We start from the raw sequence: 40,798 nt of genomic DNA, 5'->3' as shown, positions 1-40,798 counted from the left end.
GTGGGTACGGATCAAACGATCCGACCGGATATGAGGTGATGCAGTGAGCTGCAGAAAACTTCGGAAGCCAATCCTCGCCCGGAACACGGTCGTCGCGCTACGCTACGCATGGCTCCGCGCGCCGCCCTCCTATCGTAAGTCCCTTACCCGGACAGATCGAACAGGCTTGACTTACAAATCCCCATATGAGGGTGGGCAAAGGCGCGCTCTTCGCGCGCCGTGCCCACCGTGATGGTCTTTGCCGAAGATGGTGGGCACGCTTCGCTTTGCCCACCCTACGATCTGCGGATCAGTCGCAGCAAGATTGTGGATTGCGCCTTCGCCCAGGTCGCCTTACGTCACTGGCGCGATCTTGTCCTGGGTCTTCGTCTCGAAATCGCTCGCGTCGTGGCGCTCGTGGAGCTGGCTGGCGGGATCGCCGGAGACGCGGTTGACCATGCGGCCGCGCTTCACGGCCGGACGCTTGGCGATCTGGTCGGTCCAGCGCTGCACGTTCTTGTAGTCCTGCACGGAGAGGAATTCGCCGGCGCCGTAGACCAGCCCCTTGGCGAGCGCGCCGTACCAGGGCCACACCGCCATATCGGCGATGGTGTATTCGCTGCCGGCGAGATATTCGTTGTCGGCGAGCCGGCGGTCGAGCACGTCGAGCTGGCGCTTGGTTTCCATCGCGAAGCGATCGATGGCGTATTCGATCTTGGTCGGCGCATAGGCGTAGAAGTGGCCGAAGCCGCCGCCGAGATAAGGCGCGCTGCCCATCTGCCAGAACAGCCACGACATCGCCTCGGTGCGGGTCTTGATGTCCTTTGGCAGGAAGGCGCCGAACTTTTCCGCAAGGTAAAGGAGGATCGAGCCGGATTCGAACACCCGGATCGGCTGGGGACCGGATCGGTCCATCAGCGCGGGGATTTTGGAATTCGGATTGATGTCGACAAAGCCGCTGCCGAACTGGTCGCCGTTGCCGATCTTGATCAGCCAGGCATCGTATTCGGCGCCCTTGTAGCCGAGCGCCAGCAGCTCCTCCAGCATCACGGTGACCTTGACGCCATTCGGCGTCGCCAGCGAGTAGAGCTGGACGGGATGGCGGCCGACCGGCAGCTCCTTGTCGTGGGTCGGGCCCGCGATCGGCCGGTTGATGCTGGCGAACTGCCCGCCATTCTGCTTATTCCAGGTCCAGACTTTGGGCGGCACGTAGGCGGGGGCATCGGTCATGCAATTTGCTCCGGCGCGAAGATGCGTCTGCATTAATTAGCCCGCAAACGGCCGCTGACAAGGCCCGCCTGATCTGCACGGGACGCGGACCTCAGGCCAGTGCCATGCAGCTTGACCTTGCCGAGGAGGTCCTGGACCAGAGGCCATCTGCCGAACGTCACGTAACAACGCCTCGCTTTTTCTCCTGCTGCCGGTCAGCAATCTTCCGCTCGCGAAAACCCGAGGGGACTATCGGCCACTCCTACTCCGCTCATTTGCGCGACGGAACGGCTCACGCGCAACACGGCGTCTGCACGCAAGATGCGCAGCCAAATCCGGCTTGGCATTGCGGGAGACGATGGGCTAGCGTCGAACGGCCTTCGCTCAAGAGAGCAACAACAGCAACGCGAGGCCGCCGGGAGGGAACGATGAAATCGCCGATCTGCGACATGCTGGGCATCGAGTTCCCGCTGCTCGCCTTCAGTCATTGCCGCGACGTCGTTGCCGCCGTCAGCCGCGCCGGCGGCTTTGGCGTACTCGGCGCCACTGTGCACACGGCTGATACGCTCGAGCGCGAGCTGAAATGGATCGACGAGCATGTCGACGGCAAGCCCTACGGCATCGACGTGCTGATCCCTGAGAATATGTCGACGGCGGGCGAGAAGGACGTCACCTGGAAGAGCCTGGAGGCGCGCGTGCCGCGGGAGCACCGCGACTACACGCGCGACCTCCTGAAGAAGTACGACATCGAGCTGACCGCCGCTGACGTTGCCGACAACCAGCCGCAGCCGTTCGATGCGAAGACGGCGCTGGAGTTGCTTGAAGTGTCCTTCAATCATCCGATCCGCCTGATCGCCAATGCGCTCGGCGTGCCGCCAAAGGCCATGATCGAGATGGGCAAGAAGCATGGCGTGCCGGTTGCCGCCCTCGTCGGCGCCAAGGAGCATGCGCTGCGCCAGGTCGCAGCCGGTGTCGACATCCTGGTCGTGCAGGGCACTGAGGCCGGCGGCCATTGCGGCGAGGTCTCGACCATCGTGCTGGTGCCGGAGGTGATCAAGGCGATCAGGCCGATCCGCGACGTTCCAGTGCTCGCCGCAGGCGGCATCATGACGGGGCGGCAGATGGCCGCCTGCATGGCGATGGGCGCGGCCGGCGCCTGGACTGGCTCTGTGTGGCTTGCGACCGTCGAGGCCGAGACCACGGAGATCTTTCGCGAGAAGATGATCGCGGCGTCCTCGCGCGATGCGATCCGCTCGAAGGGGCGCACCGGCAAACCGGCGCGGCAACTCCGCTCGGTGTGGACGGATGCGTGGGACCGCGCGGCGGAAAGCCCGGGCGCGCTGCCGATGCCGCTGCAAAGCATCATCAGCCGCGACGCCTTCAACTCGATCGATCGCGCGGCGGCGAGCGGCAACGCGAGGGCGCGCGATCTCGTCAGCTATTTCGTCGGCCAGGGCGTCGGGCTGATCGACAGCGTGAAGTCGGCGGGCGCTGTCGTCCAAGAGTTCAAGGAAGAGTTCGCCGAGGCCGTCGAGCACATGAATGCGCTGGTGACGGAGTAGTTGCCATGACGAAACAATTGATATCTTGAATTGAAGCATGACAGATAAGAACAATATCCCCCCAAACCGCATCCCCGTCATCGTCGGCATCGGCGAGATCGTCGACCGACCCAAGGAGATCACCGATGGCCTCGAGCCACTTGATCTGCTCGAACAGGCGCTGCGGCGCGCTGAAGCGGATGCCGGCGCAGAGCTGCTCGGCGAGGTGCAGTCGCTCGACGTCGTCAACTTCCTGAGCTGGCGCTATCGCGATCCCGAGAAGCTGCTGGCACAGCGTCTCGGCGTTGCGCCGTCGCATTGCTATTACGGCCCGGTCGGCGGCGAGAGCCCGATCCGCTACCTCCACGAGGCCGCAAAGCGCATCGCGCGCGGGGAATGCAGCGTGGCCGCGGTCTGCGGGGCGGAGGCGCAATCGACCGCGACCAAGGCGGAGCGCGCTGGGGCAAAGCTGCCGTGGACGCCGTTCGCGCATGATGTCGAGGAGCCCAAGCGCGGCGCGGCGTTCCAGAAGCCGCTGGCGGTGAAGCTCGGCGTGTTCCGTCCCGTCACGGTCTATCCGTTCTATGAAGCAGCATCATCCGCGCATTGGGGCCAGACGCCGCGCGAAGCCATGACAGAGTCCGGCACGCTGTGGTCACGCTATTCCAAGGCCGCCGCGCAAAATCCCAACGCCTGGCTGAAGCGGCGCTATGCGCCGGACGAGATCACGACGCCGACAGCGGACAACCGCCTGATCGCGTGGCCCTACAGCAAGCTGATGGTTGCCAACCCCAGCGTCAACATGGGCGGCGCGCTGTTGCTCACCAGTCTCGCCAAGGCGCGTGCGGCCGGCATCGCGGAGAACAAGCTGGTCTACCCGCTCGGTGGCGCCTCGGCGGAAGAGCCACGCGACTATCTCTTGCGCGACCAGTTCTACGAAAGCCATCCGCAAAATGCGGTGCTCAAAGCCGTGATGGACCTCGCCGGCGGCGACGGAAAAAAATTCGACGCGATCGAGCTCTATAGCTGCTTTCCGTGCGTCCCCAAGATGGCGCGGCGGACGCTGGGCTTGGGCACCGACGTGCAGCCGACGGTGACCGGCGGCCTCACCTTCTTCGGCGCGCCGCTCAACACCTACATGACACACGCGGCCTGCGCGATGGTGCGGCGCCTGCGCGACGGCGCCGAGCTCGGCCTGCTCTATGGCCAGGGCGGCTTCGTCACGAAGCATCATGCATTGGTGGTATCGAAGACGCCGGTGGATCAACCGCTGGCTCAGGAGACGAGCGTGCAAGGAGAAGCCGATCGCAACAAGCGCGCGGTGCCGGAGTTCGTCACCGAGCCGAGCGGCAAGGGCAAGATCGAGAGCTTTACGGTGCTCTACGGCCGCGGCGGCGAGGTCGAGCACGGCGTGGTGATGCTGCGCACGCAAGACGATCGGCGCACGCTGGCGCGAATTCCGGCGAGCGACACGGCGACGCTGGCGCATCTCCTCAACATGAACCGTACCCCGGTCGGCTCGCTCGGTGAGATCGAGATGGCCGCCGATGGCGTGCCGGAGTGGCGGGTGGCGCAGCTTTCGTAGGCTGGGCAAAGGCGCACTTGCCCGTGCCCACCATCCTCTCTGCGATCGCTCAGCTATGGTGGGCACGCTTCGCTTTGCCCACCCTACAGGACCGGAGCTAGCTCTTCGGCGCCTGCTTTTCCGAGGCGGTCGCCGGCTTGGCCTTGGCGCCGACGACGCGGACCGCATCTCCATCGGACAGACCGTCCGGCGGGGCGGTGATGACGCGGTCGTCGGGCGCGATCCCCGAGGCGAGCTCGATCTCGCGGCCGAGGTCACGGGCGATGGTCACCGGCTTGAACAGCACCTTGTCGTCGGGCCCGACGGTTGCGACGCGCAGGCCGCTGCCGTTGAAGATCAGGGCGCTGGCGGGAATGCTGAGCGGCGCGGAATCGCGCTGAAGACTGAGCTTAACGCCGGCGTAACCGCCGGGCATCAGCTCGCCTGACGAATTGTCGAGACCAAGTTGCATGCGCGTCGTGCCGGAGGCGACGTCAACGGCCTGCGAGGAGGCCTCCACTGTCGCCTGGAAGATCCGGTTCGGATATTCCGGCAGCACGATGGTGGCCTTGGCGCCGATCTTGATCGCCGGCACGTAATTCTGGGGCACGTTGACGTAGACGCGCAGCTTGGTGATGTCGGAGACCACGAACATCGCCGGCCCAGAGCCACCGCCCGCGTTGATCAGCGCACCGACATCGGTATCGCGCGCGGTGACAACGCCATCGAATGGAACGGTGATCTTCTTGTAGCCGGCGAGCGCCTCAAGCCGCTCGACATTGGCCTGCCCCGAATGAACGGCGGCGTTCTTGTTGGAGAGATCGGCGGTGCGCTCGTCGATTTCCTGCGCCGAGACGAAGTTGGAGGCCACCAGCGTCTTGCGCCGGTTGAGCGTTGCCTCCGACAGCCTGGCGCTCGCCTGCTGGCTGGCCAGGTCGGCGCGGGCTTGCAGCAGTTGTTGATCGAGGTCCGGCGCCTCGATTTCGGCAATCACCTGACCGGCCTTGACGCGGGCGCCGATGTCGGCGTTCCAGCTCTTCAGGTAGCCCGACACACGCGCGAAAATCGGCGCGCGGTAATAGGCCTCCAACCGGCCCGGCAGGTCGAGGCTGGCGTTGAGAGCCTTGGCGTTGGGGAGCGTCACCGCAACGCTGGGAACGGCCTGGTCATCGGTCCATTCCTTCAGCTTGGAGCCCTGCTCCTCGCGCGCGCGGATGCCGGTGCCCACGACAAGGCCCGCCGCGATCAGCGCCACCACGCCGAAGATGCCCAGTTTCCGGTGCGACACCGGGGAGCGGGGTTCAGTGGGCGACATGCGGAGTCTCCAGGGAGGCGGCGGCTTTGGCGCCTTGCTTCTTGTGTACCATACTGAACACCACGGGAACAAACATCAGCGTGGCGAAAGTTGCAAAGATCAGGCCGCCGATCACGGCGCGGCCCAGCGGCGCATTCTGCTCGCCGCCCTCGCCCAGCCCCAAGGCCATCGGCGCCATGCCGATGATCATGGCGAGCGCGGTCATCAGCACCGGGCGGAACCGGACGAAGCCGGCTTCCAGCGCCGCGGCGATCGGATCGCCGAGCTCCTCGTAGCGCTCGCGGGCGAACGAGATCACGAGCACGCTGTTGGCGGTGGCAACGCCCATGCACATGATGGCGCCGGTCAGCGCCGGCACCGACAGCGTGGTCTCAGTCATGAACAGCATCCAGACGATGCCGGCGAGCGCGGCCGGGAGTGCCGTGATGATCACGAACGGATCGGACCAGGACTGGAAATTCACGACGATCAGGAAATAGATCAGCACGACGGCACCGAGCAAGCCGAACAGAAGGCCGGTGAAGGCGCTGTTCATGGTCTGCACCTGGCCGAGCAGCACCACGGAAGAGCCCTTCGGCACGTCCTTGGCCGTGTCGGCGATCACCTGGCGGATGTCGGCGGCGACCGCGCCGAGATCGCGGCCTGAGGTCGTGGCAAAGATCTGCACCATCGACTGGATGTCATATTGCGACACCACCGCGCTCGAGGTCGAGCGCTTGATATCGGCGATACCGCCGAGGATCGGCGATTGCGGATTGCCGACCGCCGTGATCGGCAGCGTCTGGAGCGCGCTGAGCGAGTCGATCTGGTACTGCGGCGTCTGCATCACGATCGAGTAGGACACGCCGTTGTCCGGGTTGAGATAGTAGGTCGGCGCCACCTGCGAGGAGCCGGCGAGATTGACCACGAGACTGTTGGTGACGTCGCGCTCGGTCAAGCCGACATATTGCGCGCGCGTGCGGTCGACATCGATGTTGAAGGTGGGGTTGTTCGGAGATTGCTGGATGCGCGCATCGGCCACGCCCGGAATCTTGCGAACCTTTGCCAGCAGATTGTTGGCGTAGGCAAAGTTGGCGCTGACATTGGCACCGCGGATCTGCAGGTCGATAGGCGCCGGCGCGCCGAAATTCAGGATCTGGCTGACGATGTCGGCCGGCAGGAACGCGAAGCTGACGCCGGGGAACAGCCGCGGCAGTTGCTCGCGCAGCACACGCACATGCTCCTCCGTCGGCTTGTGGCCCTCTTTCAGCTTGATCTGGATGTCGCCGTCCTGCGGGCCGATCACCCCGGTGTTGTTGTAGGTCATGTTGATGCCGGAGATCGGCATGCCGATGTTGTCGGTCAGCGTCTCGATCTCGCCCGGGATCAGCTTGCGGATCGCCTTTTGCACGTCGGCGAGCTGGTTCGCGGTCTCCTCGACGCGGGTGCCGACCTGGGTGCGGACGTGCATCAGGATATTGCCGGCATCGACCGCGGGGAAGAAGTTGCGCCCGAGGAACGGCACCAGCGCGAACGACGCGCCGACCACGCAGAGGAAGCCGATCACGAACATCGGACGGTACGCGAGCGCGAGCCCGAGGAAGTTATGGTAGCCGCCGCGAATGCGCTCGAAGCGAGCCTCGAAGCCGCGCTGGAACCACACCAGGGGATTGCGCGACTGCGGCGGGCCGTCCTCGTGATGGACATGTGCCTGCAACAGGTAGTTCGCCATGGTCGGCACCAGTGTGCGCGACAACAGGAACGACCAGATCATCGCGAACATCACCGCTTCCGCCATCGGCACGAACAGGAAGCGCGCCACGCCGGTGAGGAAGAACATCGGCACGAAAACGATGCAGATGCAGAGCAGCGAGACGAAGGCCGGCGTCACGATCTGGTTGGCGCCGTCGAGAATCGACTGCTCGACCGGTTTGCCCTGCTCCAGATGGTAGTTGATGTTCTCGATGGTCACGGTGGCATCGTCGACGAGGATGCCGACCGCAAGCGCGAGCCCGCCGAGCGTCATGATGTTCAGCGTCTCGCCGATCGCCGACAGCATGATGATGGCGCCTAGGACGGAGAGCGGAATCGAGACCGCGATGATGACGGTCGAGCGCCAGCTGCCGAGGAACAGCAGGATCATGACGCTGGTCAGCAGCGCCGCGATGACGCCTTCGAAGGCGACGCCTTGAATCGCGCCGCGGACGAACACCGATTGATCGCCGATGAAGCCTATCTTCAGCGCGTCGGGGAGCTGGTCCTTGACGTCGATCACCTTCTGCTTGATGCCGGCGATGATGTCGAGCGTCGAGGTCGCGCCCGCCTTCAGCACCATCATCAGCACCGAGCGATTGCCGTCGACGTGGACGATGTTGGTTTGCGGCGGATTGCCGTCGCGCACGGTTGCGACGTCGCGCACATAGACCATCGCGCCGTTGACGGCCTTGATCGGCAGACTGCCGAGTTCGTCTATCTTCAGCGGCGAGTTGTTGAGCTGGATGTTGTATTCGAACTGGCCGATCTTCTGAGTCCCGACCGGCGTGATCAGGTTCTGCGCAGCAAGCGCGTTGGCGACGTCCTGCCCGGACAGGCCGCGGGCCTGGAGTGCGGTGGGATCGAGGTCGATCTGGACCTGACGCTGCTTGCCGCCGAACGGGTACGGGATCGCTGCGCCGGGCACGGTGACCAGCGGCGTGCGGAGCTGGTTGATGCCGATGTCGGCGAGGTTCTGCTCCGTGAGGCCATCGCCCGACAACGCCACCTGGATGATCGGCACGGTGGAGGCGGAGTAGTTCAAGATCAGAGGCGGCGTCGCGCCCGGCGGCATCTGCTTCAGCAGGGTCTGCGAGATCGCGGTGACCTGCGCGTTGGCGGTCCGGATGTCGACATTGGGCTGGAAGAAGATCTTGATGATGCCGAAACCGTTATAGGAGTTGGCGGCGATATGCTCGATGTCGTTGACGGTCGTCGTCAGCGCGCGCTGGAATGGCGTGGTGATGCGGCCGGACATCTGGTCCGGCGGCAGGCCGGTGTACTGCCAGACCACACCGATCACGGGAATGCGGATGTCGGGAAAAATGTCGGTCGGCGTCCGCAGCGCCGCCAGCGGTCCGATGATCAGGAGCAGGAGCGCGAGCACGACAAACGTGTAGGGTCGGCTCAGGGCAATACGAACCAGAGCAATCATGCGCCAGGCAATTCCAGGTCAAGCGAGGATACGGAATCCGCCCCACGGCGATCCCCCATCCCCTTTACCGGAGCACCGCCGGAAACGCTAATCTGCAGCGACTTTTCAATATTCAATTCCCTGCTACCGCACTGCAAAATCTACATCGCAGCCATGCGCCGCGTGCCGCACGGGGTCGGAGAAGCCGTCGCCAGCACCCAGTAATAGTCGCCGTTCTTGCGGCGGTTCTTCACCGCGCATGCGGGCTGTCCTCGGGCCATTCTTCTAAGCCGAAATCAACTACCGATGAAACCGCGTCCCGTATGATTACGGGCACTCCCTCACGATGCTACCAACAGGCGACATCAGGCTACCGGCGCCGCAAAAAAGAACGGCGCTTGCGGCGCCGCTCGTTCGTCGATGGATCTTTGGCGCGAAAGCTTACGCCGCGCGGACGTGGTTACGCCGCGCGCACGTTGGTCAGGAACTTGCTGACCTCGGTCTTGAGCCGGTTCGAATCGTTCGACAGCATCTGGGCCGCCGACAGCACCTGCGAGGAGGCCGTGCCGGTCTCGGTCGCACCGCGCTGCACGTCGGTGATGTTGGACGAAACCTGCTGGGTGCCCTGCGCCGCCTGCTGCACGTTGCGGGCGATCTCCTGGGTCGCCGCGCCCTGCTCTTCCACCGCAGCGGCAATCGCCGAGGAGATTTCGGAGAGACGCTCGATGGTCGAAGAGATCTCCTTGATGGCGCCGACCGAGTCGTTGGTCGCGGCCTGGATGCCGGAGATTTGCTGGCCAATTTCGCCGGTCGCCTTGGCGGTCTGCTCGGCCAGCGCCTTGACCTCGGAGGCAACCACCGCGAAGCCGCGGCCGGCTTCACCGGCGCGCGCCGCCTCGATGGTCGCGTTCAGCGCCAGCAGGTTGGTCTGGCCGGCGATGGTGTTGATCAGTTCGACGACGTCGCCGATGCGGGACGCCGCCTTGGACAGCTCGCTGACACGCTCGGTCGTGGCACGCGCCTGGCCGACGGCATCGCCCGCCATCCGCGCCGATTCCTGCACCTGGCGGCTGATCTCGCCGACCGAGGACGCCATCTCCTCAGTGGCCGAGGCCACCGACTGCACGTTGGTCGAGGCTTCCTCCGAAGCACCGGCAACCGTGGTCGCCAACCGCTGGGAGCGGTCTGCGGTCGATGTCAGCGTCGAGGCGGAGGCTTCGAGCTGGGTCGAGGCCGACGACACGGTCTGGACGATGTCTCCGATCATCGTTTCGAAATCGCGGGTGATGTTGTCGACGCGGCGGCCGCGCTCGATCTTGGCTTCGGCATCGGCCGCGGCGGCCTCGTCGGCGGCCTTCTTGGCGATCAGCGCCTCCTTGAAGATCTGGAGCACGTCGGCCATGGCGCCGATCTCGGTCTTCTCACCGCGGTGCGGGACTTCGGCGGTCAGGTCGCCCTTACCCAGCGCCTGCATTGGCTGGGTGATCGAATTGATGCCGTTGGAGACGTCCTGCACGAGATAGAAGCTGACACCGATGCCGGCCAGGACGGCAGCGCCGAGAATGATCGCGACGAGCACAAAAGCGTAGTAGTAGGTATCGGAGGCGTCCGCGGAGGCCTGATCGCCGCCCTTGGTGTTGAGCTCGATGTCCTTGGCCAGGATGCCGTCGGCCTCAAGTCCGATCTTGTTGACCGTCTTGGTGTTCAGCTCGTGTGCCTCGTGCGGGATCTTGCCGGCCTCCTGGCGCGATAGCGCCATGACCTCCTGCGTGCCCTTCTTGTAGTCATCCCAGGTCTTGGACCACTGATTGTATAGCGCCCGCTCCTCGGGCGAGGTGATCATGGCCTCGTAGGACTTGCGGAATTTGGTATTGGCCTCGACTACCGTCGCCAGCGTCTTCTCCGCGGCGAGCTTCTCCTCCAGCGTTTCGGCCAGCATGTGCTCGCGGATGACGTTGCGGTAGGTGATGACGCCGGCGCGCAGATCGCCGATCACGCGCACGCTGGGCATCCAGTTCGTGGTGATGTCGACCGTGTTGGCGTTGATCGTCCGCATCTTCATGACGGCGAGCAAGCCCATGCCGGTCATCGCGACCAGCAGGAACGCCACGACACTGATGATCTTGGCGCGGATGGAGATGGTGGCGAACATAATGGGTCTCTTTGCGTTGGCGCGGTGGCGCGTCCGGAAATCGTGATCAACCGAAAGCAGCGGTGCCGATATCCAACAACAAAGCGACTGAGCAGTTGTTAACTACGACTCCGTGCGGGTACGGAACGCTAAAGAAATGAACGAGCGGCTAAAAACGTCCTGCATTCAACGCATGAGCCCAAGCGCATCCGAGAAAAACTCCGGCCCGCCGAAGTTGCCCGACTTCAGCGCGAGCAGCATCTCGCCTGCCTCGGCGCCGACGGCGCGCAGCACCGGGACGCCCGCGGCGATCTCCGCGCCGACCAGAAAGCCGGGAATTTTCAGGCGATCGACGACGGCGCCGGAGGTCTCGCCGCCGGCCACGATCAAGCGCCGAACCCCTGATTTTACGAGGCTTTCCGCAATCTCGGCCATCGCCTGCTCGATCGCATGACCAGCCGCATTACGACCGTGACGCGCCTGCAGCGCTGCGACCTGATCCGGCGTCGCACTCGACGCGATCAGGACCGGACCGTCGGCCAGTCGTGGCTTGGCCCAGGCCAGCGCGCGCTCCGCTTCGCCCTTTCCCGTAATAATACTGTCCGTGTTGAGACGAAGCACCGGCATGACGGATTCCGCCTTCGCAATCTGCTGAAGCGTCGCCTGCGAGCAGCTTCCCGCGAGGCAGACCGCCGCTCCGCCGATTGCGGCGCCCGATTCACTGTCTGCCGCTGTCGATTTGACCTTGCCTGTCGACACCAGCGCTCGCGCCAGGCCAAGGCCCATGCCGGAGGCGCCGACCGACAGCCGATGCTGGGCAGCGACGAGGCCGATGGTCTCGAGGTCACGGTCAAAGACGGCGTCGATGATCGCGGCGCCGATGCCCGTGCCCGCGAGTTCGGCAAGCCGCGCCCGCACGGCGTCCGCACCACGCGCGACGGTGGCGAGATCGACGAGACCGACGTTCGTCTTGCTCTGGCGTGCCAGCACGCGCATCAGGTTGGAATCGCGCATCGGGTTGAGCGGATGGTCCTTGAGCGGGCTCTCGTTCAGCGGCAGGGTGCCGACGAACAGATTGCCCTGGTAAACCGTGCGGCCGGTCTCCGGGAAGGCCGGCGTCACCAGCACGATCGTATCGCCGGAATCGGCACGCAGCGCGTCCATCACCGGGCCGATGTTGCCTGCGTCGGTGGAGTCGAAAGTGGAGCAGATCTTGAACAGCACGTGGCTCGCCCCACGCCCGCGCAGCCATGTCTCCGCCGCGCGCGAGCGCGACACGGCAAGACCGGCCTCGATCGAGCGGCTCTTCAGCGACACCACGACGGCATCGACCTCGGGCAGCGCGAGATCGTCCGCGGGCACGCCGATGGTCTGCACGGTGCGCAGGCCCGCGCGCGTCAACGTGTTGGCGAGATCGGAGGCGCCGGTGTAGTCGTCGGCGATGCAACCCAGCGCGAGCGTCACGGCTTCACTCCCGCATAGGGCTTGAACCAGGCGAGGCCATCGGTGGTCTTGCCGCGCGGATTGTATTCGCAGCCGACGAAGCCGGCATAGCCAAGCCGGTCGAGTTCGGCGAACAGGAACGGATAGTTCAGCTCCTCGCCATCGGGCTCGTTGCGCGAGGGAATGCTGGCGATCTGGACGTGGCCGATGATCGGCATCATCTCACGCAGCCGCATGGTGACGTCGCCGTGGATGATCTGGCAGTGATAGATGTCGAACTGGAGCTTCAGGTTCGCAAGCCTCAGCTCCTGGATCAGGTCGCGGGCGAAGCCGAAATCGTTGAGGAAGTAGCCGGGCACGTTGCGCGCATTGATCGGCTCGATCACGACATCGATGCCGTGCGGCGCAAAGAACTCCGCAGCCCACGCCACCGATTTGTAGAACGCCTCGATCGCGACGCGTTCGCCGCGATTGGCAATGCCGGCCATCAGATGAAGGCGCTTCACGCCAGTCGCTTTGGCGTAAGGCAACGCGGTCTCCAGGCTCGCCTTGAGCTCGGAGAACCGCGCCGGCAGCGCCGCAAAGCCTTTCTCGCCGGCATTCCAGTCACCCGGCGGCAGGTTGAACAGCGCCTGCCTCAGGCCGTTGCGCCTCAGCCGTTCGCCGACAGCCTCGGCCGGATGCTCATAGGGAAAGAGAAACTCGACCGCGGTGAAGCCCGCTTGCGCAGCGGCGTCAAAGCGGTCCAGGAACGGCACTTCGGTGAACATCATCGAGAGGTTGGCGGCAAAACGGGGCATCGGAGTCCTCTTAGCTCTACTTGTCGCCGGGCAGCTTGACGCCGGTGACCTGCGCATACATCCGCGCCACCGACGCGTCATCATCGCGGCCCATGCCGGCGGCGGCCGTCATCAGGAACATCTGGAGCGCCGCAGCCGAGACCGGCACCGGGAATCTGGCGCTGCGCGCCATGTCCTGGATGATGCCGAGGTCCTTGACGAAGATCTCGACCGCGCTACGCGGCGTATAGTCGCCGTCGAGCACGTGCGGCATGCGGTTTTCAAACATCCAGGAATTGCCGGCGGAGGCCGTGATCACCTCATAGACCTTGCGGATGTCGAGTCCCTGCTTGGCCGCGAACGCGATCGCTTCGCTGGCAGCGGCGATGTGCACGCCGGCGAGCAACTGATTGATCATCTTGAAGGCGGCGCCCTGCCCTGCAGCATCGCCCAACTCGTAGAGCTTGGCGGCCATGGCATCGAGCGCCGGCCGCGCCTTTGCAAAGGCGGCGGGGCTGCCGGAGGCGAGGATCGTCAGTTCGCCCTGCGCGGCGCGCTGCGCGCCGCCGGAGATCGGTGCATCCAGGTAATGCCGGCCGGTCGCCTCCAACTGCTTGGCGAGGCGCCGCGCCACGTCGGGATCCATGGTGGCGGAGGACAGGAAGACGCTGTCCTTCGGCATGGTCTCGGCGGCGCCATCCTTGCCGAACAGGATGGTCTCGGTCTGCGCTGCATTGACGACGACGCTGACGACGATGTCGGCATCCTTGGCCGCCTCAGACGGCGCCCTGGCGCCGGCGCCGCCGTCCTTCACGAAGCGAGCCACCGCATCGGTCGAGACGTCGCAGCCGGTGACGGCAAAGCCGGCCCGTTTCAGCGAGGTCGCCATGCCAAACCCCATCGAGCCGAGCCCGATGACGGCGATGCGCTGATTCTGTGACGTGGAGGCGGACATGCAACTGATCCTTGCGACGTTTCCCGGACGGCCACCCTTTGCGGCAGCTTGGCAATCGAATAACACGGCTTGGCCGCGCTGCCAAAGCGTGAGACAAACGGACATGACGGCCATGACCAACGAGACACGGCTACGCGAAGACATTTGCCGTTTCGGACGGTCCCTGTTCGAGCGTGGGCTGACACCCGGCTCCTCCGGCAATATCAGCGTCAGGCTGGACGGCGGCGGCTGGCTGGTGACCCCGACCAATGCCTCGCTCGGCTTCCTCGATCCCGCGAAGATGTCGCGGCTGGACGATCAGCGCCGGCTGGTTTCGGGCGATGCGCCGACCAAGGAAGTTCCACTGCACACCGCGCTCTACGACACACGCGGCAGCGCGCGCGCGATCGTGCATCTGCATTCCACCCATTCGGTCGCGCTTTCGATGCTTCCGGAGATCGACCCGCGCGCTGCGCTGCCGCCGATGACGGCCTATTATCTGATGAAATGCGGCGCCACCGCGCTCGTGCCCTATTACCGGCCCGGCGATCCGGCGGTCGCGGATGCGATCAAGGGGCTGGCGGGGAAATATTCATCGGTGCTGCTCGCCAATCACGGCCCGGTTGTCGCCGGCGACACGCTGGAAGCGGCGGTGTTTGCAACCGAGGAACTGGAGGAGACAGCGAAGCTGTACCTGCTGCTGCGCGGGATGAACCCGCGCTATCTGTCGCCGGAGCAGGTGACGGATCTGGTGAAGGTGTTCGGGGTGATGCTGCCGGAGCACGGGCACGAGCATGACTGAACCAACACGGCCTACACCGACTGAGATAGAAGCCGCTGCCCGTGTTCTCCACGAAGCGGGTTTGCGTCACCACTGGTGGTCTCCGTACGAAAAGACGTACGATGAGCTGAGCGCAACTGATCCAGTCGGCAAGGAAGAGTTCGACACTATTGTTGAAGCGATGCTATTGGCGGCGGCCAGTGCAAGGCTCGGACAACAATCGTAGCCCGCATGAGCGCAGCGACATGCGGGACCGGCGCCCCGGATATCGCTTCGCTCATCCGGGCTACAAAATTGCGATCGCAGCTACAGCCCCAGATACGCCTTGCGCACGTCCGGGTTGCCCTTGATCTCCGCCGACGCGCCCTGCATCAGCACACGGCCGGTTTGCAGGATGTAGGCGCGGTCGGCGATCTCGAGGCACTCGGCCATGCGCTGCTCGACGATCAGCACGGTCATGCCGGCGTCGCGGATGCGCTTCACGGCTTGGAAGATTTCGTCGACCAGTTTTGGCATGATGCCCTGCGAGGGCTCGTCCAGCATCAATAGCCGCGGGCGCGTCATCAGCGCGCGGCCGATGGCGAGCATCTGCTGCTCACCACCGCTTAGCGTCTCGGCGCGCTGCTCCAGGCGTTCCGACAGGCGCGGAAACAGCTGGAAGACGAGATCGAGCGGGCTCTCGCGGTCGGCCTCGCCGCGGTAGAGATAGCTGCCGAGGCGAAGATTGTCGCGCACAGACAGGCGTGGAAACAGGCGGCGGTTCTCCGGCACATAGGCGATCCCGGTGGCGGTGATGTGGTGCTGCGCCATGCCGTCGAGGCGCTTGCCGTCGAAGGTCACTGTGCCCGAGCGCGGACGCTCGGCGCCGGCAATGGATTTGAGCAGCGTCGACTTGCCGGCCCCATTGGCGCCGGCGACGCAGACGATCTCGCCCTTGGCGACGTCAATGCTGACCGCGGAGATCGCGACCAGGCCCTGATAGGCGGTCGTGACTTCATGCACCGACAGCATGACGATCTCCCAGATATGCGCTGATCACCTTGGGATCGCGGACGACCTCAGAAGGCTTGCCCTCGACCAGCACCTTGCCGAGGTCGAGCACGATGGCGCGGTCGACCAGCGGCATCACGATCTCCATGACATGCTCGACCATCAGCACGGTAATGCCGGTATCGCGCACCTTGCGCACCAGCGCGACGCCGGTCTGCGCCTCGGTCGGCGTGAGGCCAGTCAGGACTTCGTCGAGCAGCAGCAGTTTTGGTTCGGTCGCGAGCGCACGGGCGACCTCGAGCCGGCGCTTCTCGGCCGGCACGAGATCGCTCGCGAGCACGTCGGCGCGCGCAGCAAGGCCGGTGAATTCGAGCACATCATGCGCCTTGCGGCGCGCCTCGCGCATGACCGTGTTGCGCACGAGGGCGCCGACGATGACGTTGTCGATGACCGTCATGGTCTCAAAACTCTTGACGACCTGGAAGGTGCGCCCGACGCCGCGCTGGCAGCGCTCGGCGGCCAGCAGTTTGGTGACATCCTCGCCGTCGAACCAGATCGATCCTTGGGTCGGCGGCAGGACGCCGGCGATGAGATTGAACAGCGTCGACTTGCCGGCACCGTTCGGGCCGATCAGGCCAACGATCTCGCCGCGCCCGACCGAGATCGAGACGTCGCTGTTAGCGACGAGGCCGCCGAACCGCTGCCAGACGCCGCGGGTTTCGAGGAGCGCGGTCATCGCGTGGCTCCCTTCGATTTTGTGCGTGAGAACAGGCTCACCAGGCCCTGCGGCAGCGCCAGTGAGATCAGCACGATCAGGGTGCCGTAGACGATCAGGTCGACGCCGCGACCGGAGCCGCCGATATAGGAGCGCGTCAGTTCCGTCATCGGGATCAGGATGGCCGCGCCGAGCACCGGCCCCCAGAGGGTGCCGATGCCGCCGAGCACGGCCGGCAGCGCCATCAGCAGCGAGAACTGGAATCCCATGACGCTCTCAGGATCGATATAGGCGAGAAACTGTGCATAGAAGGCGCCGCCGATGGCGACGAGGAAAGCGGAAACCGCAGCTGCGCCCATCTTGGAGTTGAATACCACGACGCCGAGGCTCTCGGCCGCTTCAGGATTGTCCTTCACTGCGCGCCACCAGAAACCCCATTTCGAGTCTTCGAGCCACCAAGTGACGAACCAGGCCAGGCTGCACAGCCCCAGCGCGAAATAGAAGTACGGCAGTTTGCTGCGCATGAACTGGAACTTCAGCCAGCTGTCGCCGCGCACCGGAATGGTGATTCCCATCGCGGCCCCTGCCCACTCCCAGTTCTGGAACAAGAGCAGACCGATCTCGGCGATCACGATGGTAGCGATCACGAAGTAGTGGCCGCGCAGGCGGAAGAAGGGATAGCCCAGCCCCATTGCGATGAGAGCTGCAATCACGCCGCCGCCGACCATGCCGAACCATGGCAGCACGCCGAACTTGGTGAACAGCAGTTCGGTGGTGTAGGCGCCGATGCCGAAATAGAGCGCGTGTCCCAGCGAGATTTGCCCGCAATAGCCGGAGAGGATGTTCCAGCTCTGGGAAAGAGCCGCATACATCAAGGTCAGGATCAGGATGTTCTGGACGTAGACGTCCCTCACGAACAGCGGCGCGAGCGCAGCGAGCGCGGCCAGCACCGCGGCGATGATCAGGTCGCGGCGGCGCCGCGCTGTAAAATTCTTGTCCATCACATCGACCCGAACAGGCCACGCGGCCGGATAAAGACGACGAGCAGATAGACGGCATAGATGCCGACCGATTTCAGCGAGGGCGGTAGCACCAAGGCGGTGGTCGCTTCGACGAGCCCGACGATGATGCCGCCGGCGAAGGCGCCGAACACGCTGCCGAAGCCGCCGAGTGCAACCGTCACGTAGGCGATCAGCGCAAAGGACGCGCCGACGTCGGGATAGATGTAGAAGAAGCTCGCCATGATCGCGCCGGCAAGACCGACCAGCGCGGCGCCCAGGCCCCAGCCCAGCGCGAATACGCGATTCTTGTCGATGCCGACCAGCGCCACCGCGCCAGGGTCTTCACGCGTTGCCTCCAGCGCACGCCCGAAATCGGTGCGATGGATGAAGAAGTAGAGACCGGCAAAGGCGAGAATCGAAACCAGCGCGCCGATCAGTTGCGGCTCCGGCAGGAAGATGCCGGCGACCGAGATGGTTTTGCCGCCGAACCAGGACTGCGGGATGCTGCGATAGTCCGGCGTGAAGAAGAACTGGGCCAGCCCGCGCATCACGATGGCGAGTCCGAAGGTGGAGAATATCTGCACCATGCCGGCATTGGCCTTGGCCCGCATCGCGAACCGTACAATCAATAGATAGACCACCGCCCCCAGCACGAACAGCGCGGCGGCCACCAGCGGCGCCGACAGCAAGGGGGCGATGGCAAAGAACGTAAACAGGAAGAAGCTCACATACATCGCGATCATCAGGAACTCGCCATGAGCGAAGTTCACGACGTCCATCAGGCCGAAGATCAGCGCGAGGCCGACGGCGATCAGTCCGTAGAGCAGGCCCATGAGAAGGCCGCTCGCGAGACTCTGGATAATGGCTTGGGCTGTCAAAAGTTCGTCCCCCGAATTACACCCTCATCCTGAGGAGCGCGCCCCTGCGCGCGTCTCGAAGGATGGCCACGCCCTCGTCCTTCGAGACGCGGGCTACGCCCGCTCCTCAGGATGAGGGCGGGAGCTACCGTCTGAGCTCCCGCTCCCCGCTTACTTCATCGGCCAGATCGCTTCGGCGATCGCGGCTTGCGGCGGGAAGATGGTGACGAACTTGCCACCGACATATTGCAACAGCACCGGGTCGGCGTCGTTGTTCTGGCCCATCTCATCAAACTTGACGCGCTTCCAGGGCATGATGGTCTGCTCGCCCGGGATGTCGGTCGCGGCCAGTGCATCGCGGATCTTCTCGCCATCGGCCGACTTGGCGCGGTTGATGGCGTCGGCCAGGATAATCAGGCCCATGAACTGGCGCGAGGTCAGGTCGTTGAAGTCCTTGCCCGAGCGCGCCTTGAACATCTCGTTGATCTTGCCGACCATGGGGCGCTTCTGCGCGAGGTCGAGCGAGAAGGTGCCGCGCGAGATCACGCCTTCGAGCTTGTCGCCGACGGCATCATAGAGCGCCTTCTCCGAGAAACCGGCGTCCTGCGCCACGATCGCGTTCGGCTTGTAGCCGAGCTCGCCCATGGTCTTGACCAGCAGGATGCCGTCGGTGGTGTAGCTCGACGGCATCAGCACGTCGGCATTGGCGGACTTGAGCTGCTGCACCTCGGCCGACAGCGACGGCGAGTTGGCGCGGTACTTGATGTCGGTGACGATCTTGTAGCCGCGCTCGCCGGCGATCTTAGCCTGGGCGTTGCCGGAATCGGTGCCGAAGATGGTGTCTTCGTGAAACAGCGACAGCGTCTCGATCTTGGTGCCCTTCTTCTTCAAGGCATCGAAGAAGTCGAACATCGCGGCCGAGTACATTTCGTCATGCGGCGCGGCGCGGAAGTAATATTTGAGGCCGCGGCGATGCAGGCTGGGCGATGAGTTGTCGGCGGAGACGAACGGGATCTGGTAGCGTTCGCAGATCTGGCTGACGGTGACGGCGACTGCGCTCTGATAGGTGCCGATGATGGCGGAGACCTTTTCCTGCGTGATCAGGCGCTCGGCCTCGGCGCGGCCCTTCTGCGGATCGGCCTGGTGGTCGGCGAACACGAGACGCACCTTTGCACCGCCGAGACCCGGCAGGCCCTCGCCCTTCGCCAGCGGCAGGTCGAAATCGGTGTCCTTGTTGATGACCTCGAGCGCGGTCTCATAAGCCTTCTGCGCGTCGACGCCCTGCTGGGCGCTGCCGCCGGAGAACGGATAGATGACCCCGATCACGACTTCCGAGGTCTGGGCGCGGGCCGCCAGCGGCACCAGCGCAGCAGTGGCGGTGGCTCCTAACAGCACGTCGCGGCGAGAGATCGTCATGGCAAATTCCCCTGTTACTGAATTTCGGCTGATCGAATGAAGCGATTGATGGATGCGGTAAAGCCCGAAGAAGCAGCAAACGCTGCCTACTAAATCACGGCCATGGTCCTGTTCTTGAGATCCGTCACGAGCATCAGGCCAGGCGAATGCGTGATCGCGAACGGCAGCTTGGCGGCGTTGATCACCGATTGCGGCGTGACGCCGCAGGCCCAGAACACCGGGATCTCGTCATCGGCGACCGGCACGGGATCGCCGTAGTCCGGCTTGGCAATGTCCTTGATGCCAATCAGATGCGGATGACCGAGATGCACGGGCGCACCATGCACGGCCGGATAACGCGAGGTGATCTGCACCGCGCGGATCGCATCCGCCGCCTTGAACGGGCGCATCGACACCACCATGGGACCTGCGAACGGACCGGACTCACCGCAGGCTATGTTGGTGCGGTACATCGGCACACGAACGTTCTGCTCGATGTGGCGGATCGGCATGCCCTCATCGAGCAGAGCCTCTTCGAACGAGAACGAGCAGCCGAGCACGAAGGTCACGAGATCGTCGCGCCAATGCTTGGTCACATCGGTCGGCTCGTCGACCACCGCGCCGTCGCGCCAGACGCGGTAGCGCGGCACGTCGGTGCGAATGTCGAGATCGGCGCCGAGTGCGGGGATGTAGGGGCTGCCGACATCGGACATGCCGATGATCGGGCACGGCTTCGGATTGAGCTGGCAGAAGCGGTGAAAGGCGCTGGCGTATTCGGCCGGCAGGATCGCCAGATTGCCCTGGACGAAGCCGGGGGCGACCCCGGCCGTAGAGCCAATCTGGCCGCCGCGATAGGCGAGCCGGGCCTGGCGGCTCGGGAGGGTGTCGGGCGTTTCAGTTTGCTGCGCTGCCACCAAAACAGTCATGTGATCGACCTGCCTATAAACTCGACAAAGACAGCCAACACCAGCCGTGCTATAAAGTCTAATCTTCCTTTCTAATCAATATCGATAAATATGCCTTATCGTTCGGGAAAATCCTTCCAATGCTGGACTTCAGATCGATCGAGACGTTCCTCTGGGTTGTGAAGCTCGGCAGCTTCCGTGGCGCTGCACAAAGGCTCAATACGACGCAGCCCGCAATCTCCCAGCGCATTGCGCAGCTGGAGCGCGAGATGGGCGTAAAGCTCCTCAATCGCGACCATCGGGTGGCCTCGCCGACGCCGAGCGGCCGGCAGATGATGGTCTATGCGGAGAAGCTGATCGGCCTGCGCGCCGCAATGGTGGCCGAGGTCGGCGATCGCTCGGCGATGCGCGGCGTGATGCGGCTCGGCGTTGCCGAAACCATCGTGCACACCTGGCTGCCGCGGCTCGTCAAGAGCATGAACGAGGTCTATCCGAACCTGTCGCTGGAGATCGAGGTCGACATCACGCCGAACCTCACCGCACGCCTGCTCGCGCAGGAGATCGAGCTTGCCTTTGTCGTGGGACCGCTGTCGGCCTCCGGCGTACATAACCGCGTGCTAGCGGATTATCCAATCGGCCTTCTCGCAAGCCCCTCGCTCGGACTTGGCGATGGACCGGTCACGCGCGCGGAGCTGGCGCGGTTTCCGATCATCACCTTCCCGCGCAAGACCAGGCCCTACGAGGTCGTGCGCGAGGTGTTCGACCGGCCCGAGCTGCCGCCGATCCGCCTGCACGCCTCCGCTTCGCTTGCGACCGTCATCCATATGGCCGTCGAGGGTCTTGGTATCGCCGTGATCCCCAACGCCATCGTCGAGAACGAGCTCGCGGACGGGCGGCTGCAACTGCTTGATACGGATCTGGACATCGCGCCGCTGACATTCACGGCGAGCTGGCTCGCCTCGCCCGACGTCGTGGCGGTGGAGCGCGTCGCCGAGCTCGCACGGCAGATTGCGCAGAGCAGCCTCGCGGTTGACGAGCCCGCGCTGGCGCGTCATTGAAACAGGCGCCGGACAACTGAGAGACTGACCGCATGAGCCGAGCCGCCACCAATTTGCAAATCGATTCCGCCCGCCTCTGGGGCTCCATCCACGAGACCGCGCAGTTCGGCGCGACGGCCAAGGGAGGCGTGCGACGGTTGACGCTGAGTAGCGAAGACAAGCAGGTGCGCGACTGGTTCCGCAAGGCCTGCGTGGACGCCGGACTGGAGGTGCATGTCGATGCGCTCGGCTCCCAGTTCGGCTTGCGCAAGGGACGGGACATGTCGAAGCTGCCGGTCGGCATCGGCTCGCATCTCGACACCCAGCCGACCGGCGGCAAATATGACGGCATTCTGGGAACGCTCGGCGCGCTCGAAGTGATCCGCACGCTGAACGACGCCGGGATCGAGACCGAGGCGCCGATCTGCGTCGTCAACTGGACCAACGAGGAAGGCTCGCGCTTTGCGCCTGCGATGATGGCCTCTGCCGCCTATGTCGGCGACTTCACCACCGACGACATCTTGTCGCGCAAGGACGCCGAGGGCACGACCGTCGGCCAGGCGCTCGACGGCATCGGCTATCGCGGCGACAAGCCGGTCGGTTTCCAGAAACTCGGCTGCTTTGTCGAGCTGCACATCGAGCAGGGCCCGATCCTGGAGGCCGAGGGCAAGGCCATCGGCGTCGTCGATTCCGGCCAGGGTGTGCTCTGGTACGACGGCAAGATTTCAGGATTCGAGAGCCATGCGGGATCAACGCCAATGCCGTTGCGGCGCGATGCGCTGGCGACTCTATCAGAGATCGTGCTGGCGATGGAGACCATCGCCAAGAAGCACGGGCCGAAGGCGGTCGGCACCATCGGCGAAGCCGTGATCGCAAACCCCTCGCGCAACGTCATTCCCGGCGAGATCGCCTTCACTATGGATTGCCGCAGCGCGGATGGCGCCATCATGGAAGCGCTCGATCGCGATCTGCGCGCCGCCATCGCCGAGATCGCCGCGCGCCGCAAGGTCGAGGTCAAGCTCGAGCTCGTCTGGCGCAAGCCGCCGACGCATTTCGATCCCAAGCTCATTGCAGCGGTCGAGAACGCGGCGAAGATGCTCGGCTATTCCTCTCGCCGCATCACCTCCGGCGCCGGCCACGACGCCTGCAACCTGAACACCGTCATGCCGGCAGCGATGGTGTTCGTGCCCTGCAAGGACGGCATCAGCCACAACGAGCTGGAAGACGCCACGCAGCCCGACTGCGCCGCGGGCACCAACGTACTCATGCACACAGTGCTGGCGATCGCCGGCGTCGCATCCTGACCGGAGAGAGCCATGCGCGGAGTTTTCGTCGACGCCAATGAAGCCCTCGCCGTGATCATGGAGCGGCTGGAGCAGCCCGGCGATCCCAAAGTGCGGATCCACAGGGATCCCGACATCAAGCCCGAGCAATATCCAGAAATCCTCGCCGGCGCCGAGATCGCGATCGTCGATCACACCGCCCTGCCGACCGAGGTTGCGAAGAAATGCACGGGCCTGAAGCACGTCGTGTTCCTCGGCACCGGCGCGCGCAGCTACATGAACCCGGAGGAGCTTAACGAGCTCGGCATCTCCGTGCATCTGATCAAGGGTTATGGCGACACCGCCGTCGCCGAATGCGCGATCGCGCTGATGTGGGCCTCCGCCCGCGTCATCGCGATGATGGACCGCGAGATGCGCGGCGGCAACTGGCTGCGCGAGGACGGCATGCAGCTCACCGGCAAGACGCTCGGCCTGATCGGCTTCGGCGGTATTGCCGCAGAGGTCGCGCGCATTGCCTCGGGCAGCGGCATGAAGGTGATCGCCTGGAACCGCTCGCCGAAGAGCCATCCCGGCGTCCAGTTCGCCGATCTCGATACGGTGCTGGCCAAGAGCGACGTGGTGTCGCTGCATCTGCTGCTCAACGACGAGACGCGCGGCATGATCACCCGCGAGATGATCGCGAAGATGAAGCCGGGCGTCATCCTCATCAATACCGCCCGCGCCGCCGTCGTCGACGAGGCCGCGATGATCGACGCGCTGAAGTCGGGCCATATCCGCCATGCCGGCCTCGACGTCTTCAACATCGAGCCGCTGCCCGGCGATCATCCGCTGACAAAACTGCCGAACGTGACGCTGTCGGCGCATTCGGCGTTCCGCACGCCGGAGGCCAGCGAGAACCTGATTGAAGCGGCGTGGGTACATTGCCGCCGGATCGTGAAAGGATAAGAGCAACAACAATGGCCGACTATCGCACCATCAAGGCAGAGTCGCTCACCAACGTCGTCCGCGCCATTGTCAAGGCCGGGGGCTCCACAGACCGCGAGGCCGAACTCGTATCCACGAACCTGGTCGAGGCCAATCTTAGGGGACATGACTCGCACGGCGTCGGCATGATCCCGCGCTATGTCCAGAGCGTCACCACGGGCGGCCTCGCGCTGAACCAGCACGTCAAGATCGTGCTCGACACGGGTCCGCTTCTCACCCTCGACGGCCTCACCGGCTATGGCCAAGTGATCGGCTATGAAGCGATGGAGCTGGCCGCCGAGCGCGCCAAGAGCAACGGCGTGTGTCTCGTCGGCCTCTCCAACGCACATCACATCGGTCGCATCGGCCACTGGGCCGAGCAGTGCATCGATCACGGGCTGGTGTCGATCCACTTCGTCAACGTGATCTCGCGCCCGATCGTGGCACCCTGGGGCGGCAGCGACGCGCGCCACGGCACCAACCCGTTCTGCGTCGGCATTCCGCGCGCCGGGAAGGAGCCGATTGTGCTCGACTTCGCCACCAGCAGGATCGCGCAGGGAAAGACCCGCGTCGCCCACAACAAGGGCGTCGAGCTCGAGCCCGGCACCATCATCGACAACGAGGGCAAGCCGACCAACAACCCGCGCTACACCGTGATCGCGCCGCACGGAGCCATCCTGCCGTTCGGCGAGCACAAGGGTTCGGGGCTCGCGCTGGTGTGCGAAATCCTGGGCGGTGCGCTCTCCGGCGGGCGGGTGGTCAAGGGCCCGTCCGACGGCAAGCACAACGTCCTCAATGGCATGCTCTCGATCGTCATCGACCCGAGCAAGCTCGGCACCGGCGAGAATCTGGCGCGCGAAGTCGAAAGCTTCGTCGCCTGGCACACCGGCTCGCCACCCGGCCCCGGCGTCGATAAGGTGAAGATCGCCGGCGAGCCCGAGCGCGAGACCAAGACAAAGCGCCTCGCCGAAGGCGTCCCGGTCGATCCGACCACCTGGCAGGAGATTCTTGAAGCCGGGAAGAAGTTCGGACTGGATCAGGCTGCGATCGAGAAGATCGCTGGGTAGGCCATCACAACTGCTGTCGTCCCGGAAGCGCAGCGAAGCGAAGCGCAGATCCGGGAGCCATAACCACCGGGAGATGTTCTGCGAAAACTCGCGGTTACCAGCGAGTACCGCAACCACTCCCTGGGGTAATGGATCCCGGCTTCCGCCGGGGACAACCGCGTGGTTAGCACCTACCCCTAATCCACCATCTCCGCGACCGCCTTGCCGCAGGCCGTGGTGTCGGCATTGCCGCCGAGATCCTTGGTGCGGAGCGTGCGCTCTGCAAGCGTGCGCTCGATCGCGTCCACGATCGACTTGCCGGCTTCCTTCTCGCCGAGATGCTCGAGCATCATCGCACCTGACCAGATTGCTCCGATCGGGTTGGCGATGCCTTGGCCAGCGATATCGGGGGCCGAGCCGTGCACCGGCTCGAACACCGACGGGAAATCGCCCTCGGGATTGATGTTACCTGACGGCGCGATGCCGATGGTGCCGGTGCAGGCGGGGCCGAGATCGGAGAGGATGTCGCCGAACAAATTCGAGCCGACCACGACGTCGAACCAATCCGGATGCAGCACGAAGTTCGCGGTCAGAATGTCAATATGGTACTTGTCCCACTTCACGCCCGGAAACTTCTTGGCCATCGTCTCCACGCGCTCGTCCCAATAGGGCATGGTGATGGAGATGCCGTTCGACTTGGTCGCCGAGGTCAGATGCTTCTTCGGCCGCGACTGCGCGAGCTCGAAGGCGAATTTCAGGATGCGGTCGACGCCGATGCGGGTCATCACCGTCTGCTGCATGACAAATTCGCGGTCGGTGTCCGGGAACATGCGGCCGCCGACGGAGGAGTATTCGCCTTCGGTGTTCTCACGCACCACCCAGAAATCAATGTCACCGGGCTTGCGGTTCGCCAGCGGCGAGGGCACGCCGGGCATCAGCCGCACGGGGCGCAGGTTCACATATTGGTCGAACTCGCGGCGGAATTTGATCAGCGAGCCCCATAGCGACACGTGATCCGGGATCTTGGCCGGCCAGCCGACCGCGCCGAAGTAGATCGCGTCATGATTGCCGATCTTCTCCTTCCAGTCATCAGGCATCATCTGACCGTGCTTCTCGTAATAATCCCAGGACGAGAAGTCGAAATGATCGAAATGCAGGGACACCCCGTGCTTCTTTGCTGCCGTTTCCAAAACGCGCAGGCCTTCGGGCATCACTTCCTTGCCGATGCCGTCGCCGGGAATAACCGCGATCCGGTATTGCTTCTTGCTCATCGAAAACGTCCCTGGTCAGTCCGGCGACCGCCGCCTTTTTGATCGCACTGCAATGGACCAAAGTCAGCGGCAGTGCAACGCTGCACTGCAATGTTGACCATGGCGCGGCCGACCGCCTACTGATTTCATCCTGTTCCTATCCTGCGAGCAATTCCCATGGATCTGCATCTGCGTGGCAAGCGCGTCCTGATCACGGGCGCGTCAAAGGGCATTGGCGCAGCCGCCGCCGAGGCATTCGCCGAGGAAGGCTGCCATCTCCTGCTCGCCGCCCGCAGCGGCGATCAGCTCAAGGCACTCGCGGATCGCTTGCGCTCGGCGCACCAGATCGATGCCGCGACGAGCATCGTGGATCTGCGGACAGCAGAGGACGTCGCGCGGCTCGCCAGGGAAGCCGCCGATATCGACGTGCTCGTCAACAATGCCGGTGACATTCCCGGCGGCTCCATCGACAAAATCGACGAGGCGACCTGGCGGCACGCCTGGGAATTGAAAGTGTTCGGCTACATCAACCTGACGCGGCAGATCTACGCGCAGATGAAGGCCAAGGGCGCAGGCGTGATCGTCAACGACATCGGTGCGGCCGGCGAGAAATTCGACGCCAACTACATCTGCGGCAGCGCCGGCAACGCGGCGCTGATGGCGTTCACCCGCGCGCTCGGGGGCAAGAGCCTCGCTGACAACATCCGCGTGGTCGGCATCAACCCCGGCCCTGTCGGCACCGACCGCCATGTCACACTGCTCAAGACCAGGGCAAAAAATCAGTTCGGCGACGAGACCCGCTACAAGGAATTCCAGAAGGGCCTGCCGCTCGGCCGGCCCGCACATGCGCGCGAGATCGGCGACCTCATGGCGTTCCTCGCGTCGGATCGCGCCGGATACACGTCGGGGGTCATCTATACGGTGGATGGCGGCATCAGCGCGGGTTGGGGTTAATTCTATCCGCGTCGTTGCGAGCGCAGCGAAACAATCCTGATCCCTCCGTGGTGACCAGATTGGATCGCTTCGCTGCGCTCGCAATGGCAATTGAATAAGCACAGGAGTAGAATAGTTGTCTCAAGACCTGATCCGCGAAACCGCCTGCGCCGTCGTCGACAAGCTGCGGTCCGGCGATGTCTCTCCGCTCGAGCTGCTGGATGCGCTGGAGAAGCGCATCGGTGAGGTCGACGGCAAGGTCAACGCGCTGCCGACGCTATGCTTCGATCGGGCGCGGGATAGCGCCAAGGCGCTTATGCGGAGACCGGCCGGCGCGCGCGGGCTGCTCGCGGGCCTGCCGGTGCCGATCAAGGACCTGACCGATGTCGCGGGCGTGCTGAACACACAGGGCTCGCCGATCTTCAAGGACAATGTGCCTGAGCAGTCCGATCTCATGGTCGAGAACCTCGAAGCCAATGGCGCGGTCGTCTACGCCAAATCCAACACACCGGAATTCGGCGCCGGCGCCAACACTTTCAACGAAGTGTTCGGCGCGACCCTCAATCCCTGGGACATTTCGAAATCGGCGGCCGGCTCCTCCGGTGGCGCAGCGGTTGCACTTGCCACCGGCATGGCCTGGCTTGCGCAGGGATCGGACATGGGCGGCAGCCTGCGCAGCCCTGCGGCCTTCTGCGGCGTGGTCGGCATGCGGCCGAGCATCGGGCGCGTCGCACATACGCCCAAATCGGCGATCGACCGCAATCTCGGCGTGGTGGGGCCGATGGCGCGCAACGTCGAGGATCTTGCGCTGCTGCTCGACGCCATGAGTGGCGACTATGCCGCCGATCCGCTTTCGCTGCCCGCACCCGCGACCTCGTTCCTGTCGGCGGCGCAGTCAGGCAAAAGGCCGAAGCGCATCGCCTATTCGCCTGATCTCGGCATCACGCCGGTCGACCTTGAAGTCAAGGCGATCACGCGCATGGCCGCGGAACGCTTTGCGGAGGCTGGCGCGATCGTGGAGGAGGCGCATCCGGACTGGCGCGAGGCGCATGAATGCTTTCACGTGCTGCGCGCCTTCGATTTCGCGATCACCAAGGCCAATCTGCTGCGTACCAAGCGCGACTTTCTGAAGCCCGAGGTGATCTGGAACATCGAGGAGGGCCTCAATCTCACCGTCGAGCAACTCGCGCGCGCCGAGACGCAGCGCGTCGGCATGACCGCGCGCGCAATCGAGTTCTTCAAGACCTATGATCTCTTGCTGGCGCCGACCACGATCGTGCCGCCCTTCCCGATCGAGCATCGCTATGTCGCCGAGTGCGCGGGCAAGACGTTCGAGAATTATGTCGAATGGCTCGGCATCGTCTACGCGATCACACTCGCCTGCTGCCCGTCGCTGTCGCTGCCCTGTGGCTTCACGACGTCTGGCTTGCCGGTCGGCGTGCAGGTGGTTGGCGCGCCGCGCGCAGATGCGCAGGTGATCGCAGGAGCGAAGGTGCTGGAGGATATTCTGGGTCTGCGCGGGACCACGCCAATCGATCCGCGGGTGAAGAAGTAACGCGATCTATAACGTGTGCTCGGTAGTTCCCCTCTCCCCTTGTGGGCCCCTTGTGGGAGAGGGTGGCTCGCCGCATAGCGGCGAGACGGGTGAGGGGTATCTCTCCACGAATGCATCTCTCGCAGTGAATATGAGGATAGAACCCCTCATCCGGCGCTTCGCGCCACCTTCTCCCACAAGGGGCTAAGGCGTGCACACATTTTTGAGGTTCCATCCTTGAGCCATTTGTTGGAAGCGGTACCAGCCTCTTCGCATGGTGATTGGACCGGGCGGACGCTCGGAAGCGTAGCCGGTCCAACCGCCAAGGCGCGCAACGATCCAGGCAAGCCAAGCGATGGAGTGCCTGGTATGTGGGTTCTTTTGCTTGGCGGTCTTTCCTTCGAGACGGACCTGCAAGGCCTCGAGCATCGGCAATTGATCCGCTGCGACCACGTCGGTGGCGGGGCGGTCGACAGTGCCGTCACGGGCGAGGACGAGCTGCATGATCTTGGTGGCCGCGATCATCGCGATGGCGGCGAGATTGAACAGCGCCTCGGCGGCTTCGACCTGACTGCTCTCGACGTCGAGCCCCTGACTCTTGCTGGTGCGGAACAACTGTTCGATGTGCCATCGCTGGCGATACCAGGCGACGATCTGCAGCGCTTGCGCAACCGTCGTGACTGCGTGGGTGGTGAGAAGGCGCCAATGGATCGGCTTCTCAACCGCTGGATCAAGCTCCCTCGCTTCGACCAGGCGCAGGGTCAGTTGACGTGCGGCGGCGGGATCGCTGCAATTGGCCGGGCGCTTGATCGCGACCTCGTCAAAGCGCACCGCCACCTCGGCTGTGCGCGCTGGACGACCGGGCTGCGCTCGAACCTCCAACTTGAAGCGATGCCGGACCGGCCAGGTCTCGGTTATGTCGAACAGCCTGCCGCCGCCCACCAGGGCGCGATCACGACAGGCGCGCGTCAGCAAGTGGGTGCGCCCGTCCGGGATCCGGTCGAACTCTTCGTAGATGTCGCTCTCGCGGTCGCCGATCACGGTGACCATCGCCGCCGAAGCAAGGGCGCTCTTGGCGCTCTCCGCCCCCTTGATCCAACGATGGGATTCCTTCTCTTCGATCGGCTGCTGGCGGTAGTTGGCGGACGCAGGCCCCTCGCGCGTCCAAATCTGCATTCCAGCCAACCCGAGCAAGGCTCCGCTGCCTGCATCAATCGCCAGCACCGGATGCACGAACAAGCCCGGATCGCGCCCATTGCCGGATGGCCCAAGCCCCCATATGCGCCCGGCGTGCTTGGCGTAGTTCAGTTCCGTGGTGTCTTGGATCGCAAGCACATGCAAGCCCGCGACACGCTCCGACAGCGCTTCTGCGCTATGCACGGCAATTTCCTCGGCTGTCACGCTCGGATTGTTCAGCCAGCGGCTGAACCCCACCCACTCGGCTCGGCCATCGCTCGCCGATCGCAGATTCACCGTGACGCGTTCAACGGCGCGCTGCAACAACAGCGCCCCCTTTTGGCCAGCCGGGCATCGCCAAAGCGGCCAACTGACCAATCAAGCTCTTCCATCAATGCGGCCATCCCTCTTGTGGACCGCACCGAAAGGAATCAGACTCGATTCCATCTTGGCAACAAAAATGTGTGCACGCCTTAGCCCACAAGGGGAGAAGGAAGATCGCCTCACCTTCCGCTCGTCGCCTCGAGGCTCCGGCTATACCGCGACATCGCGAAACAGAAGACAAAGTAGATCGCGGCGACGAAGATATAGACTTCCACGGAGAATTGCTGCCAGGCGGGATCGATGATCGCTGTCTTCGCCGTCGTCAGCAGGTCAAAGATGCCGATAATCAGGACCAGGCTGGTGTCCTTGAAGAACGCGATAAAAGTGTTGACCAGCGGCGGGATGACATGGCGGATCGCCTGCGGCAGGACGATCAGCCGGTGCTTGCGCCAATAGGACAGCCCCAGCGCATCGGCGGCCTCATATTGCCCGCGCGGCACGGCCTGGAGGCCGCCACGGATGACTTCAGCCAGATAGGCGCCCGCGAACAGGATGATCGCGACCTGTGCGCGCAGCAGCTTGTCGATGTTGAATCCACTCGGCATGAACAGCGGAAACATCACGCTCGCCATGAACAACAGGCTGACCAGCGGCACGCCGCGGATCAGCTCGACATAGAGCACGCTAAGCGAGCGGATCGCCGGCAGCTTTGAGCGCCGGCCGAGCGCGACGAGGATGCCGAGCGGGAAGCCGAAAGCGAGGCCGAACGTCGCCAAAATCAGCGTCACAGGCAGTCCGCCCCAACGGTCCTGCGAGACAAACGACAAGCCGAGCACGCCGCCCCACATCAGCAAGCTGATCAGCGCCAGCGCACCGATCCAGAGATAGACCAACTCGCGACGCCATAGGACGCGGCGGGAGGACAGATAGAACAGCGCAATGAACAGCAGGACCGACAGCGCCGGCCGCCACTGCTCGTCGAACGGATAGGTGCCGAACAGGATGAAGCGGTATTTTTCGGGGATGATCGCCCAGCAGGCGCCGAGGCCGCGTGCCGCGCGGCAGGCGCTGGAGTCGTTTGCCGGCGTGAGCCACACCGCGTTCGCGATGCCCCACTGCACGAAGCTGAAGATGCCCTTGGCGAGGATCGCCAGCAGCACGACCGAGAGAATGCCGTTCGGGATCGACGAGAACAAATTGGTGCGCAGCCAGCGCAGCACCGGGTTGCCCATCTGCGGGCGGCGGGCAGCACGCGGGGCGTCTGGAATGTCCGTGATCGCCGTCATGATCAGCGCTCCACCAGCGCGATGCGCGAATTGTACCAGTTCATGAAGAAGCTGATGCCGAGGCTGATGGTCAAGAACACCGCCATGATCAGTGCGATCGCCTCGATCGCCTGCCCGGTCTGGTTCAGCGTGGTATTGGCGATAGAGACCACGTCCTGGTACCCGATCGCGACCGCGAGCGAGGAGTTCTTGGTCAGATTGAGATATTGGCTCGTCATCGGCGGCACGATGACACGCAGCGCCTGCGGCAGGATGATCTGCCGCAGCATGAAGCTGCGGCGCAGGCCGAGCGCATTGGCAGCGTCCCACTGCCCCCGCGGCACAGACTGGATGCCGCTGCGCACGATCTCGGCGATGAAGGCGGAGGTGTAGGTGACGAGCGCGATCAGCAGCGCGAAATATTCCGGCGCGAGCGTCAGGCCGCCGACGAAGTTGAAGCCGCGCAGTTCGGGCCATTCGATCGTCCAGGACACGCCGAGCAGCACGGACACCAGCGCCGGCAGCGCGAGGATGAGGCCAACCGCAAAGGGCCAGGCCGGCCGCGGCTTGCCGTCACGCATCTGCTGCGCGATCAGCCATCGCCTGATCAGATAGAACACGGCAAGCCCGAGCACTGCCGTACCGAGCACCCAGAGCTGCGGCGGGCCGACCGGAATCGCCGGCAGGATCAGGCCGCGATTGGACAGAAACACGCCCTCGACCGGCCGGAACGCCGCGCGCGCGGCCGGCAGCGACTGCATCAGGACGTACCAGAACAGGAGCTGAAGCAGCAGCGGGATATCGCGGAGCGTCTCGACATAGACGGCAGCAACCCGCGACAACAGCCAGTTGGCGGACAATCGCGATATCCCGATCAGCGTGCCCAGGATTGTTGCGAGCGCGATGCCGATCACGGCGACGCGCAAGGTGTTGGCGACGCCGACGACGAAGGCCCACAGGTACGTGTCTCTCGGATTGTAGGCGAGCAGGCTGTCGGCGATCGGCATGCCGGCTTCGCGGCCGAGGAAGGCGAATCCGGTCGTGATACGCCGGGCCGAGAGATTGGTGACGGTGTTGGACCAGAGGAAAGCGATAACCCCAAGCGCGATCCCGACGACGAGCACCTGCCAGAACAGGCCTTGCAGCTCGCGGCGCCCCCATGCGCCGAAGAAGCGACGACGAGGCGGCGGTCTCGGACTGTCTGAGGTCACAGCGCAAAAATCCTTCTCAACAGCAACGATTTCCGGCGGCGCACGTCAACTGTTGCACCAATCCCAAAAGCGTGCAACAAATGTTTCATGGCCGAGCCCGCGAAATTCTCGCCCTTGAGCGAACTCCGCATTGCGTTGCCATCGCTCCCCCTGCGCTTGCAGGAGGTCGGCCGCTTCGTTGCCGCCAATGACTACGATGCCACCACGCGTTCGATGCGCGATCTCGCCGCCGAGGCCGGCGCCGATCCCACCGCATTCACCCGGCTTGCGAAGGCCATCGGCTATTCCGGCTGGGAGCAATTGCGCGCCGCACTCACCGAAGCGCGGCGGCCGTTGCAGACGGCACCCTTCTCCGGGCGCGCCAAAAGCCATCGTCACGGCCCGAACGCCGATGTCGCCCTCATCACCGACAAGCTCGAGGCCGAGGGCGCCGGTCTTCCGCGTATTCCGGCCCAGCCGATTGCGGACGCGGCCCGCGCGCTGCACGACGCCAAGCGTATCTGGATTGCCGGTTATCGAAGCTGCCGAAGCGTTGCGGAGCTGCTGAACTACGAGCTCCGGCTGTTCCGCCCCGAACAGGTGCAACTCGTCGGCGTGTCCGGCCCCGACGATCTCGATCTCGGCGCCTTCCGTCCCCGCGAAGCCGTCATCGTCATCGGGTTCCTGCCCTACACGCATGCAAGCGTCCGCGTTGCGCAGGCCGCCCATCGTCCCGGCGCAACGCTGATCGCGATCGCGGACAGCCTCTCGGCTCCGATGGCTGAAGGCGCCGACCACGTGCTGCTGTTTGAGGCGGCCTCGTCCCCCGGCTTCTTCCCGAGCCTCACGGGCGCCATCGCGATTGCGCAGTCGCTCGCGGCGGTAACATTCTCGCTCGGCGGCACGGCCGCGAAGAAGCGCCTGGAAACTAGCGAGGCGCGGCTCGCTGCGGCCTCCACTTACGTTTCAGAGAAAGGCTGACCCATGGCCGCTCGCACCAGCCGCGTGCTGCACCGCTCATTGCGTGAGACGCCGCCCAAGGCGATCGGCGGCGAAGGCGTCTATCTCTTCGCCGAGGACGGACGGCGCGTGATCGACGCCTCCGGCGGCGCAGCCGTCTCCTGCCTCGGCCATCAGCATCCGCGCGTGATCGCGGCGATGGCAAAACAAGCCTCGACGCTGACCTATGCGCACACCGCCTTCTTCTCCTCCGAGCCTGCCGAAGCGCTGGCCGAGACGCTGGTCGGGCACGAACCCGGTGGTCTCGCCTACGCCTATTTCGTCAGCGGCGGATCGGAGGCGATCGAAGCCAGCATCAAGCTCGCGCGGCAATACTATATCGAACGTGGCGAGCCGCAGCGGCAGCATTTCATCGCGCGGCGGCAGAGCTATCACGGCAACACGCTCGGCGCGCTTGCCGCCGGCGGCAATGCCTGGCGGCGTGCGCCCTATACACCGCTGCTCTCCGGCGCTTTCAGCCATGTGACCCCTGCCTTCGGCTATCACGAGAAGCACGATGGTGAATCGGATGCGCAGTTCGCGGCGCGGCTCGCCGCCGAACTCGAAGCCGAATTCCAACGGCTCGGCCCGGATACCGTCGCAGCATTCCTCGCCGAGCCCGTCGTCGGCGCCACCGCCGGTGCCGTCACTGCACCGGACGGCTACTTCAGGGCCGTGCGCGATATCTGCAATCGGCATGGCGCCCTGCTCATCCTCGATGAAGTCATGTGCGGCATGGGCCGCACCGGCACCACGCATGCCTGGGAGCAGGAGGGCGTGGCCCCAGACATCCAGGCGATCGCGAAGGGGCTCGGCGGCGGCTATCAGCCGATCGGCGCCATGCTTGCGAGCGGCAAGATTATCGACACTATCCGCGCCGGCTCGGGCGCGTTCCAGCACGGCCATACTTACCTGGCACATCCCCTCGCTTGCGCAGCCGCACTCGCGGTGCAGGAGGTGATCCGTGAAGACGGCCTGCTCGATAGCGTGAAGAAGCGCGGCCGACAACTCGAGCAGCGCCTGACCGAGCGATTCGGCAATCACCGCCATGTCGGCGACATCAGGGGACGCGGGCTGTTCTGGGCCATCGAGCTCGTGGCCGACCGCGCCAGCCGCACCTCGTTCGATCCCGCGCTCAAGCTCAACCAGAAGATCAAGGCGGAAGCCTTCGCCAACGGGCTCGGCTGCTATCCCGGCGGCGGCACGGTGGATGGCGTCCGCGGCGACCACGTGCTGCTGGCCCCGCCCTATATCGCTTCGCCGGACGAGATCGATCTGATCGTCGACAAGCTCGGCACGGCCGTCGACAACGTATTGCGTAGTGTCAATCATTGAGGGGAGAGTAGCATGATGAGGAAAGTGGTTATCGCAGCGAGCGTGCTCGCGGCATCGACGGTGATCGCGTCGGCCGCGACGCTCGACACGGTGAAGAGCCGCGGCACGCTGATATGCGGCGTCAGCGCCGGCTTCGCCGGCTTCTCCGCGCCGGATTCACAAGGCAACTACAAGGGTCTCGACGTCGAGTATTGCCGCGCGCTCGCAGCCGGCGTGCTCGGCGATGCCAGCAAGGTGCGTTACGTCTCGCTGACAGCGCAGAACCGCTTCACCGCCCTGCAATCGGGCGAGATCGACGTGCTCTACCGCAACTCGACGCAGACTTATCTGCGCGGCGTCACGCTGGGCCTGCGGCAAGGCCCCATCAACTTCTACGACGGCCAGGGGTTTGTCGTGAAGAAGGATCTCGGCGTGAAGGAGATCAAGGACCTCAAGGGCGCTACCGTTTGCGTCGCGCAGGGCACCACGCATGAGGTCACGCTCGGCGATTACGGCCGCGCCAACGGCATCGACTGGAAGCCCTTGGTGTTCGACCGCGTCGACACCATGTACCAGACCTTCTTCGGCGGCCGCTGCGATGCCATGACCCAGGATGCCTCCGCGCTCGCCGGCGCCGTGACGACCGCGGCGCCGAATCCGGCCGACTACGTCGTGCTGCCGCAGACCATCAGCAAGGAGCCGCTCGGTCCCTTCACCCGCAACGGCGACGAGGTCTGGAGCGACATCATCACCTGGCTGCATTATGGCCTGATCGAGGCCGAAGAGCTCGGCGTCACGCAAGCCAATGTCGACGAGATGGCGAAGTCGCAGACGCCCGCGATCCAGAGGCTGCTCGGTGCGTCCGGCGACCTCGGCTCGCGGCTTGGGATCGACAACAAATGGCTGGTCACGGCGATCAAGGCCACCGGCAATTACGGCGAGATCTACGAGCGCAATGTGGGCAAGGCGAGCCCGCTCAAGCTCGAGCGCGGCCTCAACGGCCTCTGGAGCAAGGGCGGCTTGATGTACGCGGTGCCGTTCAAGTAAAGAGTTCGCTTCTCCCCGCAAGCGGACCGCAAGCGGAGAGAGGTCGGATTGCGCAGCAATCCGAGTGAGGGGGAGCTTCCGCAAGTCGAACTCTCACTTTTCGTGCGGATAGAGCCCCTCACCCCAACCCTCCCCGTAAGAACGGGGAAAGGGAGAAGAAACGCCGAGTCTCATGCGCATCGCCCTCATTCACGCCCTCAAGCATTCCATCGCACCGATCGAAGCTGCGTTCGCAAAGGCGTGGCCGGATGCAAAGCTGATGAACCTGCTCGATGATAGCCTGTCAGCCGATCTGGCGCGCGACGGCAAGCTCAACGATGCCATGACCGAGCGCTTCCTGGCGCTCGGCGATTACGCGGCGGCGACGGGAGCGGATGGAATCCTGTTCACCTGCTCGGCCTTTGGTCGCTGCATCGAGGCGGTCGCGCGCGCGCATGCGCCGATGCCGGTACTCAAGCCGAACGAAGCCATGATCGAACAAGCGGTCAAGACGGGCAAGCGGATCGGCCTGCTCTCGACCTTCCCGCCGACGCTGGCCTCGATGCCGCCGGAGTTTCCTGCGTCCTCCCAAGTCGTGCCGAAACTCGCTGAAGGCGCGCTGGCCGCGCTCGACCGCGGCGACCGCGCCACACATGACCGCCTGCTTGTGGAAGCGTCAAAGGACCTGCGCGATTGCGACGTGATCGCGCTGGCGCAGTTCAGCATTGCGGCAACGGCGCCGCTGGTCGCCGATGCCACAGGCCGTCCGGTCGTGACCACGCCGGACAGCGCTGTCGAGAAGTTGATGAGGCTGCTGAAGGCGAAGTCTTAAGCGCCGACCTTTTTCCTTCGGGCGTCCTTGATCGCAACCGCGAGCGCGGCCCTGGTCTCGTTCACGAAATCCTCGACCAGTTCCTCGCGCGTCGCATGCGCCGCCTCGCCGGTGAACAGGCCCTGCTCGGCGAGCATCACCACGCCGTGCAGCGCCGCCCAGATCTTGAGCGCCTGCCGCTCGCGCAAATAGCCGACCGCCGGCGCTTCCAGCGCGTCGATCACGAGCGCAAAGGTCTCGCGCGTGGCCTCGTGCAACTCGCTGCCCTTGGTCGCGCATGACACGGTGCGCGACGCGAACATCAACCGGTAGATGCCGTTGCGGCGCAGACCGAAATCGAGCGTTGCCTGCGCCAGTCGCGACAATTTCGATTGTTTGGAAGGGTTCGCGATCGCCGCCCGCAAAATCGCACTGAGCTGCCGAAATGCCTCTGCCGTGGCCGCCGCAAGCAGCGCCTCGCGATCGGCGAAATGCCGATATGGTGCCGGCTGGGAGACGCCGAGCTGCTTTGCCAGCGCCTTGATGCTGATCGCCTCGGCTCCACCCCGTTCCGCCTCGCGCAGAGCGGCCTTGATCAGGGCGTCGCGGAGATCGCCATGGTGGTAGGTGTTTTCAGGCTTGCGGGCAAGTTGTGGGCGCATGTTGCGGCCAAGCCTATAAGTTTGCGCTTGACAGGGGAAGCCTGTCGCGAATGTAATAGCATATAACTTAGAACAAGCGGCAAATGCCGCGGACAATTGACAAGAGGAACGCGCCGCCCTCCGGGCCCGCGCGCATACGACCGAGGAAGCCGCAATGGCAGAGCGACTGAAGGTTTACGTCGATCCCGACAAATGCCAGGGCCATGCGCGCTGCAAGGCACTGGCGCCGGACCTGTTCGAACTCGACGAATACGGCAACGCCCATGAAGCCGGTGACGGCACGGTCCCGCCGGGGCTCGAAGACAAGGCCTGGCTTGCCAAGTCCAACTGCCCGGAAATCGCAATCGATGTGATCGAGGAGTAGCGCGCTCTCCGCCCCGCTCGCGTGTCTTCAGCGACCACGAACCCCGAGGGACTCGAGATGTCCGACGTAAGCCAGCCCGCCGCCCATCCGCCCGTGACCGACTGGGTCCATGATTTCGACCACACCGATCCGCAATGGACGGACGATCCTTTCCCGATCTGGGAGGAGCTGCGCGCCTCGAGCCCGGTCGTGCATACCGAGCGTTTTCTCGGCTGCTACATGCCGACGACCTACGAGGCGGTGCGCGAGATCGCCAACGACACCGAGCATTTCTCCTCGCGCCGCATCATCGTCCGTGACGTCAGGCCCGAGGTCGCCAGGAACGCCGCTCCGCCGATCACCTCCGACCCGCCCGTGCACAAGCCGGCCAAGCAATTGCTGCTGCCGCCGTTCACGCCGGATGCGATGAAGAAGCTGGAGCCGCGGATGCGTGCGATCTGCAATGAGCTGATCGATGGGTTCATCGCCGATGGCAAGGTCGACGCCGCAGCGCGCTACAGCAAATATATCCCCGTTCAGGCCATCGCCCACATGCTCGGAATTCCCGAGAGCGACAGCGATCTGTTCATCAACTGGATCCACATGATCCTGGAGCTCGGCATCAAGGACGAGAGCAAGCTGCTCCAGGCCGTGCAGGAGATGAGCGCCTATTTCAGCGCCCATATCGAGGAGCGCAAGAACAAGCCGACCAACGACCTCATCTCCTACCTGATGAACGCCAGGGACAAGGAGGGTAATCCGCTCGAGGACTCACACGTTCTGGGATCGCTACGTCTGCTGCTGATCGCCGGCATCGACACCACCTGGAGCGCGATCGGCTCCTCGCTCTGGCACCTCGCCCGGACGCCCGCCGACCGCGAGCGCCTGATCGCCGAGCCGGCGCTGATCCCGACTGCTGTAGAGGAGCTGCTGCGCGCCTATTCGCCGGTAACGATGGCGCGGGAGGTGGTCGGCGAGACCACGATCTCGGGCTGCCCGGTGAAGCCGGGCAACATGGTGCTGCTGTCCTTCCCAGCGGCCAACCGCGACCCCAAGATGTTTCCGGACGCTGACAAGGTGGTGATCGACCGCCGGGAGAACCGCCATGCCGCCTTCGGCCTCGGCATCCATCGCTGCGTCGGCTCCAACCTTGCGCGGATGGAGATGCAGGTCGCGCTGGAGGAATGGCTGAAGCGGATTCCAGACTTCCGGCTCGATCCGGCAGGTACCGTGACCTGGTCCCAGGGAACCGTGAGGGGCCCGCGCCAGTTGCCATTTCTGTTTGGAAAGGCGATGTAGGCCTCCCAAAACCAGCGGAGTGAGAGGCCGGACGTGACAGAGCAAGCAACCCAACCGGCCTCCGAGCATTTCGACGTCGCCGACGCCGAGCGGCGGATCAAAGCGATCTTTATCGGCTCCATCGGCAATCTCGTCGAGTGGTACGATTTCTACGCTTACACGGCGTTTGCGCTCTATTTCGCCCCGGCCTTCTTCCCCGGCAACGACCCGGTCGTGCAGCAATTGAACGTCGCCGTCGTGTTCGCGGCGACCTTCCTGATGCGCCCGCTGGGCGGCTGGTTGTTCGGCTATATCGCCGATCACTACGGACGGCGTATTTCGCTGACGCTGTCGGTGGTCTTCATGTGCTTCGGCTCGCTGATCATCGCGCTGACGCCGACTTATGCGACGATCGGCTTCGCCGCTCCGGTGATTCTGGCGCTCGCCCGCGTGATCGAGGGTCTAAGCCTCGGCGGCGAATACGGCGCCAGCGCCACCTATTTGAGCGAGGTCGCCGATCCCAAGCACCGCGGCTTTTATTCAAGCTTTCAATACGTCACGTTGATCGGCGGCCAACTCACCGCCATCATCGTGCTGCTGCTTCTGCAAAAGGTCTTCCTTACGCCGGAGGAACTCAGGGCCTGGGGCTGGCGCATCCCGTTCGCGATCGGCGCCATGCTGGCGATCTTTGCCGCTGTGATGCGGCGCGGCCTGCATGAGACCGAAGCCTTCGAGGAAGCCAGGAAGGTGGTGAAGCCGACCGGCTCGATCACCAACCTCTTGCGCTATCCGCGAGAGCTGCTGCTGGTGATCGGCCTCACTGCCGGCGGCACCGCGGCGTTCTACACCTTCACCACCTACATGCAGACTTTCGTAAAACTCTCCGTCGGGCTGACCGAGGACCAGACCACCTTCGTGATCTTCGGCACGCTGATCTTCGCGACCATCCTGCAACCGATCTATGGCGCCATCTCCGACAGGATCGGGCGCAAGCCGCTGCTGATCTTCTTCGGCGTCGCCGGCACGCTCGCAACCGTGCCGCTGCTGATGACGCTAAAGGAGACCAAATCGCCTTTCATGGCGTTCGTCCTGATCTGTGCGGCCTGGCTGTTCGTCGCCGGCTATACCTCGATCAATGCCGTGGTGAAGGCCGAGCTGTTCCCGACCAATGTCCGCGCCCTCGGCGTCGGTCTGCCCTATGCCATCACGGTCTCTATCTTCGGCGGTACGGCACCGGCGATCGCACTCTATTTCAAGAGCATCGGGCATGAGGAGTGGTTCTATTACTATCTCGCCGGCGTCATCTGTCTGTCGCTGATCATCTATTCCAGCATGCGCGACACCAAACACGCATCCGCAATGCATCGCCACGAGTAGCTCATGGCCGACGACATCGAGCCGCCCGACAGCAAGCTGACGCGCACCAAGAAGAAATGGGCGCGCGAAGGCCGCTTTCTCACGGGCAAGATCACGCGTCCGGAGGACCAGCGCCTGCCGCCCGGCCAGCACCTCACCAAGGACTGGCCGGTGCTCGATCTCGGGGTCGTGCCGCCGGTTTCGCGCGAGCGCTGGCGGCTCGACGTCTACGGTGCGATCGAAAATCCCGTGTTCTGGACCTTCGCCGAGTTCACCGCACAGAAGCAGGCGCAGTTCACTTCCGACATCCACTGCGTGACGACT

At 64.4% G+C, this 40,798-nt stretch carries 35 protein-coding genes (1 of these 35 running past the window's edge); 17 read left to right on the top strand and 18 right to left on the bottom strand.

The features are described from left to right. Positions 1-333 precede the first annotated feature (333 nt). Positions 334-1,209, bottom strand: a complete 876-nt coding sequence (yghU, locus tag IVA80_RS38105) for a glutathione-dependent disulfide-bond oxidoreductase (RefSeq protein ID WP_247440278.1) — start codon at positions 1,207-1,209, stop codon at positions 334-336. Positions 1,210-1,616: 407 nt separating this feature from the next. On the opposite strand from yghU, the gene IVA80_RS38100 reads away from it, so the two are divergent. Then, complete coding sequence (locus IVA80_RS38100) at positions 1,617-2,750, top strand: nitronate monooxygenase (protein WP_247440277.1); 1,134 nt, start codon at positions 1,617-1,619, stop codon at positions 2,748-2,750. 37 nt (positions 2,751-2,787) lie between these two features. Beyond that, positions 2,788-4,314, top strand: a complete 1,527-nt coding sequence (locus IVA80_RS38095) for an acetyl-CoA acetyltransferase (RefSeq protein WP_247440276.1) — start codon at positions 2,788-2,790, stop codon at positions 4,312-4,314. A gap of 97 nt (positions 4,315-4,411) precedes the next feature. Here the strand turns inward: IVA80_RS38095 and IVA80_RS38090 are convergent, their stop codons facing one another. From IVA80_RS38090 to ltnD, 6 genes are all read right to left on the bottom strand, one after another. After that, positions 4,412-5,608: an efflux RND transporter periplasmic adaptor subunit gene (locus IVA80_RS38090; protein WP_247440274.1), complete on the bottom strand. Its 1,197-nt coding sequence runs from the start codon at positions 5,606-5,608 to the stop codon at positions 4,412-4,414. After that, the gene (locus IVA80_RS38085; protein WP_247440273.1) at positions 5,595-8,774 is read right to left on the bottom strand and encodes an efflux RND transporter permease subunit; all 3,180 of its coding nucleotides are present in this window, start codon (positions 8,772-8,774) and stop codon (positions 5,595-5,597) included. Before IVA80_RS38085 ends, IVA80_RS38090 begins: the two co-directional genes overlap by 14 nt. A gap of 439 nt (positions 8,775-9,213) precedes the next feature. Continuing rightward, positions 9,214-10,905, bottom strand: a complete 1,692-nt coding sequence (locus IVA80_RS38080) for a methyl-accepting chemotaxis protein (protein WP_247440270.1) — start codon at positions 10,903-10,905, stop codon at positions 9,214-9,216. 165 nt (positions 10,906-11,070) lie between these two features. Beyond that, entirely contained in the window at positions 11,071-12,348 is a 1,278-nt protein-coding gene (gene otnK, locus IVA80_RS38075; protein ID WP_247440269.1) for a 3-oxo-tetronate kinase, read from the bottom strand. Then, the gene (otnI, locus tag IVA80_RS38070) at positions 12,345-13,127 is read right to left on the bottom strand and encodes a 2-oxo-tetronate isomerase (RefSeq protein WP_247440267.1); all 783 of its coding nucleotides are present in this window, start codon (positions 13,125-13,127) and stop codon (positions 12,345-12,347) included. The genes otnK and otnI overlap by 4 nt, the downstream gene beginning before the upstream one ends. A 16-nt stretch (positions 13,128-13,143) precedes the next feature. Beyond that, positions 13,144-14,061 carry an L-threonate dehydrogenase gene (gene ltnD / locus IVA80_RS38065; RefSeq protein ID WP_247440266.1) on the bottom strand — a complete coding sequence of 306 codons (918 nt, stop codon included), beginning with the start codon at positions 14,059-14,061 and terminating at the stop codon, positions 13,144-13,146. Between the two features lie 103 nt (positions 14,062-14,164). On the opposite strand from ltnD, the gene IVA80_RS38060 reads away from it, so the two are divergent. After that, positions 14,165-14,842 carry an aldolase gene (locus IVA80_RS38060; RefSeq protein WP_247440263.1) on the top strand — a complete coding sequence of 226 codons (678 nt, stop codon included), beginning with the start codon at positions 14,165-14,167 and terminating at the stop codon, positions 14,840-14,842. Positions 14,843-15,127: 285 nt separating this feature from the next. Here the strand turns inward: IVA80_RS38060 and IVA80_RS38055 are convergent, their stop codons facing one another. The 6 genes from IVA80_RS38055 to IVA80_RS38030 form a co-directional block, all read right to left on the bottom strand. Beyond that, positions 15,128-15,832: an ABC transporter ATP-binding protein gene (locus IVA80_RS38055; RefSeq protein WP_247440260.1), complete on the bottom strand. Its 705-nt coding sequence runs from the start codon at positions 15,830-15,832 to the stop codon at positions 15,128-15,130. Next, the gene (locus IVA80_RS38050) at positions 15,816-16,547 is read right to left on the bottom strand and encodes an ABC transporter ATP-binding protein (RefSeq protein WP_247440259.1); all 732 of its coding nucleotides are present in this window, start codon (positions 16,545-16,547) and stop codon (positions 15,816-15,818) included. The genes IVA80_RS38055 and IVA80_RS38050 overlap by 17 nt, the downstream gene beginning before the upstream one ends. Then, on the bottom strand, positions 16,544-17,527 hold the full coding sequence (locus tag IVA80_RS38045; RefSeq protein WP_247440258.1) for a branched-chain amino acid ABC transporter permease: 984 nt from the start codon (positions 17,525-17,527) through the stop codon (positions 16,544-16,546). The genes IVA80_RS38050 and IVA80_RS38045 overlap by 4 nt, the downstream gene beginning before the upstream one ends. Then, positions 17,527-18,405: a branched-chain amino acid ABC transporter permease gene (locus tag IVA80_RS38040; protein WP_256467595.1), complete on the bottom strand. Its 879-nt coding sequence runs from the start codon at positions 18,403-18,405 to the stop codon at positions 17,527-17,529. Before IVA80_RS38040 ends, IVA80_RS38045 begins: the two co-directional genes overlap by 1 nt. Positions 18,406-18,555: 150 nt before the next feature. Beyond that, a complete protein-coding gene (locus tag IVA80_RS38035) occupies positions 18,556-19,800 on the bottom strand; it encodes an ABC transporter substrate-binding protein (RefSeq protein ID WP_247440257.1) in 1,245 nt (414 codons plus the stop codon). A gap of 89 nt (positions 19,801-19,889) precedes the next feature. Next, the gene (locus tag IVA80_RS38030) at positions 19,890-20,705 is read right to left on the bottom strand and encodes a putative hydro-lyase (RefSeq protein WP_247440255.1); all 816 of its coding nucleotides are present in this window, start codon (positions 20,703-20,705) and stop codon (positions 19,890-19,892) included. Between the two features lie 119 nt (positions 20,706-20,824). On the opposite strand from IVA80_RS38030, the gene IVA80_RS38025 reads away from it, so the two are divergent. The 4 genes from IVA80_RS38025 to IVA80_RS38010 are packed head-to-tail and all read left to right on the top strand — an operon-like array spanning position 20,825 to position 25,034. Further along, positions 20,825-21,742, top strand: coding sequence for a LysR family transcriptional regulator (locus tag IVA80_RS38025; protein WP_247440253.1), 918 nt, complete (start codon positions 20,825-20,827; stop codon positions 21,740-21,742). 32 nt (positions 21,743-21,774) lie between these two features. After that, a complete protein-coding gene (locus IVA80_RS38020) occupies positions 21,775-23,025 on the top strand; it encodes a Zn-dependent hydrolase (RefSeq protein WP_247440248.1) in 1,251 nt (416 codons plus the stop codon). Positions 23,026-23,037: 12 nt separating this feature from the next. Continuing rightward, positions 23,038-23,949, top strand: coding sequence for an NAD(P)-dependent oxidoreductase (locus IVA80_RS38015; RefSeq protein WP_247440245.1), 912 nt, complete (start codon positions 23,038-23,040; stop codon positions 23,947-23,949). Positions 23,950-23,960: 11 nt separating this feature from the next. Next, entirely contained in the window at positions 23,961-25,034 is a 1,074-nt protein-coding gene (locus tag IVA80_RS38010) for a malate/lactate/ureidoglycolate dehydrogenase (protein WP_247440243.1), read from the top strand. A 176-nt stretch (positions 25,035-25,210) separates the two neighbouring features. On the opposite strand, the gene IVA80_RS38005 is transcribed toward IVA80_RS38010, so the two are convergent. Beyond that, positions 25,211-26,284 carry a tartrate dehydrogenase gene (locus IVA80_RS38005; RefSeq protein WP_247440242.1) on the bottom strand — a complete coding sequence of 358 codons (1,074 nt, stop codon included), beginning with the start codon at positions 26,282-26,284 and terminating at the stop codon, positions 25,211-25,213. A 156-nt stretch (positions 26,285-26,440) separates the two neighbouring features. On the opposite strand from IVA80_RS38005, the gene IVA80_RS38000 reads away from it, so the two are divergent. Beyond that, positions 26,441-27,217, top strand: coding sequence for an SDR family oxidoreductase (locus IVA80_RS38000; RefSeq protein WP_247440240.1), 777 nt, complete (start codon positions 26,441-26,443; stop codon positions 27,215-27,217). Between the two features lie 115 nt (positions 27,218-27,332). After that, entirely contained in the window at positions 27,333-28,751 is a 1,419-nt protein-coding gene (locus IVA80_RS37995; RefSeq protein WP_247440238.1) for an amidase family protein, read from the top strand. A gap of 183 nt (positions 28,752-28,934) precedes the next feature. Here the strand turns inward: IVA80_RS37995 and IVA80_RS37990 are convergent, their stop codons facing one another. The 3 genes from IVA80_RS37990 to IVA80_RS37980 all read right to left on the bottom strand — a co-directional run bounded on the left by IVA80_RS37990 (position 28,935) and on the right by IVA80_RS37980 (position 32,706). Next, entirely contained in the window at positions 28,935-30,233 is a 1,299-nt protein-coding gene (locus tag IVA80_RS37990) for an IS4 family transposase (protein ID WP_247440236.1), read from the bottom strand. Positions 30,234-30,409: 176 nt separating this feature from the next. After that, positions 30,410-31,516, bottom strand: a complete 1,107-nt coding sequence (locus IVA80_RS37985; RefSeq protein WP_247440235.1) for an amino acid ABC transporter permease — start codon at positions 31,514-31,516, stop codon at positions 30,410-30,412. 2 nt (positions 31,517-31,518) lie between these two features. Beyond that, positions 31,519-32,706, bottom strand: coding sequence for an ABC transporter permease subunit (locus tag IVA80_RS37980; protein WP_247440234.1), 1,188 nt, complete (start codon positions 32,704-32,706; stop codon positions 31,519-31,521). 87 nt (positions 32,707-32,793) lie between these two features. Here IVA80_RS37980 and IVA80_RS37975 point away from each other — a divergent pair, with 87 nt between their 5' ends. The 4 genes from IVA80_RS37975 (at position 32,794) to IVA80_RS37960 (ending at position 36,856) form a co-directional block, all read left to right on the top strand. After that, complete coding sequence (locus tag IVA80_RS37975) at positions 32,794-33,666, top strand: MurR/RpiR family transcriptional regulator (RefSeq protein ID WP_247440233.1); 873 nt, start codon at positions 32,794-32,796, stop codon at positions 33,664-33,666. A 3-nt stretch (positions 33,667-33,669) separates the two neighbouring features. Beyond that, positions 33,670-35,019, top strand: coding sequence for an aspartate aminotransferase family protein (locus tag IVA80_RS37970; RefSeq protein ID WP_247440232.1), 1,350 nt, complete (start codon positions 33,670-33,672; stop codon positions 35,017-35,019). Between the two features lie 12 nt (positions 35,020-35,031). Beyond that, positions 35,032-36,045, top strand: coding sequence for an amino acid ABC transporter substrate-binding protein (locus tag IVA80_RS37965; RefSeq protein WP_247440231.1), 1,014 nt, complete (start codon positions 35,032-35,034; stop codon positions 36,043-36,045). A gap of 172 nt (positions 36,046-36,217) precedes the next feature. Next, positions 36,218-36,856, top strand: coding sequence for an aspartate/glutamate racemase family protein (locus IVA80_RS37960; RefSeq protein ID WP_247440230.1), 639 nt, complete (start codon positions 36,218-36,220; stop codon positions 36,854-36,856). On the opposite strand, the gene IVA80_RS37955 is transcribed toward IVA80_RS37960, so the two are convergent. Continuing rightward, positions 36,853-37,497 carry a TetR/AcrR family transcriptional regulator gene (locus IVA80_RS37955; RefSeq protein ID WP_247440229.1) on the bottom strand — a complete coding sequence of 215 codons (645 nt, stop codon included), beginning with the start codon at positions 37,495-37,497 and terminating at the stop codon, positions 36,853-36,855. The two genes, IVA80_RS37960 and IVA80_RS37955, sit on opposite strands and share 4 nt — an antisense overlap. Positions 37,498-37,651: 154 nt before the next feature. On the opposite strand from IVA80_RS37955, the gene IVA80_RS37950 reads away from it, so the two are divergent. The 4 genes in view from IVA80_RS37950 to IVA80_RS37935 are tightly spaced (at most 57 nt apart) and all read left to right on the top strand, a layout consistent with a single transcriptional unit that may run on beyond the window. Beyond that, complete coding sequence (locus IVA80_RS37950) at positions 37,652-37,861, top strand: ferredoxin (RefSeq protein WP_247440228.1); 210 nt, start codon at positions 37,652-37,654, stop codon at positions 37,859-37,861. 57 nt (positions 37,862-37,918) lie between these two features. Further along, entirely contained in the window at positions 37,919-39,139 is a 1,221-nt protein-coding gene (locus IVA80_RS37945) for a cytochrome P450 (protein ID WP_247440227.1), read from the top strand. A gap of 33 nt (positions 39,140-39,172) precedes the next feature. After that, on the top strand, positions 39,173-40,495 hold the full coding sequence (locus IVA80_RS37940; protein WP_247440226.1) for an MFS transporter: 1,323 nt from the start codon (positions 39,173-39,175) through the stop codon (positions 40,493-40,495). Positions 40,496-40,498: 3 nt separating this feature from the next. Continuing rightward, positions 40,499-40,798, top strand: the start of a protein-coding gene (locus tag IVA80_RS37935; protein WP_247440225.1) for a sulfite oxidase-like oxidoreductase. 363 nt of this gene lie beyond the right edge of the window; only the first 300 of its 663 coding nucleotides appear in the window; the start codon lies at positions 40,499-40,501; the stop codon falls past the right edge of the window.

This window comes from Bradyrhizobium sp. 139 (assembly GCF_023074175.1).
Lineage (GTDB): Bacteria > Pseudomonadota > Alphaproteobacteria > Rhizobiales > Xanthobacteraceae > Bradyrhizobium.
Note: the sequence above shows the minus strand (reverse complement) of the source record. Positions and strands in the feature narration are given on the sequence as shown.

Coding starts and splice junctions, on each gene's coding strand:
- yghU (WP_247440278.1), bottom strand. CDS start 1,209: ATGACCGATGCCCCCGCCTACGTGCCGCCCAAAGTCTGGACCTGGAAT.
- IVA80_RS38100 (WP_247440277.1), top strand. CDS start 1,617: ATGAAATCGCCGATCTGCGACATGCTGGGCATCGAGTTCCCGCTGCTC.
- IVA80_RS38095 (WP_247440276.1), top strand. CDS start 2,788: ATGACAGATAAGAACAATATCCCCCCAAACCGCATCCCCGTCATCGTC.
- IVA80_RS38090 (WP_247440274.1), bottom strand. CDS start 5,608: ATGTCGCCCACTGAACCCCGCTCCCCGGTGTCGCACCGGAAACTGGGC.
- IVA80_RS38085 (WP_247440273.1), bottom strand. CDS start 8,774: ATGATTGCTCTGGTTCGTATTGCCCTGAGCCGACCCTACACGTTTGTC.
- IVA80_RS38080 (WP_247440270.1), bottom strand. CDS start 10,905: ATGTTCGCCACCATCTCCATCCGCGCCAAGATCATCAGTGTCGTGGCG.
- otnI (WP_247440267.1), bottom strand. CDS start 13,127: ATGCCCCGTTTTGCCGCCAACCTCTCGATGATGTTCACCGAAGTGCCG.
- ltnD (WP_247440266.1), bottom strand. CDS start 14,061: ATGTCCGCCTCCACGTCACAGAATCAGCGCATCGCCGTCATCGGGCTC.
- IVA80_RS38060 (WP_247440263.1), top strand. CDS start 14,165: ATGACGGCCATGACCAACGAGACACGGCTACGCGAAGACATTTGCCGT.
- IVA80_RS38055 (WP_247440260.1), bottom strand. CDS start 15,832: ATGCTGTCGGTGCATGAAGTCACGACCGCCTATCAGGGCCTGGTCGCG.
- IVA80_RS38050 (WP_247440259.1), bottom strand. CDS start 16,547: ATGACCGCGCTCCTCGAAACCCGCGGCGTCTGGCAGCGGTTCGGCGGC.
- IVA80_RS38045 (WP_247440258.1), bottom strand. CDS start 17,527: ATGGACAAGAATTTTACAGCGCGGCGCCGCCGCGACCTGATCATCGCC.
- IVA80_RS38035 (WP_247440257.1), bottom strand. CDS start 19,800: ATGACGATCTCTCGCCGCGACGTGCTGTTAGGAGCCACCGCCACTGCT.
- IVA80_RS38030 (WP_247440255.1), bottom strand. CDS start 20,705: ATGACTGTTTTGGTGGCAGCGCAGCAAACTGAAACGCCCGACACCCTC.
- IVA80_RS38025 (WP_247440253.1), top strand. CDS start 20,825: ATGCTGGACTTCAGATCGATCGAGACGTTCCTCTGGGTTGTGAAGCTC.
- IVA80_RS38020 (WP_247440248.1), top strand. CDS start 21,775: ATGAGCCGAGCCGCCACCAATTTGCAAATCGATTCCGCCCGCCTCTGG.
- IVA80_RS38015 (WP_247440245.1), top strand. CDS start 23,038: ATGCGCGGAGTTTTCGTCGACGCCAATGAAGCCCTCGCCGTGATCATG.
- IVA80_RS38010 (WP_247440243.1), top strand. CDS start 23,961: ATGGCCGACTATCGCACCATCAAGGCAGAGTCGCTCACCAACGTCGTC.
- IVA80_RS38005 (WP_247440242.1), bottom strand. CDS start 26,284: ATGAGCAAGAAGCAATACCGGATCGCGGTTATTCCCGGCGACGGCATC.
- IVA80_RS38000 (WP_247440240.1), top strand. CDS start 26,441: ATGGATCTGCATCTGCGTGGCAAGCGCGTCCTGATCACGGGCGCGTCA.
- IVA80_RS37985 (WP_247440235.1), bottom strand. CDS start 31,516: ATGACGGCGATCACGGACATTCCAGACGCCCCGCGTGCTGCCCGCCGC.
- IVA80_RS37975 (WP_247440233.1), top strand. CDS start 32,794: ATGGCCGAGCCCGCGAAATTCTCGCCCTTGAGCGAACTCCGCATTGCG.
- IVA80_RS37970 (WP_247440232.1), top strand. CDS start 33,670: ATGGCCGCTCGCACCAGCCGCGTGCTGCACCGCTCATTGCGTGAGACG.
- IVA80_RS37965 (WP_247440231.1), top strand. CDS start 35,032: ATGATGAGGAAAGTGGTTATCGCAGCGAGCGTGCTCGCGGCATCGACG.
- IVA80_RS37960 (WP_247440230.1), top strand. CDS start 36,218: ATGCGCATCGCCCTCATTCACGCCCTCAAGCATTCCATCGCACCGATC.
- IVA80_RS37955 (WP_247440229.1), bottom strand. CDS start 37,497: ATGCGCCCACAACTTGCCCGCAAGCCTGAAAACACCTACCACCATGGC.
- IVA80_RS37950 (WP_247440228.1), top strand. CDS start 37,652: ATGGCAGAGCGACTGAAGGTTTACGTCGATCCCGACAAATGCCAGGGC.
- IVA80_RS37945 (WP_247440227.1), top strand. CDS start 37,919: ATGTCCGACGTAAGCCAGCCCGCCGCCCATCCGCCCGTGACCGACTGG.